The sequence below is a fragment of the Scytonema hofmannii PCC 7110 genome (assembly GCF_000346485.2).
Taxonomy (GTDB): domain Bacteria; phylum Cyanobacteriota; class Cyanobacteriia; order Cyanobacteriales; family Nostocaceae; genus Scytonema; species Scytonema hofmannii.
On sequence record NZ_KQ976354.1, the window covers coordinates 173,015 to 230,685 of the forward strand.

Consider the following 57,671-nt stretch of genomic DNA (forward strand, 5'->3'; position numbering starts at 1 on the left):
GTTGTACTGTCTCTGGACTTAATATCCGATCGTCATTGGTATCTGGAACTAATTTTTGCAGTAATCGAGCGATCGCTGGCAGAAACATGATGACTACAGCTACGCCGATTAAGTTAAAAATGATCTGAGCATTAGCAACTTGGCGACCTACACCTGCTCCACTCGAAATTGCTAAAACAAGTTGCACGAGTAGCGGAGCAAAGATAATTCCTAGGATGGCACTCACTAGATTGAATAGAAAATGAAATAATCCTGTCCTTAATGCTGAACGACCGCGCCCTACAGTAGCCAATAGGGTGTCAGCACAGGTACCAACTTCAGCACCCAACATAATAGCGACACCTGCAGGGAGTGAAATCAAACCAGAACTTGCTAAGGTGATAACTATCGCGACTGTTGCAGAAGAAGATTGAATAATCAGTGTAAAAATTGCCCCAACGATTGCACCTAGTAATGGATTTTTCCCTAAAGTTTGCATCAAGTCAATGAAAGGCTGATAGTTTCTAAACGGCTTCATTGCTTCATCGATCGCTTCAAGACCATAAAACATTAAACCAAAGCCTAGCAGAATGATCCCAAGATTTTTCTGTGTGTTTGTCTTGCCAATAAACAGCACCAACATTCCTACAAACATCAGTAACGGCACGTACTGCTCTATATTAAGTGAGATGATTTGTGCGCCTACTGTTGTGCCAATATTGGAACCCAAAACTACACCAAGAGACTGTACAAATGTCAGTACTCCCGCACTTACCATGGCAATTACCATGATGATGGTAACAGAAGAGGATTCGAGTAGGGTTGTGGCAACAGCTCCGGTTAGAATTGCGGCGAAGCGATTAGTCGTACACTTACTTAAGAACCCTTTCATCCGATCTGTACCAATCTCTTCGAGTCCTTCAGAGAGTCGGGTTACACCGTAGATAAATAATACCAAACCCGCTAAGGCACCCATAGCCATAGCAAAGAAGTTTATTACGGTTGATTTCCCTCCCCCTTTGGATGCTCCACTAGATGCATAAGCAGCTTGAGCAATATCAAATTTAATGGCTGGTTGTACATCCAGAGGCTTCGCTGTCTGTATACTAGTGCTAACTTCTACCGAAGTTGGACTAAAAGATGACTGTTCGGGACTCAACAAAGCCGGATAGATAATAACAGTCAGTACGAAAAAACCAATACTCAACCATTCAAGCACTTTTCTATTGCATTTCGCGATAGAGAACATGGTCACTCCTTCTCAAAGTGAGTTCTAATGTTATACCGAGGCGTATTATGATGTGATCAGCTATATATGTTGTATAGATTTAAATAAATCTATGCAGATTCTATCACCAGAATTTGCAATTTTTTTTTACAAAAAAATTCATAAATACAATAACTAAAATATAAACTTTTGATAATCAATACTTAACTTTTACATAAGTTAGTTTACAAAGCTCAAAATCATGTATTAATAATCTTAAAGAGCTATAGGACTCCTATTTGATTTTTGAACTATACGTAGGGTGGGCAATGCCCACCGCAAGCTTTAGTTGGTGGGCAATGCCCACCCTACAGTACTTAAAGTTTTTCAGAAATCATTTAGGATTCCTATATACTGGTGTTTTTTTGTAGATAAAAAAATATATAGCAGTTCTAAATTATTCGTGAAAAATTAGATCCCCGACTTCTTTGAGAAGTCGGGGATCTGGACAAAGAGAATTTTCTTCGCGCTCTTTGTGTTTTTGCGGTTAATAATTTTTACTACACAAATAGGACTGCTAGATTAACATGATGCATTGAAAAATGCTTATAACAAAAATGATTTTCAGAAAAAGTTTATATTTGGCTCGCTGAGAACATTTTCAAAGAATGCGATCGCTTTTTACGTTACAGCACATCCTTTGAAAAATGTTTATGTTTGAATTGCAATCAATGATTGGATATTATGCACAGTGCTGATGAAAAAGTTGAGTCGCTCGCTGAAATGATTGCGCGTTTAGTATGCGAATATGAAGATCGACAAGCAGCAACCAAAGCCAAAAAAAGTATACACATCGATTCCATCCATCGCCTTACCTCTACCACTTTCTCTTCATCCACAAGCACGTAAGTAAGTAGGTAATTCATGATTCAAAACGGTATTTACTAACAAGCGCTTTTTTGTAGAGCATGAAAAATGAAAGATCTAGCCTCACCTTGAAAATCTAAATCAGCCTGTAGTTGCTTGACGATGCCTTCAAACACTGCTAAAGAAAGAATAGCCATTGTAAAGTTTGTAGATCCTCGAATTCCAAACTGTCGTTGAATATTGAACAGTTGGACTGCGAAGCTGGTGACCTCGAACTCACGTGCCGTCTTAGATGAATGCTCGTTGATAAGTTGGACGATTCCAGCTTCAAATTTCTGTCGGTCACAATCCTTGGCACGGTAAGTTGCTGTATCGTAAACAACACGAGCACAATTCTTACCGTTATTGATGACCATGCCAAGAAAGAAGTCAACGAAGTCTTTTAAATCAGACCCATTGAGGCTTGCTACCATTCCCAAATCGAGAATGACACACTCACCTCCTTCTCGGAAATAAATGTTTCCTGGATGCAGATCTGCATGGATAAACCCATCAATGAAGATCATTTTGTATAAAGCTCGAACACTTGCGATCGCACTAGTTTTACGTTGCATGGGAGTAAAGTCCACTTCGGAAACTTTCATGAGACCATTTAGAAACTCCATAACGAGTACGGAGTCAGTACACAGTTCATTAATCAGTTTGGGAAATATAATATTTTTGACTTCAGCAAAGTTTTTGTGGAATAACTGATTGTTGTTTGCCTCAATAGTGAAGTCAAGTTGCAGTTCGATTGATTTGCTGAATTCAGCAACAAGTCCGGTAAGCGGAATCAGTCGCATTATGGGAAAAAGATCGAGCGTCTTTGCAAAACTTTTGATAATAAGCAGATCGTTCTTTACCTTTCTCAGCAGACCTGGTCTCCGAATCTTGACAGCCACTTCTGTACCATCCTTTAGTCTAGCCCAGTGAACATGAGCCACACTAGCACTAGAAATGGGCTTATAATCAAAAGACTCAAAAATCTCATTTATGGAACGACCAAAAGCTTCTTGAATCAGACCTGGAATTCTCCGCGTATTAAATGGCGCTACCCGATCTTGTAAGCGTGTTAGCGAGGCGATTATTTCAGATGGCAGTAGATCTGGGCGTGAACTTAGTATCTGACCTATTTTGATAAATGTCGCGCCTAACGACTCTAACAACTCAGCAATGAAATCCCCTAGTAGGCGGTTTAATTTAGGTTTACGGTCTAAAAGTGTTCGTATTCCCAAACGTACAACTAAGCGTATTAAATGAATAATGAACGAGAAACTGATTTCAGCAAGACGCCATAGTAGAAAAAGAATGTCCATGTAAATTTCAATTTAGTCGTGCAATCTTATCAAGAATTGGTATCAGTAGCCCAACGTTCAGCAAAAAGGAATGATAGGGCCGTTAAAATCGGTGGATCGGTCAGCAATTTTGGTCTTAGCAAGATGTCTGGACGTTTGTTTACTTGACCATTACACACCACCAGTGGACCAACACACCCATGTAAAGCTATCTCTTGCAGCAGGTAGCTTGATGCTGCTTTGCAGTTTGCGATCGCTGCGGCAAATACGTAGTAGCAACCGTCAGGTACGGGAGCAATACGATAGAGACCTGGTGCAGTTAAGAGCGTACAACAAATAGGTCGGTTTTGGGGGATTGGGGTTGAAAATAGCCCTATGAAGATGAGACCTGTAAAAGCGTCAGATGTCACAATCCGACCAGTGAGACTTGGATTCAGTGGGATGACACGGGGCTGAAAGGTTAGGTGTTTGTCAGACTGTTCTAAGCAAGACAAGGTAAAGTGCTTGGCAAACCGGCGCAGATGACTAGGTGACAGACCAACCAGTTGTTTGAAACGGGTGACGAAGGTGCCCAAGCTGTTGTAACCAACTTCATAACAGACTTCAGTTACACTCAGTTGAGTTGTCAAAAGAAGCCGCTTTGCTGTTTCTAAACGCAATGCATACAGAAATTGGGAAGGGGGAATTCCGGTAACTTGGTGGAAAATGCGGTTGAAGTGATAGGGGCTAAGTGTGGCGATCTCAGCCATGTCTTCTAACGATAGCGTTTGATCCAGATAGTTATGCATAGCTAAGATAACTCGTTCCACTGCCTGATAGCGTAACGAGGTAGTACTGTCGCGATTGGCACTCCTTAATAAATGCTCTGCCTGCATAGAAATCTCCTTTAAAACTTTACAGACGCTAAGATTGCTAGTACTGGAAGCTAAGGATGACTGCGAACCATAGTCAGTAGCTGTAACAATCGCACCGCCAAAATTGCACAAAAGCAGAGTAATGTAACTAAAATATTAGTCACAATTAAGCCCTTTGAGCCGGTGGAAAACGGTGGTAGTATAATGCAATCAGCATCGGGATAAGCACGACTGTGTTGTAGAAAAGATGAACTTCCAAACGAGGAATCCACAACTGCAAGACGCTAGTGGGTACTGAAGAATCAAATAAGTTTTTATGGATTAGTACTTGACCTAGCAACAAAGCGTGCTCAAAATGATGCCAAAACTGAAGAACAAATGCGATGTTCCACCAGTTGCGAGCTTCTCCCACAATAGCAGGGCGTAGAACAGCTAGCCCTACCAGCATAAAAAGTGCATGCCCATAGTGCAACCACTCCGAGCGCACAAGCCACGGATATATGAACCCTAGAGCACCGAGTGCATCAGGGCGAGACCAACCCATAACGTAAACCTGGTATGCCTGGAAAAAGTGTTCTAGTAAATGAGCCAGGATAACAAGCATAAAAACTTGCATGGCTCGTCTATGCCATCGCCCGTTCAAGGTATAGATAAGGGATTTTATGGCTGATGATAAATTTTGAATTGGTTGACGATCGCTTTTGGCAATAGCCTTCTTAGTTACACTCATTTTCTCATGCCTCCTTATGTTTCTGTATACAATTGCAAAGCTTCTCGCAGTACTTCTGGGACTGGTGTTGGGATTAACTTTTCTCCTGTGCGCCGCATACAAGCCACTTGTTGTTCCCCACGAGCAACTAGTTCCTCAGTGTCTTCCGCAAGCCGCCAATACTCAAAGAGCATTGTGATGCGATTTTGTGTCATAGCCCCCAAGCGCATCCTGATTGCAACTTCATCAAAGGCAAACAGTTCCGCAAAGTACTCGCATGACACCCGAACCGTAGCGAGTGCAAGACCCCGTGACAGATCTTCTAACACTTCAGGTGCATACTCTCGTAAGAACATCTCTCTACATTTACCTTGCCAACTCACATGATTTGCGTAGTAAACATTGCCTACGAGGTTCGTTTCTTCAAATCCCACTATGTGATGTTGCTCATAAGCTCGCATGATTGCTCCTTAATAACACTGCTAATACCAATTGATTGTTAACTTTCTGTACTGATGCCACTAACGTAGTGATGGTCAAATGTCCTGATGCCAGCACAGCCCAACCATCAGCAGTAGACAAAACCAGCACCAAGGGAGCATCGACCATAGCCCCAGCCTTTCTCAAACACTCACTTGCTGCCCAAATTCTCGTAGCAGCTGTATTTCGGTCTTCACCTACTTGTTGTGCAATGACTTCTGCTAATGCAAATCGCTCCACACCAAGCAAGCCTTTCCACAGATCCACAGACCGGGATACCACTGACTCGATATCACAGCCAACTGGTTCAGAACCAGCAACTGCCAGTGTAATATCGCCTGCATGGGCTGCTGATACAGCTTGAGAACCAATCGCTTCTGGTTTACCATCAGGTCGCCGCCAAACAGGTACATCTAATGAACCAAGCGCTTGCCGAATTGCTCGATCGCTCCGCACGCGATGTTCAACGGTTGGATCTTTGTCCACAACCACTGTTATATCTGCTGTAGTAACGAACTCTCGTATCCGGCGTTCCATATATGGACCTAAAAGCGTCTCTGCCAAAGAATTTTGAGACACTGTTTGGTTAACAACCTGTAACCGTAAACCGTCCCATTGTTCTAGAACAACTCCATCTGCTCCAAGCACCTGCAAATCATAAATAAAAATGTTGTCCAATTGTGCTCGCTCTCGTGCATGAACAAAGCGAGCAGGAGATGTATGCATTACACTGGAAATGAGCCGATCCACTCCTACAGGCAAAATCGTTGCATGAGGAATGCAGGCTTGGAGTGCATGGATCGCAGCGTCTCTGGCTGCTGGGTCGCCGAGAACCAGTTTTTCAGGTAAATACCGACTAAACCAGGGAGTTCCGCTATCTGGTGCAATTTCAGCAAAACACTCAGTTGCTGTTAAATGGCGGTAACCTTGCAGTCGTCGGAATCGCCCGCTATGAAAGAGAATGGAACCGTAAAGTTCGCGTTCTGGGTTGAGAGAAACGTCAGCCCGGTCACTTGATATTTGTCTTTTGTACGTTTTCAATGGCAACTGATTAATAACGCAGGTTGCTTGGAAGTGATTCACCATGAAGGACGTCTGCTCGCTTCTCAAGACGACTTCAATTTCCTCAGACTCACGTATAAGCGCTGCTAAACGAATCTTCATAGGTAAGCCATCAGGAACCACCACTGGCTGACTAAACTTCACATCTTTAAAAATGGGTGGCTGAATCGAGTGAGTTAGTGCCATAACTACCTGTGCAATGGCTTCCATCGCCATAACTGCTGGGAAAAGCCGTTCACCTTGGAAGATATGCTCGTTTAGATACGGATCGGAGTCTGCTGATAACTCCGCATCAACAATTAACTCCACTCCGGGATAATATACTCTTTTGTATTCTAGGAAACGCAAGAATGGAAGTTCTGGCTGCTCCACCTTCAAAGTTAGTAGCTTTCCAAAACGACCAGTGACAATTATGGAAGTTGCTGGCAATGACTGTGCAAGCAAGCGACGCAAGACAGAAATTCCTACATCTGGTGAGATCGGTGTAATCCCTTGCTGCATCAGGATATCTATCCGACCCAAGCGTTCACCCATACCAACACCTGACCAGATAGACCACTCTATATTCAGACAACGGCACTTTGGATGCTGTGCTTGGAATTTTTCTAGCAGACAAGCAAGCCATTCATTCGCTAGTGCATAGTGTGCTTCGCCTCGCAGACCGGTACGGGCGATGATTGAACCGAAAGTGATGAAAAGTCGCAGATGTTCTGGGTTAATTGCAGAGAGTAAATTCCGAACTCCTTGAACTTTGGGTGCTAAAGTACTAAAAAACGCCGCTTCGTCAAGAGATGTTAGGAGTTGCGGCACATTCACGCCTGCACCGTGCAAAATTGCAGTTATGGGACCAAACTCTATTTCTGCTTTACTCACTGCAACTCGAACAGCTTCTGGGTTGCTAACATCAGCAGCAATATACCGCAGTTGGATGCCCGAAGCAGTCATTCTATCCAAGTTGGTTGCAAGTTCAATATCATTTTCTGGCTGCGATCGCCCCAGCAGGACTAATCGCACTCCTATTTCTCGAGCTAGAGAGAGCGCACATTCAGCAGCAATTCCCTTTCCACCTCCAGTCACCAGTAACACATCATTTGAAGTCAAGGTCAATTCGGCTGGTTCTTTATGCATCGGCAAAAATCGCATAATTGGCTCCCGCCGATAGCCAAAGGCATCATAATGCGCCTCAGAATACCCAACTGCTGCCCTGACTTCTGCAAGTATCCATTCTATTGTCTCAGGGCGATCGACAGGTATATTAATCACACAAGTCGTTAAATTTGGGACTTCTTGGTAAAGTGTACGGGCAAATGCTGTACCGACCATATTATGTTGAATCAGCACAAAGTGCGTGGCTTCTTTTGCTGCTAACACAGCACGAGCACCCTGAAGCAAGAGGTTTATATAGCATTCATCAGATTCTTCTGGTGGAAGACAAAGGATAATTCCACCACCGTCGTAATGCTCGAAGGCTTTTTGTAAAAGTTTTGCCAATAAATACTCAGTAGGAGCAATTATTTGCCAACATCCTTTTTCTTTTATACTGGCGGAAAATTGATAACGTGGTAAAGGACGCTCTACGAGTTCAACGGTGAATGCTCGTATCCATGAATCCACACCTGAAAGCGATCGCTTTTCTGTCTCAACTATCCTAGAAGCACCCGCGTGTAAAAGTTCTTCTAGTGCTTGAGCGATAGCACCAACAGATGCATTTGCATAGTCAGTTGGTGCAGATGGTGGAGGTAGATTAAGACACCGAGATGCTTCCACAACTAACTGTGCTACAGTAATTGAATTCAAATGCAACTCACTCAACAGGCGACTGTCATCTTTTACTGCTGTTGTAGGAAGTTCTGCTCTTTCAGCTACTAGCTGGCGGACAAGCTCTAAGGGTGATTGCTGCTTGGGCATTAGAGATGGGGGATATGAGCCTTTGTTGCCCTTTTGACGTTCTGCTGTAGAACTTTTCTGTTCTGGTATTGGTTTAGAAACGGGAGCCAATTCACATGGGTTAGCGAAAAATTGAGGACGCCACTCTAGATGAAACGCTCGCGTAAATCGTCCAGCAAACAGTTCTTTATGGTTAACAGGTGCTCCGAGAGCGAATGCTGCGCCAACTGCTTTCAACAAGCCTGAAAGGGAAAAACCACCAGCATCAATTGCTACAACTGGAACGTTCAAAAACTCACTGACCAAACCGCTCAACACTTGACCGGGTCCGACCTCAATGAACAAGTCCACACCCTCAGCCGCTTTAGTGACTGCTTCCATAAACCGTACTGGTGACGTTATTTGACGAATCAGTAGGGATGGCAAATCTTCATTGGATGAGATGGGAGAACCAGTTACGGTGGATACAACAGTTTTCTGTAAAGGTTGAAAATGTTCTTTCTTGAGATGTTCTGCTAGCTGCTCTCCAGAAGAAGCTACCAACGGAGAGTGGAAAGCGTGTGAGACTGGTAATTTAAATGTCTTGAAACCTAGAGCAGTAGCGCGATCGACAATGGTATCTACGACCTTTGTTTCTCCGGAGATAACTGTTTGCTGGGGTGAATTCAAACCAGCTATGACGACTGAGCGATCGCTTAATAATCCTGTCAATTCTTGCTGTGAAGCCCGAACACTCACCATCGCACCACTTGGACTGCTCAGTTCCGCCATCGCCTTCCCTCGGACAGTCGCAATCCGCAATACAGTTTTTGTATCAAACACACCACCCCAATGGAGAGCAGTGAGTTCCCCTAAACTATGACCAACAGCAATATTTCCTGTAATGCCAAGCTTCTCTAAGGTGTATAAAGCTGCTATGGAAGCTGTGACAATTGTTGGTTGCGCTATTGCGGTTGTGTTGTTGTCATTGATTTGGGATAAGTTTGCTAGAGTGTAAAGTTCTTGTACAAATTCAAAACGGCGACACCAAGCTCCACCATTAAGATATAGTGGCGAACCTTGTCCTGGGAATAAAAACCCGATTCGGGGCAAATTGATACCTGTACTTAAAAATATACCTAAACGGCTGTCCAAGCGAGTCATCGCAGCTTCTGATAGCCATGACTTTAATATTTCTAGACGGTTTGTGAAATTCAAAGGAGTATCTGCTACTATTGATGCTCTAATCGGCGCATTGTCACGAATGTCAAGTCTTCTTTGCAACTCAGTAGCTAAATCAGCAACTTCGGCTCTAGATAGTCTTGGAGACAGTGTCAGTAGGTGTTCTACCTGCTTGTGTAAATCATTTGTATCTCGAGCAGACATGAGAATGAGTTCAGCGTCCTGGGCGGAAGCCAAAAAGACTTGCTCCTGGTGAGTCAGATTTTGACGGCGTTCAGTAGCAGTTCGCTCTAACACAATATGAGTGTTAATTCCTCCAAAGCCCATAGCGCTGACACCAGCGCGGAGTGGTAGGTCTGGAGACCAACTTTGACCTTTGTTCAGCACTTGCAAAGCTGGCTTTTCATCAGTGAGAATTGGATGAGGTTGGTCACATCCAGTTGTTGGGGGTAATATTTGGTTGTGGAGAGCCATTGTTGCCTTGATCAACCCAGCAACTCCGGCTGCTGCTTTAGTATGACCGATATTCGCTTTGATTGAGCCAATAATTGCAGGAGGAGCTTGTGGTGCTGCTTCCCGACGCGCACGAGACAGCGATCGCAGCTCTGTAGCATCACCAATACTAGTTCCAGTGCCATGCCCTTCAAATAAAGAGACTGTTTCAATACCAAAACTAGCCCGACGATAGGCATGATGTAAGGCTAGAAGCTGACCTTCAACCTCAGGACGAGTAATTCCACCGTGACCATCGGAAGAAATTCCCCAACCGCGAATAGTTGCATAAATGCGGCAATCCCGTGCTACAGCATCTTCGTACCGCATCAACACGACAAAACCGCAGCCCTCTCCAGGTAAAAAGCCAGAAGAACGAGTGTCATAAATATGCATTTCTTCATCTGCTAATGCACCTGCTTTGGCAAATCCTACCAGTTCAAATGGGTCTAGACTTAAATCTACGCCACCAGCTATTGCTACATCTAAATCACCTGTCACTAAAGCAGAGCAGACAGTTGCAACGGCTAGTAATGAAGAGCTACACGCTCCATCAACTGTATAGCCGCCTCCCTTGAAGTCGAAATGATTGCAAATACGTCCTGCAATCGTGTTAGATAAGTTACCAGCAAGGGTTTCTTCGTTAATTGCTGGAAATGGTTCTTTGTAGAGTGCTTCTAGATTTTTAAGAAATTGCCAACGTTGTTCTGGCAACCAGTTTTGTTGCATAAGCGTAGCTTCCACAATTCGACGTACATAAGGCCAGCGCAGCCGCATTGTGTTAGCTCTGGAAAATTCTCCTGTAAGTGTGTTACCCAGGACTATGCCAGTTGTATCTCGTGGTAAGCGATCGCCATCAGGGAAGCCAGCATCTGCCAGTGCTTGGGTAGCAACATCTAACGCCAGCCAATGAGTTAAGTCTGCAGAACGGAATGTACTACCAGCTACCCGAAAAGCAACTCGGTCGAATTCATAACCCTCAATGAGGGCTGCTTCAGTAGAATAGGTGCAATCGGGAGCACTTCGGTCAGCAGATAAATAGTCTGTTAGGTTGAGGCGTTCTGGTGGCAGTTTCCTAAAAGCACGACGCTGGGCTAGTACATTTTCCCATAGTTCTATGGGCGAGCGGGCATCAGGATATTGGCAAGCCATACCGACAATAGCAATAGTAGGTGTCATGGCTCACGCCTCCCCTACCTTTGTAGGTGCTGGAACTAAAACTTTTTCACTAGCAATATATGCTACTAATGATTGCGTGTATGCACTTAACCCTCGCAATATACAAATGATTGTGAGAGCAAAGAACAACCCAAAGACAATGTGATTGACCATGAGAAACCCATAGGCAGTTGCAACTGACGCCCCAAAGACGACTTGGTTAAATGGTTTGCCGGGTGTTGTGCCTGGGTCTGTGACCATATAAAATGTAAACAGAACAAATGCTACCCCTGTCATTGGTACAAATGCAGCAGTGAGTGGCGTTCCAAATGCCAAGCTTCTCAATAATGCCTGCACGATAAAGCCTCCTAACCAGGCTGCAATTAGGGGAAGCCGACGGGTGAAGCGTGCATTTAAGAATGTACCGGAAATAACTATCAGCCCTGGTAAAAGCCAATCCCCAATACCACTGAGGTTTTCGGTGAATTGATAAGGAGGAGCAATACTCACCCAGGGAAAAACTAAAAGGGTAATAGTGATACCAAAGTTTGAAGGGTTGAAGAAATGCTGGGTGCTCTTCTCGACAGTTGCACGAAAAATGGCTTTTGAGCCGATGGCAACAGTAGTGGAAAAAATGATGGGTAACAAACGCTCATTGCTGTAAAGTAGCATGGCGATCGCCAAACCTGTAATGTGAGCGGATAGGAGAAAATCGACGAGACGTTTAAACCCGCCAATGAAGCGAGGTATGCGTTGGTTAACCCCAGCATCAACGACTTCGAGTATAATTTCCAAGCTATAAGCAGTGACTAGCGCCACCAGAGGCTGTGCCCAGGATTGCTCAAAGCCCAAAAAAGTGTGCCCCAAAATATTCAAGATTGTAATCGCCACAGCAAAGCGCCGCAACCCTGCTAAGCGATTTGCTTTATGCCAGCTTTCAAAAGTGGTCATCGTGTCACCCTTACCCTTGTGTTGAAGATGTTTTTCGCTCTGCCGTTAAGTCAGAGCCTGTAGCATTTCCGCCAAGCAACACCGTGTGCCAACCAGGCGATAAGTGTAATGTTTCTTGATGTACTTGACCGGTTAAATCTCTCCAGTGCAAATCAATTGGTAGCTGAGTATTGAGGGGGAGAGCTTGACCTAAACCAAAGTGAAGGTCAGGGCTGCGTGCGCCGGAATGACCATTGCCACCATCTACCTGTGCTACCAATCGCTTCCCATTAGGAAGGTGGACAGTTGCAGTCGCTCCAATGGCAGGTCTTCCGGCGGTTGTGTTAAGATGACCGGGTCGAGCGCTTGTTTTAGAATTAACTTCTAGTTTAGAGGGCAGTCGTAGATGGATACCCAAAAATGCTCCAGGTCGAGGACTTTCATTGCGATAAAAATCAGAAGATTCCCACTGATTAGCGATCGCTAAGTCCAAATCGCCGTCTCCGTCTACATCAGCTGTCGCAATTCCCCGGCTCACTTTGACTGAGTCTAGACCCAAATCTTGAGAAAGGTCATAATATCGACCATTATGAGCACGTACAAAAAATGGATTGTGTTGGTGACCGCTTAAGTCATCGCCCGGTTGCAACCGTGGCCAACTACGAGGATTGCTTAGAAGTTCGTCATTGCCTATTGCTAGTTCGTGTAATTCTGGCCAGCGATTAATATCACCTTTGACAAATCCTGTTGCTTGTAGTGCTTCTAGTATTCCGTCGTTATTAAAGTCTCCCAAGCGGGCTTCCCAACTCCAGCCACTACGAGATAAACCTAATGGTTCGCTACGGTCGATGTATGGCGCAATGCCTTGCTGCATACTATCGAGTTTGCCAGTGCTTTGAAAGAGAAAGTGGCTTTCTTCTAGTGCATATTCAGATGCTATGTTGCTGACATAAATGTCAAGTAATCCATCGTCATTCAAATCACCGAAGTCCACCCCCATGCCCTTAAACGAATCGCGACCAAGGACTTTAGAATTGGGTGTAGTCAGTGTTTTCTGACCTTCTAAAAGCGTAAAGCGAAGTTTTCCAGCCTGAGAGTGATTATGCAGTAGTCGGTCTGGTCCAAAATCATTGGCAAAATAGATTTCGGGTAACAAATCTCCATCTAGATCGGCTGTCCCTACTGCTAAAGTCCATCCGCGAGCAATGGATTCGTCTAAAACTCCCTGAGTCTCTCGGAACTCTACTGTCGGGTTTTCTCCTACTGTTGCTTTTGTCCATAGGAGTAGTCGATTCCGCCCCCCATTGCTAGCACGGGTCATGGAATGCTGCATTTGTTCGCTACCAGTCCCATTCGGGTTCAGAATTTCAGAATCATCTGGAAAATAGTTGCCGAAGATGAGGTCAGTGTGTCCATCACCATCTAGATCGGCTATGGTGGCTGCGTTAGTATACCATCTTTGTTTATCTGAAGCTATCTCGCGTTGTATGTAGTTGTTGGCACTCAGTTCCAGTTGATTTGAATCTATTTTCTGCGAGCGTAAAAAAGCGATGGGAGTATGTCCCCAATAGTAGACAAGTATGTCCATCAAACCATCTTCGTTCAAATCTCCTGGTAGACAACCCATCGGTGCAATAGTTTTTGAAGTGTAGGTCACAAAAGTGGGTTGTAAAACGAAGGGCTGATACCGTTCGCCCGTCTTTGGTACTGGTGCGACAATAACTTGATTAGTACGCGTATCTACGTAGCAAATGTCATTGGACAAATCATCACCATCCAGGTCATTTAAAGCTACAGAGGCACCAACCGCAGAAATCCAAGCAGAGTGACGCCGAACACTAGGATGGACTTGTCGCACAAAGTGGAGTGAGTGACCAGTTAATTCTGGTAATGGCAAGCGTGTAAAGCGGAATTGATCTGCAAGCGAAGTCCGCTCAGTAGCAGACAACGCTGGTAGTCTAGCCCAACACAATAACCCCAGAATTATTGCGATCGCGACCAGACGTTTTGCATGATATTGAATGATACTTGCCGCGATACTCATTTTCTTGACTTCCTTTACTGTATAAAGATGCATCTCAACACGAGAAGGGAGTTACAAATCTGTTTTTGCTAACCCTATTGGTTAATGCTGGCTTCAACACTTTAGAAAAGAAGACTAATATTCATTTTTTTGTATCTAATTATACCTCTTTTCTCTCCTCTACGTCCTCTGCGGTTTTCTAATCATTCAGACGCGACCGGACTTGATATGACTACCAAAAAATTGAGCATCGATAGACTGGGTAAATGCCATGACTCATGATTATGACTCCTTTTTGTGGGCATCCTCATTTTTGAGATCAAACTTTTTTATAAGGCAGTTAATAGTGCCGATGTGAAATGAGTTTGAACTCGCTGTCGCCAAATCTCGTATGCTGGTTCCGCTCCATTAGTCGGTAGCTTCTCCAAAGCCATGTCTGTCACTCGAGCTGCTGCATCAGCCGACATATTACAGAAAACCTGACATGCTAATTCCGTATGAGCTGCTGGGTTACTAGCTCGCTGACGTGCCTTTGCTGCAAATGCTGCTCCTTGTGCCAAGTAAGGTTGATAAGGCTTTGCTGCTATTTGCAAAGCTTCTATCGCATCACGTTCTACGCCACCTGCATAGGTACAGGCTAAACCGATCCCACTCCAAAGGTCGCTATGTCGTGCTAATGGGAAAGCAGCAATTGTTGCTGGAATTAGAGTGACATCAGCACCGTTTACAAACCAAAGGCTTCGTCCTAAACCTTGATCGAAGACTCGACGGGCGTAGCTGGAAAGTTGCTTAAGGCTTTTCTGCTGCTGAATGTAATCTCGCCAGTGAAAGTACCCCTCATGGAACCCGTAGCCATCAACTACTAGCCAGCACAATAAAGGATCTAGTTTCGCGAGAAATGGTTCGACGCGCTGGTGAAGTCGTGCTAGCAACCAACCAACCCCCACATGCACCATGTAGGCGTGATCTGACCCAGCACTTTCTAAAAAAATCTGTAGCCGACTTCTCGGTAAAGGAATAACTTTATCCAGTAAAGTAAGTCCCATTGCAGCTCCTTCAAAGGCAAAACCCCTTAGTTCAGCTTCAATAGTATTTAGTCGGAATACAAGAGATTCAGGCTTGTCGTCTTCAAGCGCCGTATGATACCCATGTAAGAATGTGTGACCAATCTGCTCGAATCTCTGCTGCACTTTGATTTCGCTCCCTTGAAATCCTCGTGTAGCACAAGTTGCTTCTACTAATGGGATACCGAACATCAGTCGGCGAAAGCTTCTCCAAGAAAAAAGCATTTTTTTACCTCATACACATAATTTTATGTGTAAGTCTCTCTTCATAGTAATGCTATAAAACCATTATAGTACAGGTACTAAAATAATTTTATATTTTCTTAAGAATCCTTCTAAGACAAATATGTAGTTTTTTATACATTGATGAGATTTGATGGTTTTGATAGTATATACAGCAGATTGCAACTAAATGAGGTACGGATTGTTGTAGGGGCGCAAGGCCGCCGCGCCCCTAACGATGTACTTCATTTACCTGAAATGCTGTAATTGAAAGTGTTTTTAATTTTATCTTGTATACATCAAATTGTCATTACAAATGAAATTTCGCCAAATATTACCTAAGAATAGCTACTCTATCAGACCCTTCCTTCTAGAGTCTACGCTTTTACGCTTCGTTATGTTTTCCTTAAAAATACAGTTGTAAGCTTTAAAAATCACAAGATCTGAAATGACAAAAAGTCTGATTATTTATAAACTTGATTAATAGAAAGAATGACTGTAAATAAATTATAAATAATGAGCCCGCAAAAAAGACGCAAAAAAGCTACACCTGAGGACAGTACTCGACGCTTGACTCTATACATGACAGAATCACTCTATACTCTTCTGGAGTCCCAGTCTCAAGTAGACGGAATTTCCATGTCAGGGTTGACAGTCAATCTGTTATCATTATTCCTGGCTTCTCCTCAAGGTCAAAAGCTTAAGGAAGAGGCTAAACAACAGCACCGCACTCTTATTCAACAGTTAGAAAATGACTTGCTCCGATTTGAAAAAGAACTTTCACCAGAAACCTTAAGTGAGATACAAAGGTTAGCAGAATTGAGTGAAAGAAGTTTAGACCAGATGATATTATACTTGGTCAAGTTGGGATTACGTATTTATAAAATGCGAATTGAGTCTGATTTGAATGAGCAATTGTGATGCAGAAAATTGTAGTAATGTCCTTCATGGGGTACTTAACTAAAAGTAGGACGCTTGAAAAACATGACTAAGCTTGTTGCTTCTTCTGGTATCAATCCCACAAAGTTTGCTATGAAGCATTCTACTGGTAGCTCAACAGTAATGTCACGAACAATCCTGTGCTTCTCTGGAGAACCATCTGTATAAATATAAAGTCTACCATGGCTACCATCCACATATTCAACAGTTAACCTGTCAAGAGATTTTGCTAAGGCGATTTTTTCAGCTATCCTTTCTCGAAGCTGAATCTGCTTAACATTAGCCAAAGTTTGCCAGCCGCAAGATGGAGCTAATGTATCGCTCAACCATACAGTATCAATCAATTGAACCGCATCTGGAGACAGGCTTGATGTCTTCAAAGATGAATGAGGCTGGATATTGTTAGTGATTTTGCCATTAGACCACCAAGACCAAAACTCAGTACAATGTAGTAATTTTATTGTTTGCTTATATTCTCTTCTAATGAAATCAAAATTCTTAAATTTAGCAATTCTGCCAAGATTTTGCTGTTTTTTTTGGCTCTGAAATTTTTGTTTGTAGAATACTTTAAAAAACATATTCTTCCCATCCAATTTTTTTTTCAAAGCGAACTATAAATATACTTGACGTTCTTGTGTATGTTATGATAGGTATGATTTATATCAACAACAAGTATTAAAAGTTCATTGAAATCTGTCGAAACAATAATCAACTTAATGCCTATAGGAATCCTAAATGAGTTACAAACAATTTTAGGGAATGTAGGGTGGGCATTGCCCACCATCAAGTCTTTTGTGCGGCATAGCTTTACCTACATATAATTTACAAATCAAATAGGATTGCTGCTATATACAAAAAGGCATAAAGATGTATTTCTGCGCCTATAGAAACCAAAATGCGAGCAAGGAGTACCTTTATTTCTTTTTAGGGATTTCAAGGAATGAGTTACCCAAATTACCCATCTTATGAAATGGACGTCTCCAGTCATCCTATATTAGTGGTGGGCGATGAGCACCACACTACAAGAAATTTTGAGATATTTTTTATTAGGAATTCCCTGAGAGACTAACTTGTAGAACAGACAAAGCTTGCAAGAAATTAACTGGTTTCAACGCTAATATGGAGATGGTTGACCGTAGGATTGAGGTAAAAGTTCATAAAAAAATGTAGCTTTACGTACACTTTGTCTTGTGCTTGAGAACACAAGAGAGTGATTCATTAAAACTACATTTAATTAAGTATATTATCTCATTGCTTGACTGAGGATACTCTAAGAGTATACAAAACTTAAGAAAATAAAAAGAAAAATTTTAGTTATAAATACTTATAAATCGAGCAATAACACCCGTATAACACAGGTAGCACAGCAGTTCGCAGAATTCTGCTCTGATTTCAGAATGAGCAATTTCAGAGAAGTCACAGTTTCATATCCTAGTTGTACGATTAAGAGGAAATCAAACCAATACCACCTCAAGTCTGGCAACTCTTTCCATCCTCAAGTAGAAATTAAAGAATCATGAGGTGAAAGTTACGATAAGCATCTCAAGTCATAAGGAGAAAAGCAAATAATGGCTATTGACCTTTGCAATAAACTAGAACTAAAACGCCATGCTGACGCTTTAGTCCCAGGGGAGAATCAGCCTAAGGTTGTATCAAGAGACGATCGCGATGGAATTGATAACTTAAATCCCGAACAGAGGAAAATACTTGAACTTGCCTATCAATCAACCCTTAGCTATGCCGATCCGCGACACATTGTAGGCGATCCTGCTGCTTGGGCAAGTGACTTTGGCTATGCGTTAGACCGGGTTTCCATGCGTCTAGATGCAAGACCTAGCGATCGCTTACGCCAAGAAGCTTTGAGTCATCCCGATCCGGTTATGCGCGAACAAGCGCTCTACGAGTATGTCGATCGCAACGAAAAAGACGCGATCGAACTGCTTTGTCAGGTGGTCGAGCACGATCGCGATCGACAAGTGCGATGGGATGCGCTTTGGGCAATAGAAAAATTAGGCGGTTTACGGGCAATTCAAGTACTACAAAACTTCCAGAATGATGCCGACCCAGAGATTGCTGAATGGGCAAGTGTTTTTATGGGAGAGTTACAAACAGGAGATCCAGTCTTTGACAATCGTGAATGTCGCTACACTCCAGGACGAACATTTGATGAAACTATATTCTTACTGATTCACTGCGATCTCTATATCCGTCTTGATGATGCTAACCAGGTTTGGGGAAAACTTTCACTAGCACCACAAGGATTGGCTCGCGTCTACGGTCAAGCTCATGCATGTCCAAATGTAGAAACCCGAGAGCGACAATTGGTTATTGCCAAAGCAATTTCTGGTCTCCATGCTGATGGCAGCTTACACATTGATAACTATCTATTTCGAGGTTTTACGGAACGAACCTGTCCAGATAGAGGAAACTTCTACTTTGAATCACAAGTAAAACGTCCATTTTACCTTTCTGGAAAAGCAGACGATCCCTCCCAAGGAGTACGAGATGCTCTCATTGGCTTTGCTCGTCAAGGTTGTTGGTATTTGGACAATCGTTTTAAAATCCGGGGTGCTGACGCAATTCGTTATGTACGCGGACGTTTTCAAGGCTGGGGCTATACCAACCTTCAACGGTTAGCAGGTAAGTCGTTAGAAGAAATTATTCAACCAGGAAACGGTATTCTCTCAACACTGCACGATCCAGTGACAGGTCTATTAACCAATGTGTTTATATCAGGTACATTTAAGGGCAAACTCAACGATTGGGATGGCGATGGTTACATCGACCTGAATTCACGTGATGTTTACGCCACAACAGAAGGAGAAGTAGATTCCAACATGGACGGTATTCCAGATGTTCCTGGTCTATCCTGCTGTCCAGGTAAACCTATTCTTTAGGTCTGCTTTTATACCATTATTTCTACACTCACTCGTCTCTATAAAAGCTTGTCTTAGTTGAGACGGAGTGTAAAGAAAGTTAAATAACTCAACTCATGAGAAATTTATTATGACTGCAGCAGATACTTTAAAAAATCATCACAGCAAGAAATTAGCTTGGGGACCTCAAATTGATCTGAATGGATTGGATTATTTGTATCCACCTCAAGCTGTTGAACCATATACACCTCCCGTACCAGGTGTTGATAATTTGGGAATTACTTCCACGGACACTTTTTTGGTACCTAGTATTGGTGAGTTCACGGTCAACTTTCAGGGATATGTACGGGTAGCTCGTTCTCAACCAACCACCAATCACTGGAATACTGCAGAGGTTTTCACGAATTTAATTGATATGTGTATGCGTGGAGAAGCACCAGGAATTGGATCGATTATTGTGACTCTCAATCCTGATATTCTCTCAACGGGACAACTACGCACTCCTTATGCTGACATAAATTGTGAAAAACCTGCTAAAGCTTGTCGCATGGCTGTTGGGGCATTATTTAACCTACCACAACTGAATATGACCCTCTTTAATAAAGAACCGATAGAGCTAACAATTGATGACGTCCGAGCCATTCCGCCAGCTGGTAATCCTGGAAACGGACAAATTTATCACATTTTGCCATTGTTCGATCTGTCTAATCCAGATGGTGCTCCTGCAGCATACCTCACAGGTCTCAAATTCACAATGGGGCATTACGTCACGGAAGCCAAAATTCAGAGTGTTTTGCAAGGTTCTTAGTCAATGAATAGCAATGTCTGAGATATCATGACTTTAACTAACGGATCTGACCAAAGCACAGGAACAGTTGCCTCTAATGAGTTGAACGTACTTAACTTTCCTAGTCTAGAAAACGTAGACGAGAAGATACCGCGTCTGTTTGCTCCAGAAGCCCAAACAATTGTACGCGATCGCTGGGAACGGTTAGTAACTAGTATTGACATTCCAGCAACTGCTGAGGATGTATGGCGAGCATTGACTGACCCAGATAAACTCAAACTCTGGCTAGCAGTTTGCCACGGCTCCTTAGAACAACTCCATTCCGATTGTGTCTTAGATTTTGAAGATGGCGAGTTTTTCTTGTGTCGCTCCATAGCTGTTAAACCACTCTCTCAACTTCAGTATGTTTGGCGCTGGTTGGGAATTGGTCAAGCCACAACTGTAACTTGGCAATTGGAATCCACTGAACAAGGAACGCGGGTAACAGTCATTGAGGAAGCCCTCAACCCGCCGTGGGATTGGCAAACCTGGAATGGAGGAGGTTGGCCTGGTATTCTCGACCAGTTAGCTGCCTATTTGCGAACAAAAATGGAGTGGCGTTGGCCTTGGCGACGCATGGGTCCCTACGTACAAATAGAATTGCCAGCACCTGTCTATCCTGCCTGGGATAGACTTTTTAACCCAGCAAGTTTGAAGTACTGGCTACTTGTTATGCAAGGACACATTATACCAGAGCAGTCATTAACTATTTTAATGGGAGATGCCAGTGGCACAGTCCAAATGACGGTGCATGAAGTGATTCAGCCCGGACAAACTCCCCCTTCATTTCTGCCCTCAATCAACTTCTCGCTGAGCAGACCTGCTTGGAACAGTTCTGTGGGAGGAAGATGTTGGCTGGAACCCGCAGGGTGGGGACGCAGTTTGTTTCAAGTATTTCATTATGGCTGGGAAAACTTGCCAGCCGGATTGCAATTCTCAGAAAGGAAGATTCTAACTCGTTTTTGGGCAGATGCAATACAGCGTGCTGGCTTAATGTTTAGACCTCAGGAAATACCAGGCGGTCCCCATAATTGGTCGTAGGATAAAAACCATCTCTACAACTACAAACTCGTGTTATACCAAATCCCTTTGTATCGGAATTATTCCTCCATCCTCTCCCTCTGCGTCCTCTGCGTTCTCTGCGGTTTTTAATCATTCAGACGCTACCGGATTTGATATTACCTCCTGCTTCCCCAGCACTAGCCCATTTTGTTCAAACCTAAAAATGATAGTGAAGGGGATTTTCTAGGGTTTGAGGTGGGGGGTTTGCATTCTGTACAAATACCCCCTTCTCGCTATAAGATTTTCCTCTTTCTTTGTCTTTCTTTGCGCTCTTTGCGTCTTTGTGGTTCATTTAAATAAATAATCTTCGAGCGGAAAGGGAGTAGTCCATAAATCTTGAAAAAAGGAAGAAGCCAATGTTAACTCCAGAACAACTAGAGGAAAAAAAGATTGTCGTTCGTCGCTGGGTAGAACAAGTTTTCAATGGGAAAAATTTAGCGGCTGTAGATGAACTCAAGATAGCAAACTACGTTGACTGGACTCCTTTTCCCGGTCAAGGACCAGCATTAAGAGGATTTAAACCTGTTTTAGAACTCTTTTTAACGGCCTTTCCTGACTTTCATTACAGAATTGAGGATGAACTAGCTGAAGGAGATTTGGTCGTATTTCGGGGTACTTGGAGAGGAACTCATCAACGTGAGTTCATGGGACTTCCACCCACTGGACGTGAGGTGACAGGACAGCGAATCGATACTTTTCGAGTTATTGGTGACAAGATGGTGGAACACTGGGGTTGTGGTAACGAATTAGATGTCATGCAACTTATTGGTGCTATTCCTTCAGAACAGTAGCTTCTCTATCAACTTAAGTAGGACATTATATGCCAACTATCAACGGAAATGCCTCCGAGTCCATAGAAGAAAATAAGGCAATTGTTCGTCGTTTTTTGGAAGAGGTTTTCAACCGCAGAAATCTCACCGCAATAGATGAACTTGTTGCTGTTAATGCCATCGATCATTACAAACAAGGCTTGACTTTGTGGTTGCTGCTTTCTGCTTTTCCTGACTTTCGCATCACCATTAGAACCATGATCGCAGAAAATGACAAAGTTGCAGTTGTCTCAACTTTGTATGGGACACATCAAGGTTCGCTCATGGGCATTCCGTCCTCTAACAAACCCGTGTCTATAATAAAGGCAGATATCTTCCGTATAGAACATGGCAAGATTGCAGAAATTTGGCAAAACGGAGACTACATCGGTTTGATGCAACAAATTGGGGCTGTTGATGTCCGACGTCTAACTTATCACTTACAAGTTGCAACAGAAATTGGCACTAAAGCACCACCTGCGGTTGTCACAACCAAGGTACAATCACTTTGACTTCCTGACGCCATACTGTACTAGTCGGTGAAGTCACCCTATGACTCGGTAGATTGGAGTGTTGATGCAGCACAAAAAGGACGGAGGATATTTTTATGTTAGTTGAATCAGGAAAGACGATCGCTACATCCTCTGCACGGGAAAAGACGAACACCCAACAAGAACCTGTACTGGAAATTGGTGAGATTCAGGGTCATATTCTGCCTGGATTCAACAAAGATTATCATACATTTCTTTTTCTTGAGATTATAGAAGTACAACAGGTCAAGCATTGGCTGCATCAAATTCACTCCAGTATTATCACTCTTGAAGCGATATTAAACTCTCATCAACGCGATCAGAAAACGGAAAATTCTTGCCATGAACTCAACATTTGGCTCAATATTGCTTTTTCTTTTAATGGACTGAGCAAGCTGATTAATGATACCGATCTATTTACTGATGCAGCATTCAAAGATGGTTTACATAACCGCTCCGAGCTATTAGGCGATCCGAGCGATCGCAATGCTGAAGGCAACTGCCACAATTGGGTTATTGGTGGTTTTAACAATGTTCCCGATATCATATTAATTATCGCTGGTGACGAGCTTCATTGTGTAGCGAACAAAGTCAATCAGATAGAAACAAACTTAAACAGTGGCTTGAAAATAATGTTTCAGCAAGCCGCAGCAGTTTTGCCTCCTCCCTTAAAGGGTCACGAACATTTTGGCTTCCGTGATTGCATCTCTCAGCCTTGTGTTCGAGGGCGAATTTCAGACGAGCCTGACAGCTTTCTCACACCGCGCCACGCTCCCGCTCATTTGCACCAGGAGCAGCCAATCCAGGATTTAATTTGGCCTGGTGAATTCATCTTTGGCTACCCTCGACAGAATCCAGTTGATAAACTTTTGCCAGGAGCAATTGCCGAAGCTAGTCCTGCTTGGGCTAGAAACGGCTCTTTTTTAGTTTTTCGGAGGTTACGTCAGGACGTTGAAGTTTTTCAAGAGTTTATTAAAACTGCTGTCAAAAAACTGAGTGCGGACAATCCTGCACTTGCTGATATTTACCCTGAAAAATTAGCAGCAAAATTAATGGGGCGTTGGTTCAGGGGTACGCCAATTCTCCACGCACCAGATAGTGACAATAATGTGGAAATTGCCCAAAACAGTTTGCTGAGTGATTACTTTACTTATGAAGGTTCCAACGACTTCGTTTTCAACGATATTTCTGGAAAAGACAATTCTCGTGAGTGTTTACATATGTCAGGGGATGTGATGGGATTAATTTGTCCTCACGCTGCTCATATTCGTAAGGCGTTTCCACGCGATACAAAGACTCTTGGTGGTAGTGAAGCAGATACTCAAACCCATCGCCTGCTTCGTCGGGGAATTCCATTTGGGGAACCATTTCCTGCTCCAGGAGAAAGAGGTTTATTATTTTTTGCCTATCAAACTTCAATTGAACGGCAATTTGAGTTCATTACCACGAATTGGATTAATAATTTTAACTTTCCTGATAGTGGTGCTGGATACGATCCTATTGTTGGTCAAAATAATAATCTTGGAGAAAACCGCATTCGGACTTGGACTTTGCCGATAAAAAACACTGATGGTCATCTTACAAAGATTTCTATAGAGCTTCCCACGGATTGGGTCATTCCAACAGGTGGAGGCTATTTCTTTGCTCCCTCCATCAGTGGCTTAAAGCATTTAGCGGGAGCATCATTAAACTAATCGCGACAAAAATGAAATTTACTTCTGTTAGCTTAATTCGTGCAAATTCTTACGAGCAACAGTCGCTATATGCTGCGTTAAAAATCTTGTTGGAGCCATTGGGAGGAATGGCTGCGTTTATAAAACCAGGCGATCGCGTTCTCTTAAAACCCAATCTATTAACAGGTTCGCGACCTGGAAAAGAGTGCATCACTCGTCCAGAATTAGTCTACTGCGTTGCTCAAATGGTCAAAGCAATGGGCGGTCAACCTTTCTTAGGAGATAGCCCAACCTTCAACAGTGCCAAGGGAGTCGCAAAGGCATCAGGTTATTTACCTGTTGCTGAAGAACTAAATCTCCCCATTGTGGAATTACACAGCAAACGATACCAAACAGAGAGTCAAGAGTTTCAGCATTTGTTGCTTAGCAAAGAAGCAATGGAAGCAGATGTTGTGATTAACTTACCTAAGGTGAAATCCCACTCACAACTCATATTAACGCTAGGCGTGAAAAACTTATTTGGTTGCGTACCAGGTAACACAAAAGCTTGGTGGCATATGGAGATTGGCTCAGATAGTTTTCGCTTTGGCAAAATGCTGGTTGAAACAGCACGAGCTATCAATCCAGACCTGACCATTATTGATGGCATTATTGGACATGAAGGCAACGGTCCGAGTGATGGAGAACCACGCTATCTGGGCTTATTAGGAGCTTCTGAGAATGTATTTGCCCTAGACAGAGCGATCGTGGAGGTCTTGAAAGTAGATCCAGCAGTTGTTCCAACAGTGACTGCTGCAAGGGAAATAGAACTTTGTCCGGATCTAACGGCGATTCATTTCCCTCATTTAAAACCGCAAGATATCCAAATTTTAGATTGGCAACTCCCTATTAAATACATCCCAATAGACTTTGGTTTACCTGGTGTGGTTAGATTTACGCTCAAATCTTTGTTTAGCAGACTTATGAAAGAACGGGTGAATTTTCCCCATGCCAAAGAAATGACTTAAGGAGATAGCACAATGCAATTTGGTTTAACAAAGTTGTTTAAATTGACAATTTCTATGATTAAACTAGCTGTAAAGCTAACAATTCTATTATGTGTTACTTTAGCAATTTTTGTCCCCTTGCCTTGTTCTGCACAAGGAGTCAAAATTGCACAAGCACAACCACCTGGTATTTCTTCTCCATTTCTAAGTCCCCGCTTTCCTCGAAGTGGAACAAATTTTATTCCTAGCAGATTCGACCTAGATATAGAAATTTTGAGCGGTCCAAATGCAGGCGAGAAATTGACGTTAAGTAATTTTACTGACATAATGGTAATATCTCGCAGCAATGCATTCTTAGATCGCGGTCCTTTAGCGAATGACACTAGCAACTTAAAATTCGACTTCAAAGACCAGAATGGAGAAGGCGAAAAATTTCCGAAGCTTGCTAAACTACGGCAAAAAGGAATTTCACTAAGTCCACAAGTCAAGGATTCAGATTTTTTAGTCATTCCTGAAGGTTTTAATGGAACTGGAGCGAGAACTGTTTTTGTAGAAATCGTATCTATAGATGCAAAATCTGCTGATGGCTCTGCTGAGATTTTAGTCGGACAAGCCCTTAAAGATCGGTTCCCCAATATCTATCAACCAGCGTTAGGGATGATTGTTGCAGAAAGAAATAATAATAAATTTCCAGCGAAAAGCTTTTTCATCCCTTATGGAGTCATTAGAACAAAATTTGGAGACTTTCTTGCAAACGCGAAGGGATTTGAAAATCCAATTTATGCCTTTGCAACCCCTCCTTCCCAGGAGTTCCCAAATATATCTTTTGACCTGGAAGACAAGGGAGAAAGTTATAGAGTAGCCCAACCAACACTGTTGGTCTCTGTTGACAATCCTTCTGGTCCTGCAGTAGCAAGATTAAATCAAGTTAGGTTCACAAATGCTACAACAGTTCGCACAACTGCAGGAGCAATTAATCTCGTATCTCCTGAGAATCAACCACAGCCTAGATTAGATAAAGGAGAAACCTTTACGAATTCAACAAACCAGGAAGTTCTATTTCCTAGTGAGTAATTTCGTGCTGTTCTTCAAGAGTTCTGCTGTTTTCAGCTCATAATTCTAATTCTTTAACTTGCACGCTTAAGAATCAACCTAACTCTTGTGGGATGGGCGTCCTCGCCCGTCCTAGCGTGCAAATTAAAAGCAGAACAGCTTAATACTACCTGTGTTAAAGTGCTGACATTAACTTGAAGGAACATCAAATGAACAAGGGTTTAAAAACTTCGCAATTGCCAGTTATTGCCGATCGCGAGCAACACTTTTCGGACGTGCAATTGACAGACACTGAATTGCATCAGTTGCTAGTAGATTGGAACAATACTCAGGTAAAATACCCTCTAGATAGATGCATCCATCAGCTGTTTGTAGAGCAAGTCGCTAAGTCTCCGAACGCAGTTGCTGCAATTTGTAAGGATAAACAACTTACATATTGGGAGCTAAACTGTCGAGCCAATCAACTAGCGCACTATCTCAAACGATTTAATGTCAGATCCGAGGTACTGGTCGGTATTTGCTTGGAGCGATCGCTCTTAACATTAGTGAGCCTGTTGGGTATCTTGAAAGCTGGAGGTGCTTACGTACCACTAGACCCAGCTTACCCAACAGAGCGTTTAGCTTTTATAGTTCAAGACAGCAAAGTGCCCGTGCTTCTGACCAAGCAGTATTTAGTAAACCGTTTTTCCAACATTGAAACACATATAGTGTGCTTAGACAGCGATTGGAAAGAAATTACTCAAGAGAGCAAAGAAAACCCTACAATCGAGACCACAGCTGATTGTCTTGCGTATGTCATTTACACTTCAGGAACTACCGGAACACCCAAGGGAGTTCTTGGTCTTCATCAAGGCGCAGTGAATCGTTTTCATTGGATGTGGGAAGTTTATCCTTTCGAGGTAGGGGAAAGGTGTTGTCAGAAAACTTCCCTCAGTTTTGTAGACTCTGTTTGGGAGATTTTTGGTCCGTTGCTTCAGGGAATACCAATAGCGATCGTTCCAGATGAAGTTGTGAAAGATACCAAACAGCTAGTTCAAACTCTTGCTACCAATCAGATTACACGTATTGTACTAGTACCATCATTGTTAAGGGCGATTTTAGACTGTGCAACCGATCTCCCCGATCAACTTTACCATCTCAAGTATTGCTTTACCAGTGGTGAAGCAATCTCCTTAGCGCTCAGCCAACGCTTTCAAACAATTATGCCTCAGAGTATTTTAATCAATCTCTACGGTTCATCTGAGGTATCGGCTGATGTAACGAGTTATGACACCAGAGCAAATTCATCAGTGACTTCTGTTCCTATTGGTCGTCCCATTGCTAACACACAAATTTACATCTTGGATTCTCATCTGCAACCTGTTCCTGTTGGAGTCACAGGTGAGTTGTGTGTGAGCAGTGTTGGTTTAGCACGAGGTTACCTCAACCGACCCGATCTGACGGCTGAGAAATTCATTACAAATCCCTTTAGCCAGAACCAAGATGTGCGTATGTATAAAACTGGGGATTTGGCACGTTATTTAACCAATGGCGATATTGAGTTTCTCGGACGTCTCGACCACCAAGTCAAGATTCGCGGTTTCCGAGTTGAGCTAGGAGAAATTGAAGCCATTTTGAACCAGCACCCAGCCGTGGAGGAATCAGTCGTCATTACCCACGAGGATAAACCCGACAACAAATATCTGACAGCTTATATAGTTGCTAATCCACAATACCAAAAAGTCGAGCAACAAGTAACCGGAACACAATGGGATGACATACATACTTCGCAATGGCAGAAGGTATGGGATGAGATTTACAGTCAATCCCAAGCACATCAAGACCCAACTTTCAATACCATTGGCTGGAACAGTAGCTACACCCGTTTGCCCATTGCTGCAGAGGAGATGCACGAGTGGGTAGACGATGCTGTTGAGCAAATTCTCTCGTTGCAACCAAGCTTTGTACTAGAGATTGGTTGCGGTACTGGGTTGCTGCTCTTTCAAATTGCACCCCATTGCACAAGCTATTGGGGTACCGATTTCTCACCTGTAGCGCTAAACTATGTACGGCAACAACTTAACCAACTGGATCGACCCTTATCCAACATTACCCTGCTCCAAAAAACAGCAGAGGATTTCGAGGCAATAGAACCAGGTTCTTTTGATGCAGTTATTTTAAACTCTATTGTTCAACATTTTCCTAGCATTGATTATTTCTTACAGGTTTTAGAAGGGGCTGTTAATGTAGTAGCACCAGGAGGATTTATCTTTGTGGGAGATGTACGTAGTCTTCCATTACTAGAAGCTTTTCATACTTCTGTTCTCTTAGATGAGTCACCTGCTACCCTACCTACAGCACAGTTACGACAGCGCGTTCAAAAGCGCATGATGCAGGAAGAAGAATTGATTATCGATCCAGCCTTGTTCACTGCCTTGAAAGAGCATTTCCCACAGATTAGCCATGTGGAAATTCGACCCAAGCGTGGTCGTTACCACAATGAACTGACTCGGTTTCGCTATCAAGCAGTCATTCACATAGGAGTAAAACAATCTCTTTCTGTAAACCCTACATGGTTGGATTGGCATCATCAGAGTTTGAACCTATCAACTGTCCGTCAGATGCTGCTAAAAACCCAGCCAGAAGTTTTAGGTATTACACGCGTACCTAATGCTCGTCTCTTGCAAGAAATAAAAACAGTTGAATTGCTTGCCAGTTCCAATGCACCTGCAACTGTAAGAGATTTGCGTCAAGCCCTACAAAAAATTTCTCCAGAGAGTGGGATAGATCCTGAAGATTTATGGCCATTTAGTCAGGATTTACCTTATATCGTTAACATTGATTGGTCAAGTTCGAGTACGGATGGCTGTTACAATGTCATCCTCAGACGATACAAACTCACAAGAACAGAGCAACTCAAGGAAGAAATCTCTACTCCCCAACAGCCAACAAGCTCCTGTAAACCGTGGAAAACGTATGTTAACAATCCTTTACAGGGAAAATTTACTCGGGAGTTGGTGCCACAACTGCGTAGCTTTTTGCATCAAAAATTACCCGAATACATGGTACCTGTTACTTTCGTATTGCTAGATTCTTTACCGCTTACACCCAACGGAAAGGTCGATCGTAGTTTACTTCCGGTACCTAGCAAGACTAGACCTGAGTTAGAAGCAGTCTTTGTAGCGCCTAGCAATTCTACTGAAGAGGTATTAGCAAATATCTGGGCTGAAGTTCTCGGGCTTGAGCAAGTTGGCATTCACGATAATTTCTTTGATTTAGGAGGGCACTCTTTACTTGCCGCTCAAATTATCTCTCGAATCAGCGAAGCTTTCAAAGTTGAGATTTCTTTGCGTCAGCTTTTTGCTGCACCCACAATTGCTAGTTTAGCAAAAAGCCTCAAGAGTGCTCATCGAGAACAAGTGAATTTGCCACCTATTGTGCCCATTTCCCGCAACAGCGATCTACCTTTGTCCTTTGGTCAGCAGCAGTTATGGTTCTTTAATCAATTTGCACCGAATAACCCAAGTTTTAATGTCCCAATAGCTGTTCGTTTCACTGGCTGGCTTAACCTGGAGGTTCTAGAACAGTGCTTAAAGGAAATTATCCGACGCCATGAAATCTTACGAACTACTTTGACAGAGGTAAATGGGCAACCAATTCAGGTAATTCTCCCAGATGTGGATTTTAGTCTAACACGGATTGAGCTACAACAGTTACCAGCAGCCGAACGCGAAGCCGAAGCCCAACGGTTGAACGCGGAGGAACTGCAACAGCCTTTCAATATCATTCAAAGTTTACTCTTCCGGGGTACTTTGCTGTGCCTCAGCGAGCAAGAGCATATTCTGCTGTGGACAATGCATACGTTAATCTGTGACGGCTGGTCAATTCGGGTGTTCATCCAGGAGTTGACAACGCTGTACGCTGCTTTTTGCAAGGGACAGCCTTCGCCACTACCCGAACTAGCAATTCAGTATGCAGACTTTGCTGCTTGGCAAAGACAGTGGTTGCAAGGAGAAATTCTTGATCGCCACTTAGCTTACTGGCAACAGCAATTAGGTGGCAGTTTAACTGTATTGCAGTTACCCACTGATAGTTCACGCCAACCAATGCAGCGCTACCGCAGTGCAATGCAAACTCTAGATTTATCTCCAAACTTAAGCGTGGCTCTACAATTACTAAACCGTCGTGAAGGAGTTACAATGTTTATGTTCTTGCTGGCGGTATTTCAAACATTATTATACCGCTACACGGGTCAAGAGGATATTCTTGTGGGTGCTCCAAGTGCAAATCGCAATCGGCTTGAATTGGAAGCTCCAATTGGATTTTTAGGCAATGGGATAGTTTTGCGGACAAATCTATCGGGTAACCCAACGTTTCGAGAATTGTTAGACAGGGTGAGGGAGACAGTGCTGGATGCACACGCTCATCAAAACTTGCCATTTGGAAAGCTAATGGAGATCCAACACCAACAGCAAATTCCACCCATGCCACCTTTCCAAGTGATGTTTAATTTGCTCAATTTGGGAGATAGACAAATTCAACTCCCTGGAGTAAGAGCAGAAGTAGCTTCGCCTCCTGCTGGATTGATGTGTGAAGTGGATTTAATTCTATGGGTTGTGGAACACAACGATAGCATTCAACCAGCTCTAATTTATAATGCCGAGCTGTTTGAAACTGCCACCGTTAAGCGGATGTTAACACATTTACACACATTGTTAAAAAATGTTGTGCTTAATCCTCAGCAGCATATTTCAGATCTACCGTTGGATTGAACATGAATATGGACGTTATTTGTCTTGAGCGATCGCAAATCGATGAAGCGAGTACAATTCTTTGCCATGCATTTGATGACGATCCAATGCTTCGCTACATTACTGTGGAAACAGGTGAGGCGAGAGCAGACATTATTAAATGTTTTTGTAAATCTATTTTGCGCTATAGCCAATCGTACAATCACACTTATGTAACTTCAAAAGACTTGAAAGGCGTTGTAGCTTGGATTCCGCCAGGGTATTTCCCTATCAACTTCTTTCATCTCTTGCAAGCAGGTTTGTACGCGTTACCATTCAAGCTTGGTTGGAGTGGTTTTAAGCGATGGGTATCGCTATTTGCATTAAACTCACATCATAAACACGATCTGCCCCAACCGCACTGGTATTTGCTGATACTAGGGGTTGCGCCTGCCTATCGAGGACAGGGAATTGGAAGTTCGCTGTTGCAACCAATTCTAAAACAGGCGGATCGCGACGGATTTCCTTGCTACTTAGAAGCTTTCACAGAAGCAGCCGTACATTTTTACCAAAAGCATGGGTTTGAAATTTTGAGAATAGATGAATTGCCTGGGAATAATTTATCCTTTTGGACGATGAAGCGATCTCCTTGTCAGAGATAACAGTTGACTATTTACGTTTATTAGAATTAAGGAGAGACAAGTGGATTGGTTAGCTTTGCTTAGAGGAACAGTATTTGGTGGTATTTTACTGTTTCTGTGGAGTGGAATCACTCAAAATTTAACCCCTTGGGGAATTAAAAGTGTGGGAGAGTTAGACGAGCAAGCAGGTATTGGTGAAAGTTTAGAACGTATCTCAACCAAAGGCTTGTATTACGTGAAAGACAAGGTAGCAGCTTTTATAGCGATTAAGCCAGAAACCTACTACTCAATGCGGCGTTACTTTATCATTGAATTTGTGACACAGGTACTGGTTGCTGCTGTGTTATCAGCAATTTTATTATTGACGAATACCCTATCTATCAGTACGAGGCTACTGCTTATCGGACTAGTCACTCTAGCAGGCATTTTTAGTATTGACCTTCAATACTGGAATTGGTGGGGCTTTTCCAATATTTACACAGTAGGCGTTGCCGTTAATCGCCTGACTGGTTACTTACTCATTAGTTTCTTTCTGATAAGATTTATATTATGAGCCACTAACATTTACAGTGTTGTCGGCAATGTACCCACTGTATCTAACAGGGAAACCATGCCATAGAGCGCTAATACCAATACTTGTGTTGCTTATTTGCCAACTCGCTCAGCAGGTCTAAAACGCAATGCTGACCAAACATCATTAATTGCTATCTGAGATACTCCCCTCAAACCTGCATTCTCAATAACATCCCAACCCACATCGCGATAAATATCAGTTTTGACTTTTGAAGTCCTCTTTGGGTAGGCAATCCATAACATACCATCGTACTTTAAAGCACTGATGACTTTTGGCGCAAAGTTTTCCAATTCTGAAATAGTTTGGACAAACAAATGAATGAAGTCAAATGTCCCTTCTAATTCTGTTGCTAACTCAACACCTTCTGGTAGAGCGCCAAGTAAATCCATATACCCTACTGGTGGATTAATAATAATCATTCTTTGTCCTGATTTTATACACAATTTTTTTATTAGTGGACTATCTACCATATTTTCCTTTTTGGACGTAAGTACTGGGATGCTTTTATTAATAATGTGAGCCACCTTATAACCAAGGATTCAAATAATTCTATTTTAACGTTTTAAATTAGTATCCAGTTCTTCTTTTGTGATTTTGTAACCGCAGTTCAAGAAATGAGATTGTTAATCAGGTAAGTTGCTTCCAACATTTGTGCCTATTGACAGACTCAAATCAGGCAATTTTGATTATCTACTAGGACAACCCCTGGAGAGTAGGTTTGTAATTCCTCAGGAGCAAATTGGGCATAGGTCATAATGATTAGGCGATCGCCTGATATTCCTAAACGGGCTGCAGCAGCATTCAACTCAATTGCTCCTGAGTTTGCAGGAGCAACAATTGCGTAAGTTATAAATTGGTTACCAAATTTTCTGCCTGTAGAGACGTGCCATGGCACGTCTTTGCATAGGTTGAAGAATTAAAAACAAATTTTGGCATTTGGCTCGCTGAGAACATTTTCATAGAATACGATCGCTCTTTACGCTACAGCACATCCTTTGACAAATGTTTATTTTTGAATGGCAATCAATGATTGGATATTATGCACAGTGCTGATGAAGGAGTTGAGTCGATCGCTGAAATGATTGTGCGTTTAGTATGCGAATATGAAGCTCGACAAGCAGCAACCAAAGCAAAAAAAGTACACAGATCTGCTAAATCCGCCGCCTTACCTCTACCACATTCTCTTCATCCACAACCACGTAAGTGATGTACTCTATTTTACTTATTTCCTAAATGGTTCAGATAAAATTCCCAGAATTTCTTCAAGTTGTGCAATGAAGTATTCAGTCCTGTCAATTTTTAAGGTTTGTGCTTCAAGTGTTAAAAACTTCCACAATGTACCAGTTGATACTACCCCATATATTGTCCGCGATTGTCCTTTGCGATCGTTAAATATTTGAGCTGCTACCATTTCAGCCACGCATTGTCCTAAACCCAGTCTGCTGAGTTACAAATGTATCAGCGTCCATCCGCTACAGGCTGCGGTTAGTTCTTTCTACAAATGAGGTTATTGTAAAATGGATAATTCACTAACCTATGCTAAAATATTGACACAAGTGTTGCGGAAGGCATCAACTGCACAGCCTAGGTTACAAAATATCCAACTTCGCTCAGTGTGTGATGCCGAGTCAGGTCAATTTCTCATTATTGCAACGGGTTGGGATAAGAATACTTGGTTGAACACAATCTTGTTTCATGCTCGACTGGTAAACAGCAAGGTTGTTATTGAGGATGATAATTTTGAGGAGGGACTGACTGAAGCGTTAATTGCAGCAGGAATTGCAGCAGAGGATATCGTGACAGGGCTTTTCCAAGAACAGCAGCATCTAAGTTTATCTGCTTAAAAAATCGAAACTACTTTTTTTCAATCTGCTTCACCAATAAGCAAAAAAGCAGACCAATCACTGGGATGAGGATATTTCTTCATTGTCGTTAACATCGCTTGTCTGAGTGCGATGGCGTTATCCTTGTGTAGTTTTAACTGCCGATAAAATTCTGGCATGAAAAAAGCAGTGGATTCATCCGATACCCGCCACAAAGAAACCACAATACTTGGTGTCCCCGCAGAAATAAATGCACGAGGTAAGCCAATGACTCCATCGCCAGTAATCCTTCCTCTGCCAGTATCGCACGCACTTAAGACCACTAACTCTGCAGAAAGCTTCATCTTTAAGACTTCATCCGCACTCAGCAAACCATCATCTTGACCATCAGGCGCTAAGGCTACAGCACCAGGAATTCCCGGCTCACCCAAATTTTCCAGTAAGCCATGGGTGGCTAAATGGATGTAGTTAGCTTGAGCCATTTGTTTGGTGACCACAGCTTTCGTTGCGCGATCGCCAGTGATAGGTTGAGTCTGAAACATTTGGGCAATGGGATGGTACTATTACCTTGATGACAGACTTCACTTTCCCTTTCAAGCCAAGTGGATAAGCCGTAAGCGCCCAGAAGGAAGGGATGTTGAGGTCATAGAAATGTCGCCAGAAGATGATTGTTTGCACGATATGTTTGTAGAAGTGCGATATCAAGAGGGAACCGTTGACGATATTTTCTCCGCACGTCTATCTGAAATTAACCCAATAGATGTTAATGAGGAAACGGCAGAAGCTGTGGCTGACTGGCATTATTGGGTAGCACAGGGATACGAGTTTTAGTTATTGAGAAAAGCAGATACTTAAGTTGACATGATAGGGACAAAATTTGAATGGGTTTTCGCCCCGTCGGAAGCGATCGCACTGTAATATAGCTATAATCAGAGCTAAAAGCAAACGAGATTAGGTTTCCTATGGCTGTACCTACAGAAATTCGTCAGAGAGCGATTGCTTTACTCGAACAATTACCAGGAGAATCTTTAGTAAAGGCTGTTGAATTTTTGGAAACCCTTTCTCATGAGGCACTACAGGTATCGGAAGCACTAAAGCCCTCACCTGATGAAACCGCTTTGCTTCAAATTATTCAACGCCGTCTGTCTTCTGAAGAACAAGATAGATTGGCTTATCTGCGTCAGCAAAACGAGATGGGAGTCATGACAGACACAGAGCACCAAGAGCTACTCATGTACATTGAGCGCGTCGAACAACAAGATGCTGAACGTGCAGAAGCATTGATAAAACTGGCTCAACTTCGCGACTGTTGATTTGAAAGTGCTAATTAACGAGTTCTTGCCTATACATGGCAACGTAGCCTAATGTCAGAACGAACCCCAGAATCAATCAGGCGTATTGTTGCTGACGAGTGCTCGTGGTTACTGCGAGTATTGTCGTTGTTCCGAACAATTTGCCACCGAAAGTTTTACGGTTGAGCATATTAAACCCCGACAAGCAGGTGTGAAAACGGTAGTTGGAAGCGAATTCTCACTCAACAGCCTAAGAAGTAAATTGACGTTTAAATGGTGAGTAAAAACTAATAACAAAATCGGAGGAAGGTACACCTAACTCAAATAACCTCATAATGAAGTCAGCATCTTAAAAGCCTGGATATCGGGAGACTTTTGCATGACGGGGACGAATAGAGACAAACAACTGTCGAGAATTATTTTAAAAGGCTTCAAATCTATCGCCAGATGTGACCTTGAACTCTCTAGAGTCAACGTTTTGATTGGAGCTAACGGGGCGGGGAAATCTAATTTTATCGGATTCTTCCGGATGATTCAGCAGTTGCTTGAGCAGAACCTGCAAGTTTTTGTCAGCCGCCAGGGTAGTCCCGATGCATTATTGCATTTTGGGCGTAAAACAACCCAACAACTGGAATTTCAGCTATACTTCGGCAATAATGGGTACTTCGCCACGTTAGAACCAACCCAGGATAATCGTCTGATGTTTGCGAAGGAGTCCTTCTGGTGGGATATGAGTGGTGAGCGTGAAATTGGTAGGGGACATTTTGAGACATTGGCTTTTGTTGACACAAGGATAGGAATTGACGAGTACGTTTTGTCTGCTATGCAGCAGTGGCGGGTTTATCATTTTCATGACACCAGTGACAGTGCTTATGTAAAGCAGCTGCATGGTATCAATGACAACATTTACCTGCGGAGTGATGCACGTAACCTTGCATCCTTCCTGTATCTGTTGCGCGATCGCAACCCAGCCTCGTATCAGAAAATCATCAAAACCATTCGGCTTGTTGCTCCGTTTTTTGGAGACTTTTACCTGCGTCCCTCGCCGCAAAACAAGGAGTTTATCGAGTTGGAATGGTTTGAGCGAGGGCAGGATGTTCCGTTCAAGGCACATCTGCTTTCGGATGGTACACTGCGTTTCGTGTGTCTGGCAACCGTTTTCCTGCAACCTGAAGAGCTTCAGCCTGAGACAATTCTAGTTGATGAGCCAGAACTGGGTCTCCATCCCTATGCGATCGCTATTCTGGCATCATTGATACGTACTACCAAAAAACAAGTGATTGTTTCAACCCAGTCAGTGGAACTGCTTAATGAATTTGATGCAAATGATGTCATTGTAGTAGATCGTCATGAGGAGAAATCATCATTTCGCAGACTGGTAAAGCACGATCTGGAGGAATGGCTTGAGGACTATAGCCTGGGTGAGCTTTGGAAGAAGAACGTTGTCGGAGGGAGACCTTCACGATGATCCGGGTAAATATTTTCGTTGAAGGGCAAACGGAGGAAACATTTGTCAGGGAAGTGCTCTACGAGTATTTTCAAGAGAAAAACATCTATCTCAACCCGATTCTTGTAAAAACCAGTTCAATTGGCAAAGGCGGTGTAGTGAGCTACGCTAAAATTAAGCCGCAATTAAATCGCAAGTGCCTTGAAGACAGCAAGGCGTTTGTTACCACAATGTTTGATATGTACGGCTTACCCAATGATTTTCCGGGTAGTAATTCCCTGCCAAAAACCAGTGACCCATTCCAGAAGGCTGAGTATCTTGAACAGGAAATGGGCAAGGATATCGGTCACAAAAATTTTATCCCCAATTTGCTTGTTCATGAGTTTGAAGGGCTTCTGTATAGCAGTCCTCAAGTGTTTTCTGCATGGTTTGATGAAGGTGTCGTCAGTATTTTACAAGCCGAGCGAGACGCCTTTCCTTCACCCGAACATATTAACGACAATCCAATCACAGCACCATCAAAACGAATTCTTAATTGTTGTCATGGATATGACAAACCACTGCATGGTTCGCTGCTTGCGATCGATATTGGGTTGGATTCGATACGTCAGCAATGCCAGCATTTTAACCAATGGTTACTACGTCTTGAGAGCATACTTCTAAAAACTCCAGAAAGTTAGGTAAAGTCAGGAAAAGTAAGTAATTTATCAATAATTTCCGAAATTGTCTAGTAATGATTGTTGAGTAAATTATAGATGTAAACTTAACAATTCAAATCCCAGATTCTATGACAATTATACAAAGAAGCCTGAATAACCTAATTCTTACAGGTTTACTTATTATCGTTCCTGCTTATACAAATACTTCTGCTCGCGCCCAATTACCCCAAACACCCACTCAAAACTCAAGTGAAAAAATTCTTACTAAAGATGAGTTGTACTTTGGTTTATCCAAGCCAGACGGAAAGATGGTATCTGAAGTTGAGTGGCAGCTATTTTTGAGACGTGTGATTACACCCCGTGTCCCCGAAGGATTAACTGTAATGGATGCCTATGGGCAATACCTTAACAGTTCAGGCAAACTAACCAAGGAAAAGACTAAACTAATCATTTTGATTTACGAAAACAGCCCAACTAAAAATTTCCAGATTGAAGAAATGATATCGAGTTATAAACAAACATTTCAACAGGAATCAGTGCTAAGAATCACTAGCACTGTCAGAGTATCTTTCTGAAGTTTCGTTTTCGTATTAAGCATTATCCCCGCAATTGGCTTCACTGAACTTGCGCTAACAACTTGGCTCGAATTTACCCAAAATCAGGTTGTTATGCGACATTAGGTGCGCGATCGCCAGTGATGGGCTGAGTGTTAAACATCACAGCAATAGTGCTAGCTTCCGTTTGTGCTCCAGGTAGAGATTCCAGTTGCTCAGGAGCCGCACCAATAGTATCCGGGAATTATCATCGTCTGCAAGCGTGGCATAAAATGGCATAAAATGGCATGATAAAGTAAAAGAGTTTGAAATACCGATGAAAAGTATTAATATTTCTTTACCGGACGGTATGCGTGCTTACATAGAGGAACAGGTTGCGGATGGTGGTTATAGCACCATTAGCGAGTATTTCCGTGAGTTGGTGCGTCAAGATCAAAAGCGTAAAGCTCAGGAACGTTTAGAGACTTTATTACTAGAAGGGTTAAATTCTGGAAGTGCAACACCTTTAACTGAGCAAGATTGGGATGATATTCGTACTTCAGTGCGGGCAAAAGTTCAAGAGCAGAAAGGTTTAAACGAAAATGGGTAATGTTTATCAACATCCCTAGGCTATCCGTGACCTAATTGATTTGGCGACTTATATCGCTTTTTTATCAGTATTAGGCATTTTCACGCATCAGATAAAAGTTCCTCTTCGGTTAAATCAATCATTGGAACTCCATAATGATGTAAATTGAGTAAAAAAGAAACTCTATCCATACCTGCTAATTGTGCTGCTACGCCAGAAGAAATGCGTTTCATTTCAAATAGCTTAACTGCCATTGCCATTTTTGCTTCTTGCTCAAACTGTTCTCGCGTCTGTTGTAAGGCATCTGGTAAAGTTTCTGGATAGTCGATTTTGAGTTGTAAGGACATATTTTTTTCATCTAATTCGTTCTAAAAATTCACCCAACGACAAAGCCTACCCCACAAGAGTTATTCTAACAGTTCGTTAGGTAGTCTCAATGACAGTTCGGGCAAACTGGTAAACCAAGCCAAAGCAGGAGGATGACCGTGCTGGATGTCAATTAAAATATCAGTATCCATTAGACATCTCCAGAAATGATGTAAGGGCGCAAGACCGCCGCGCCCCTACCAAGACTTTTGGGTAACGCATACTTAATTTTTGGAGATGTCTATTGACATCGCATTATGGAGTTGGGTTTCGTTCCTCAACCCAACCTACCTAAATCCGCAACTTAACCTCTACCACTTTCCCTTCATCCACAACCGCACACATGATGCACTCGCGCAACAGACGTTTTTTATCCATAGGGTTCTCTATACCTTTCCAAAAATCCCTGTTGCTGAATGCAGCTATAATCCTTTCTCGGCTGATGAGCAAAGCTCGATCGCTTCTTTCTCCACTATCAAGCAACTCAGCAATTTGCAGGTGGATCCCCTGTTTGGCTGTCTCAATAGCAGGGTTGTTACCAGGGATTGATTCTAGGGCTTGGAGTTGCGATCGCAATTCTTGTAATTCTTTGCTTTCTACCACAGGTGTATTCTTTTGTTCCCCCAGTACAGAAAGGCGTTGTGCTTCCTTAACCAGAAACTCAATAATTTGGTCTTCAAGATCAAAGTTAGTAATTGCAGTTTTATGCTGGCACATACCATTTTTCAGGTAATATGTGCATTGGTAATATGATTTATATCTGCTATCTTTTCTGCTTTGGTAGGTTGCAACCTTGACGAATTTAGCATTGCATTTTGCACAGACTATCAAACCTTGGAAGATATTCAGTTTTTGTGGATCGCGATCGCCATGTGACGCCCATGCATTCTTGCGATTACCACGAATAATTCCTTTAATTTCTTGATGCTGTTGAAATGTAATTAATGCTTGGTCGTCGTGCGTGTTCCAAAAAACGTTAATCTCATCAAAAGACTTTTTGTTCCCATTTTCCTTAACCGTACCATAAGGAGTTCCACCAGCCAGCACTGGATTAGTTAACCAATCTCGAATGCCAGTAGTCGTCCATCTCAGCCCTGAGTATGGGTAACGCAGCCCTGCATTAGACTTTTCATCTATTTTTTTCTTTAATGTTTTTTGAGTCAGCGTATCATCTTCATCAATTGAATAATTCCCTGATTTCATAACATATTTTTCCGAACATTTTGAACCAACACCAAAAAATTCATTTAATTTCTTAGCTGTTTGCGTGCAGCTACCAACCTGATAAAAAGTTTTCAATATAAATTGTGCAACTTCAACCACCGATAACTCTTGCTTGCTATCAATTAAACAAATACAGGGGTCATTATTAAAAACATATTTGTCTTTTTCAATTTTGTAACCAAACGGTGCAAAAAAATGGCTTTTCTTCTCTTTGCGCCGCAGTTCGCGCTCCTTCCGAATTCGCAAGCCCAACATTTTCACCTCATGCTTGGCTACATCTAACCGAATATCAACCGTCAGTTCTCCCCCTACTGAATCCAAATCGAACGGATCGTCAAGAGCAACTGGTTTAATTTTTTTCTTTTGAAGTTCACTTATAAGTTTGTAAAAGATGACTTGCGATGCTGCAACTCTATCTAATCGAGTAAATTTTAAGAATTTGATATCGTGATTAGTTGGGAGTTCTTGAACTGCTTTAATTAAGTTAAGTAGACCTTTGCGATCGTGCTTGGTGCGTTTGTCAATATCAAAAAAGATTTTTCTCACACCCGCATCTCTCAGCCTCTGCATTTGCTTGAGAAGCGCGTCTTTGTCTTGCGCTTGCTCGTCGGTTGAGACTCGCGCATAGCCCCAAGAATCAAAATCAGTAGAATCCATAGAATATAAGTCATGTAGCGATTACAAAACTTACTTTATATCATTTCCAGTTGAATAATTATGGTTAAATCTTACACAAAGGCGGCTAAGAGGATGTTTTAAAATTGTTAGCCTCATATAATGAGCTACTACACAAAAAAAGTCCGCCTGCGCGGACTAACAAGAAATCAAGGTTTTGAAACCCATGAAGGTGGATTTTACTTATATAGTTGCGATTTCTAATCGTCAAGGCAAGTATAAATTGGGACTTGACAAATATTCTCTATGGCGCAAAAAAAGACACTATAGTTTAGCGATCGCTAAACTATAGTGTCTTCCGCTTGAGGAATGCGAACCCTCCCCCGACAGCCAGGAAACCTAAAATTGTTGAAGGTTCGGGAACAGCTACTGTTCGAGCCGAAAAAATCTCGCTGGATTTAAATGAAAGATTATTAAAATTAGGGCTGAATGACACGTAAACATTTGGTGTCAGCGAATCATCTACAACGGTTTGTCCTTGAGCAATACTTGGAGCCGATGTTATATCAACTCTTAGAGGTAGTAGCACTTCCGAGACAAAGTTCGGTTCACTTAAGTTGATAGCAGCGACCAAATCCCAAACTTGCGTAGGGTTTTGCTCTCCTCCTGAAATGAATGCAAAGGAATAATCCATGAGTTGTGCGGCTAGTAAACTTTCAGGGGTTCCTCCATTTCTCCAAGCATCTCGATCTGCTACAGTGAACAACGTATTATTTGTTGCATCTAATGGTGTCAAGAAGATTGGCAAGCCAGATGCAAAAACCTCTTGAGCTGCTAACGGATCGGCCCAGATGTTAAACTCAGAAACGGCATTCTGCGCCAATATAGGATCTGTATGAAAGCTGAGATTACCCTCCGTAAAAACAGCACCACCCATAACTTCGACCGCAGCAACGTTGTTCACAATCGATGGATCTCGCCGCAATGCTTCTGCTATATTAGTCAGCGAACCTGTTGCTAAAATTGCAACTGGATCTGGTGACTGTTTGATGGTGTCAATAATGAGTTGAGCTGCGTCTCGTTGGTCAACACTCTCTTGGGCTGTCTCTGTCAAAGGTGGTACAAAGGGTGAGTAAAAAGCATCAGAATCTACTCGAAACAATTCTGGATACCTATTATCTCCAGCCAGTGGATCTTCACTCCCGACTCCAACTGGGATTCCTGTGACACCTAATCGAGTGAGAGATCGCATCAAGTTGTTACTGAATAACTGTGGACGAGCAATTCCTTGAGAAATCGTAATCGCTTTGACATCAAACTTAGGGTTTTGCAGCATATACGCCAGTGCAATTAAACCATCCTGGCTACCATCATCGTCCAGAATCAAAGGAACGGGTCTTTCAGTATCAAACGCTAGATTAGCACCAAGGGCTGGTTTGCTATAGCTGACATCGAGAAAAATTGCTACACTGAACGCTACTACCGTGGCAATGTGTGAAAGAAGATTTCTCATCGTTAGTAAACGCATGGTGGTTGATAATTGGGCATAGTAAAGCTCTTAACTGTTTTCTTGCCAAAATTAAAGTGTTTATACTGAGACTTTATTAAATCTTTAAATTCACTATTTGAATAGCGCGATCGCAATCTGCAAACCACCATCGCCATATTGGGTGTCGGCTTAAGTGCTGCGGGAATTGGTTCTAGCACCGCACCCTACATAATTCCCCAACAACAGCCACCAACACCAATGCAGCTGCCTTTTACTACGTCTTATCCGCATCCCTTTGCTCTGTCGGTACTGTTAAGTCTGCTTTTTGGTGTTGTAGGAGCATTTGTTGGTTGGGGGTTGAGTTATTTGTTGCAAGCGATTGCTGCACACAGATATAAAGCTATTCAAGTCAGTAGTCATCAGCTAGTAATCTCAACCAGAAGTCAGCAAAGTTTGCCGCAAGAGGGAAAACAAAACAAATAATTGCTAAAAATCTACTGTTTTGCACAATCACCATCACTTTGGTTGCCATATGATGTGCGATTGCTTCGCTAACAAACCTGCCAATCGTTCAGCTTCGGCTAGATTATCTTCTCTATTGGGTAAACCAACAATATTGGCATGGTTTATGGAATCCTGTTCCACATCCAAACCAATTTCCCGAACACGTCCAACCTCAAGACTGGCAACTCCATAACATTTGCGAAAAAAACCAGCACATTGTTCTGGAGAACACACACTTGCAAGATGGACCGAAAGCCCAGGTTCACTATCTCGTAGAAAATATGCATCTGCCTTCACACAAGCTGTTTCCTCCGAAATCCACTGTTTACGCAGCAGCGCTCGATAAACAACTGCATCTTCTGGTTGGCTTAAATTGGGTCATGCTTGATTCAGCCACTCTAGCCACTGCACCAATATGGATGCTGTTACATCCCGTTCGATGGCGTAATTGTCTCCTATCTCATGGTATAAATAAGCTTGTTGTTCGGCTGTACCTGGACAAACCAACCGGACTTCACCTTCGGGTGACTGTTTACTCCATGTTAGTCGAATCCCCCCTTGCTCATCCGTCGAAGCTGATGCTCTGGGAAAGCGATTGCCCATTGCTTCGTAGGCATCCATGACTAATTGCATTGCCAACTTAAAAGAGGATTGACTTGGTTGTAAAATTCCATACTCATCAGTCTCATCTTCTTCTAAAAGAGCAACGAGCCGCTTTAATGTCACTGCAATATCGCTGCTAGAGGGTTTTGCTGACTGAGCAACCGCCATAAAACTCAAGTAAATTAAGGTATTAAGACTAGTCTAACATATGCACGCTTAAACATACTTGATACTGTAAACCTAGCTCACGATCCGTTTTCTAAGCGAATTGTGAAAAGTGGCGATCGCGTAGACTTGGGACAGGGACACGAAATAGAGTTTGTGAGTGCTCCCAACCTGCACTGGCCTGATACAATATTCAGTTTCGACCACAAAAACCAAGTCCTGTTCACCTGCGACGCCTTTGGGATGCACTACTGCAGTGATGACACCTTTGACGTCAACCTAGAGGCAATTGAACCCGACTTCAGATTTTACTACGACTGCCTCATGGGTCCCAACTCCCGTTCCTTGCTCAACGCAATGAAAAAAATGGGAGAACTTGGCAAAATTAGAATCATTGCCAACGGACACGGACCGTTGCTGTATCACAATCTTGAAATTTTGAGAGAGTGCTACCAAAGCTGGAGTCAAAGACAAGTTAAAGTAGAAACCATCGCCGCTTTATTCTACGTCTCGGATTACGGACATAGCGAACGTCTTGCCCAGTCCATTGCTCACGGAGTCCAAAAAACTGGGGCTGGTGTTGAAATGATGGATCTGACTTCAGCCGAGATCCAAGAAATTCAAGAATTGGCAGGAAGGGCAGCTGGCATCATTATTGGTATGCCTCCAAGCGGTAACCTGGCGGCTCAAGCTGCTATCAGTTCTCTACTAGCTGTAGCAAAAGAAAAGCAAGTCATTGGACTGTTTGAATGCTACGGTCCAGATGAGGAACCCGTAGATCCACTGCTGAGAAGATTTATCAATCTTGGCGTAAAAGAAGGATTTCCAGCAATTCGCGTCAAAGAAATTCCTACTGAAACCACATACAAACAATGTGAAGAAGCAGGGACAACTTTAGGACAACGGCTTGTCCGCGAACGCAACATCAAGCAAGTCAAATCCATTGACGCCAACTTAGAAAAAGCTCTAGGTCGGATTAGCAACGGGCTGTACATCATCACTAGCCAAAAAGGTGATGTCCAAGAAGCAATGCTCGCATCCTGGGTAGTACAAGCTAGCTTGCAACCCTTAGGATTTACAATTTCTGTTGCCAAAGACAATGCCATTGAATCCTTAATGGAAGTAGGCAATAAGTTCGTCCTTAACGTTTTAGAAGAGGGAAATTATCAAGAATTGAAGAAGCACTTCCTCAAGCGCTTGGTTCCCGGTGTCGATCGCTTTGCTGGAGTCAAAACCCAAACAGCCAAGAACGGTTCTCCTATCCTGACAGACGCTCTCGCTTACATGGAATGCGAAGTGACAAGCAGCATAGAATGCAGCGACCACTGGATTGTTTACTGCACTGTTTTAGATGGTCGAGTCTCCAAACCCGAAGGAATGACTGCAATCCGCCATCGTAAAGTCGGTAACTATTACTAGGAATCAGTGACCAGTGACCAGTGACCAGTGACCAAGGGGACAAGGGGAATAACCTGTTCCCCAATCCCCAATCCCCAACCCAAAATCCAAAATCCAAAATCCAAAATCCAAAATTCCCTCATCCCCCTCATCTCTCCTTCACTCAACTATGACCAATCCCAATACTCGTGACATACAAGTTTTACCGATCGCTACAAACACAACAGTATTAAGAGCACGCAGTTGGACCCGGTTGCGGTTTGAAATTGAATACGCACTGTCAAAAGGGACTACTTCCAATTGCTATTTAATCCAAGGTGAGAAAACTGCAATTATTGACCCGCCTCCGGAAACTTTCACTCAGATTTTTTTAGAAGCATTACAACAATCTTTAGATTTAAGTCGGTTGGATTATGTCATCCTCGGTCACTTTAATCCCAACCGAGTGCCAACCCTAAAAGCTCTTTTAGACGCTGCACCGCAGTTAACTTTTGTTTGTTCTCTTCCTGGTGCTGCAAATTTGCGAGCAACTTTCCCCAATCACGATCTCAAAATCATGGTGATGCGGGGGAAAGAAACACTAGATTTAGGTAAAGACCATATCTTACGCTGTCTCCCCATCCCCAGCCCGCGATGGCCTGCAGGGCTTTGTACTTACGACCAGCAAACCCAAATCCTGTTTTCAAACAAGCTTTTTGGCGCTCATGTTTGTGGGGATGAAGTTTTTGATGAAGATTGGGATATTGTCAAGCCAGACCAGCGCTACTACTTTGAATGTTTGATGGCACCTCATGCAAGTCACGTACAAGCAGCTTTAGAGAAAATATCCGAACTGCAAGTGAGAATGGTCGGTACTCTTCACGGTCCTTTGGTGCGCTACGGTTTGTTGGAACTGACTCAAGAGTACGAAACATGGAGCCGTTCTCACACCGATCGCGAAATCACTGTTGCTTTGCTTTATGCCTCAGCTTATGGAAATACGGCAACTTTAGCACAAGCGATCGCTCTTGGTTTGACCAAGGGAGGAGTTGCTGTAGAATCTATCAACTGTGAATTTGCTCAACCTGAAGAGATTAAAGCAGCCGTAGAAAAATGTGAAGGCTTTATCATGGGTTCTCCCACCATTGGTGGTAACGTCCCAACTCCTATGCAAACTGCTTTAGGGATTGTGCTGACAATTGGTGATAATTCAAAACTGGCTGGGGTCTTTGGTTCCTTTGGTTGGAGTGGTGAAGCCTTTGATGTTATTGAAGGTAAACTCCGAGACGCAGGATACAAATTTGGGTTTGAAACTTTAAAAGTCAAGTTTAAACCTGCAGATAACATTCTCAAACAGTGCGAAGAAACAGGTACAGACTTTGCTCAAGTCCTGAGAAAAGCTAAAAAATTACGCATGCCACAACCAGCCGCTACCCCTGTTGAACAAGCTGTAGGTCGGATAGTTGGTTCAGTTTGTGTTGTCACGGCAAAACTTGGAGAGGTTTCAACAGGAATGTTAGGTTCTTGGGTTTCCCAAGCGACTTTTAACCCACCTGGTTTGACTGTTGCGATCGCAAAAGAGAGAGCAGTTGAATCTCTGATGTATCCGGGAGGTAAGTTTGTCCTGAATATTATGCCAGAAGGCAATCATCAGGAATATATGAAACACTTCCGCAAAACCTTCGCACCCGGAGAAGATAGATTTGCTAGTTTTCCTACAGAAGTTGCAGAGAACGGTTGTACCGTACTAACAGACGCCTCAGCATATCTTGAATGTTCCGTGAGCAAACGCATGGAATGTGGAGATCACTGGGTTATCTATGCAACTGTTGATAATGGAAAGCTACTCAAACCGGATGCTCTAACTGCCATTCATCACCGTAAGACAGGGAGTCATTATTAGGGGTTAGGGGTTAGTGGTTATTGGTTATTGGTTATTGGTTATTGGTTATTGGTTATTAGTAGTTAACAACTAACAACTAACAACTAACGACTAACAACTAACAACTAACAACTAACTTGTAAAAAAGCATCCATGTTGTGGGGTGTGACGCTACGAGCAGGAATATATTGAAAACCCTGCTGCTCTATAGTTTTTACCAAGCCCGGATAGTCAATTACATCCGGGTGAAATTCTGCAATCATTGCCTTGACTCGTTGAAGCCATCGAAGATCTCCACAGATGAGATCCTGTTCTCCACCTTCAATGTCCATCTTGACTAAATTGACAACTTCATCTTGAGGTAAATTAGCGAGCAGCGTAGCCATAGACATCATTTTAACTTCTTCGCCACTCTTGTTTTGCGCTTCACCTGTCACCACTCTTCCCAAGTTTGATTCATTAGATGCTTCAAAAATGACCGTTCCATCAGTGGAACCAACCGCAGCCTCTATGACGTTGCCATTGACTCCGTTATCAGTAAAGTTTTTCTGGACAAGAGCAGCATTACTTTGATTTGGCTCTACAGCTATAATCCTGTCACAATGATAATGCTTCCACAACCAAAGACTTGTCAGACCAATATTTGCACCTAGATCTATCACCAATTTTGGTTCGAGAGGAAAAGGTAAGCGATATGCTTCATCCAGCCATACCTCACGAATACCTTGAATATCTCCGCGATTGAGACGGTAAGTGAGTTTCATACCACTTGAGCATTGTATAGTACGCTCCTTGTTATAAGACTTGAGGTTAAGGACTTTCAAAAACCTAAAGAGAATTAGGTCGGACGAGAGACGCACGCGAGAGTTAAAGTCATCTGCAAATGACCAAGCTTGTCTTATTTCTCGCAGTGTATATCTAGTTGTTTGCCAAAAAGAATAGAACACAGCTATCTCCTTCAAGCGAGCAGCACCTTGAGCATTTCAAAGAATCGGAACCGTGTCAATCATAATTTCGAGAGATTTTTATCTATCACTCACAACTGTACGGGTGCAATGCCTTGCTCACCACTCACAACTGTACGGGCGCAATGCCTTGCGCTCCTACTTACCACCTCCATTCACAAATGCCCAACGACTGATGACTCGTCCTCCGTTTGCCAAACCTCCTGATAACCACTGAGGAACAAAGCCATAGCCCCCTTCTTCCCATTGACCTGACTCTATAGTCCAGAATTTTTTCCCTTGATTTCCTCCGTTAACACGCCATGCGAGGTTAGGAAAATAAGAATCTCCCGGTTTTAATCGGCTCAATTCTGACTTTAATTCAGGGATTGCATTTAAAGAAATTGCTCCTTCATAAATTGTCTTATTACCCGAACGTGTAAATTTTATCTTTCCTTCCGATCCACCTGACGGGCTTGCTTTCATTTTCATCAGAGGTGGACTAAGCGTTGCATTGGTTGGATAATATCCTTGATGATTTGTACCGGGAGCGCGATATCTCCATAACTCGCTGTTATTTCCCGTACTATAACTGGCAAAAAACTCGTAATCTACATCTGCTGCTAAAGCTTTTTCATAAAGTACGTGACCTTTCAGTAGATCATCAGGATTATTTTTTGTGCAGTCAATATTAATAAATAATCCATCTGTATTATCATCACCTTTAGCACCATCAACTCTATTTTCTCGAAACCACGTAAAACTGGGATCGAAGGGAGGAAATGGAGCGTGCTTATCGTCAGCGATCTCAGCTGCAAAGTATAAGTTATTTGAGTCCCATGCTACTTTAAATTTATATGCTCCATTACCCATACTTGTGGCTATAACATCAGACCAGTCTTGCAAATTACCGTCTACGTTTATTGTCTTTTTAGGAGCATAGGCTGATTGTATCTTCCAATTACCTGTTTGAGGGGAAGATTTGCCTTTCACTGATAATGAGTAGCTAATTTCATAATTGTTGTCATTGTTGACAGCAAAAGACTCTATGGGGAAACTAATAATTTTTTGCTCCCCCGGTTGTAAATTTTCAAAACTTATGCTCTTTTGAGAAAGAGTCCATCCTTTGGGAGGAGCGATCGCTAAAGTTCCACTACGAGGTTTATTAACGACATTCTCTACTTTAATATCAATAGTTCGACCTTTAACAACAGGTCCCGATAAGGATAAAGCCGTGACTTTGATTTCATTTTTTAACTGAAAATCAGCATTTTGTAGTATCTGCTTTAACTGTGAAGCTGGCAGATCAGCTATTATGTATACGACTTCTACTGGATTGAGAGGAATTTTGCTCAAATTATTTATCCTGTTTCCTCTGTAATCGTAAACTTGTATATTTTTTGAATTACCGAGGGAAACAGTACCGGAATACTCATCAGAAGGAATATTTCCTTTAGCTTGGCTACCTCCCTTGGGGTCCCAAGGATTTCCTATATCACCATAAAACGGACTGTTGACAAACAACGCTGCTCTAGCACGATTATCGGTTGAATAATCATTTTTAAAAACTATTCCCCACATTGATTTTGAAGTAGGAAATACATCATCAACTATTTTCGTTCCTTCCAGAACGCGAGTCATAGTTCTATATGCATCCTTTGCAGCATCGTTGTTAGCTATGTCATGTGTTCCATGTCCGCTCCAGTTAAACCAAAACGCTCTGACAGGTCTTTGGGCATAATAACCTGCTAACATATGTATTAAGTAACTAGAGGGTATGGTACGGGCGACCCAAATATCTTGGTTTGAGGAGTACATATCCCGAAACGTGCCAAACTCTGTTTGCCATGCTCCCGCACGACCTTGTGTTTTAGAAAATTTCTTATCTACTGTCAATTGCATCAATACACTATGGAAAGTGTTCAAGCTGGGAAAAGCATATGCATGGTTAACAGAGCCATCAGCATATCCTGTGTCATTTCCCTTAGCGTACATAATATCTCGGTTATAGGCTAAAGAACCTCCACCAATTAAATTAACATTGGGATAATCAGCTTTGACTTTATTCCAAATTCGTTTAATAATATCCCTATATTCCTCAGCAGTACCGCCGTTCCACGCCCACTCATCAACCCAAGGTTCGTTCCAATGCTCGTAATAGGGCATGAGGTCATGAGTAGCTGCTACCCAATTATAAAATTTTTGTACGTAAGCCTCTACATTTCTTGGAGGACCTAATTTGTCTTTTTCTTTCCAATCTACGGGATAGAAAGGTGTTTGTAATGAAGATACACCATAACTTTTTAAGGTATTTATTCTATCTCGGAGAATTTTGGGATCGCCATTCCAGGGATCGAATTCGACTTGGATACCACGAATCCATTTTACTCCCAGGTCTTGCGCGATCGCACCTATAGTCTTAGGATCGCTATAACCAAAGTCTAACCCGAATGGTGAATTGGGAGCTAATCCAGTATATCTTGGAGGTAATTGGGCAGCATCGTTATTGGGTAATTGAGTAGTCTCCTTATTAGGTAATTGGGCAGTCTCGTTATTGGCTGTTGATTTTACAGAACAGGTTGCACTTAATAAAGAGCATAGCAACACTGTAACTAAGCTTGGTTTTAAGTACTTGAGGGGAAACCTTGAGTTTTCTGGTTGTTGTTTCATTGAAAGTTTACTTCTTCAAGAATGGTCGTTTAGCAGTCAGAATATAGCAATTACTACTTTCGTGAGGTACTCTAAGAAAGAATTAACCGCAGATGAACGCAGATGAACGCAGATAAGTTTGTACTTCAGCAGACTATAAAACGCTATATACAAATGCTGGTAAATGCAACTAATTGAAATATAGCTATAAAGCAAGCGTCTCGACTGCTGGTTTTTCGTCCTGCATTACATTTTATATTTAATCCAATTCACTTTCTTGCTTGACTTTACCTAAAATTTACAATTTGATAAAGAAACAACAAAATTTTACTTAATTTGATAGTGAAATTACTAAATAACTTTATCATCTAATGCAATAATAGTCTGTCTAAGATTATTTACTCACTCTAAGTACAGATCTATAAGAATTAGATAGTTAATACGTTTTCTGAAGAACAGTGATTTCACCAATACCAAAGCTTTTGAAATAGAGTATAAAAATAGACAGGTCATGCATAATTAATTTCTGGAGATGTCTATTAGAAGTTCATAAAGCAAGTATTTATGAGCAAACAATGACTAAGATGTGTCTTTGCCAGTCACTTACCCCCAATCACCAGTCCCCATGATACCTATGTAATTAGATAGAGTAACCCTTTCTACCGTTAGCAGTATGAATCCATAGGGTTTTTTATGTTACACAGCAGGAGTAATAAAAATAAGAATATTTATGCAACTAGCAGGTAGAGTCGCTCTGATCACAGGAGCAGGTTCAGGTATAGCTAAGGCAGCAGCAAAGTTGTTTGCTTCGTCTGGTGCTAAAGTTGGCGCATTGGGACGCACAAAGGAAGAACTCGAAGAAACTGTTGCTGAAATTCAAAAGAACAACGGTGAAGCAATACCTTTAGTTGCCGATATTTCAAATCCAGAACAAATGCAACAAGTCACGCAGGAACTGGTTGATAAGTGGGGACGATTGGATATTGTGTTTGCCAACGCTGGCATTAATGGCGTATGGGCATCTATTGAGGAATTGTCTCCTGAAGAATGGGATAAAACAATCAACGTCAACCTGAAAGGAACGTTCTTGACAGTTAAGTACGCCGTGCCTTACTTGAAAAAGCAAGGTGGTTCTGTCATTATCACCTCATCTGTCAACGGTACGCGCATCTTTAGCAACACGGGTGCAACTGCATATTCTTGCTCAAAAGCTGCACAAGTGGCTTTTACAAAAATGGTTGCGTTGGAACTCGCTAAGCACCGCATTCGCGTCAATGTCATTTGCCCTGGAGCAATTGAAACGAATATTGAAGAGAATACTCAAAGAAGGGATTTAGAACACATTCAAGAACCTGTTGAGTTTCCTGAAGGGAAGATTCCTTTAACTGATGGTAAGCCAGGAACCTCCGAACAGGTAGCACAGTTAGCTTTCTTCTTAGCGTCAGATGCTTCGAGTCATATTACCGGTACCGAAGTTTGGATTGATGGGGGAGAATCATTGCTGAAAGCTTAGCAAATAATTCTCAATGCCCAAGGTTTTCTCCCGAAGACAATTTCTCAACTCTAGCAGAGAGGCTTTCATTAGTCTTTCTGCTTTTAGTCTGGTTAGCTTCTACCGCAACCGTTCTGTTTTCTCCGCAGATAAAATTATTGCTAATTTAGAAGCCCAAGTTCCCGCCCTCATGCAAGCTGAGTTAATTCCTGGTTTGGGGCTGGCAATTATTCAGAATGGAGAGTTGTTTTGGACTCGTGGTTTTGGAGTCAGAAATAGAGCCACCAAAAAACCCGTCACTAACGATACTGTATTTGCTGCTGCTTCCTTAAATAAGCCTTTATTTGCTTATGCCGTGTTGAAATTGGTGGAACAGGGAAAGCTCGATTTAGATGCTCCTCTCTCAAAATATACTGCTAAACCATATATTCCCGATCCCAGAATCAAACTCATTAATATTCGTAAGGTATTATCTCATACAACTGGTTTTCCTATTTGGAGTGGTAATAAGCCTCTGACAATTAAATTTCCTCCCGGTACAAAATTTAGTTATTCCGGGGAGGGGTATCTTTACTTACAAAAAGTCGTACAAGACATCACCCAACAGCCGATAGAGGAGTATTTGCGCCAACAAATTTTAGACCCTTTGGAGATGAACAGTAGTAGCCTTGTGTGGCGAACTGCTTACCAAAGCACTGCAAGTGACGGACACGATCGCAAAGGCAAACCAATACCCATGAGTCAACCAAAACGGGGGAGTGCAGCCGGGAGTTTGCGTACCACTGCGACTGATTATGCGAAATTCCTCATGGCTATGATGGGTTCTGGTAAAGTTGATAGCCCCATACTGACAGAAGATAGCCTAGAAGAGATGTTGCGATCGCAGATTAAAGTCAATCGGTTTTTAGATTGGGGTTTGGGTTGGGGGTTAGAGAGGGTGGAAGGTAACCAATTTTTTTGGCATTGGGGCGATCTTGGTACATTTAAAAGTTTCACTATCGCTTCTCGAGAATTAAAAACAGCAATTGTCATTTTAACCAATAGTCAAAATGGTTTAAGAATCTGCCAAAAAATTGTTTCTCAAGCAATAGGTGGGAAACACCCAGCCTTCAATTTCTGGATGATAGATTATTGATTTGGTTAGGGGGTAGGGGGTAGAGGGTAGGGGTTAGTAGGGGTGCAAGGTATTGCGCCTACTAAGGGATTTCCAAGAAAAAAATTACCCATCTTGTGGGACGCCCGCACCACAAGAAATCTTTGATATTTTTTTTATTTGAAAGTCTCTAATTCATAACCTCAGCCAACATCAAATTTGAATTATTCGCTCCATACTTATAGCCAATACCAAAGTCCAGAGGCTCGATACTCTTATTAGTACGATAGATTCTTCTTAAACTGGGTTGATAGCGATTTGCAAACAAACCAATGGGACTGCTATATGAACCGTAAAACTTTAAGTTCCATTTAGAAGGATTAAAAGCGGTGAGGGGCATACCAGAATCATCTTGCAATATATGACTGCTTTGAGCTAAAATTTGCTTTCTAATATCAGAGAACCCATCATTATACATTAAATAAGAAGCCGCTTTTAAATAAGTGACTTTTTCACCTAAATTGGTAATGAAACGACTAAATTCTGGTTTGCTTTCTACACCGGAGTTGGATAAGTCATGGGCAAAATAATATAAAGTACGCGATCGCTCTTCGCCTTTTGCAACAAAATTAATTTTGACTCCAGGAATCATTCCCTTTTTATACTGTTTGATATCAGCATTTTTATCTAATCCAATATATTGCAGATTTGTAATGCGATTTTGAGTTCGTGCTAAAAACACATACAAAATTGGTAACACTCCTTGCTTTCTTAAATCTACCTTCATATCATTAGTCATAAAAAAGCTAAATTGGAGTATTGCATAGAGAGAACTTCTAATTTCCTGCAATTTTAAATTTAGCTGACTTTCCGAAAGATTTGACAAATTAGGCACAATACCCACTGGTTCCAAACCAACCAGTACGTATTTATTGCCTTGTGGAAATAAGGAATACGCATATAAAAAATCAGGACCACTAAAGGGGTAAAAGATAGATGGAGCGGTGGAATTAATTTGATTGAGTTCTTGTTGGGACCAATTTCTTACTTTTTGCAATTGCCGTATTTCCAAATTTGACCAGGCATTGTTAAAAAATTGTTGATGCGATTGCCAGTTATTACCCTGTTGAAACTGTGCAAGTGGGTTATTCTCGACTTGTATGCCAGCCAGAAATTTTGCTGTATTTGTTAAATTATCAGCTTTGGCTTTATCCAACTTTGGATTAACTTCTATAGAAGCTTTTGTTTCCGAAGTTGACTTAACTAACTGCTGATTGTTAGTCAATTGAATTGTGTAATTTGCACTATCATAGCTTTTGCCAAAATGACAACTACGCAGTAAAAGAAGACCTCCAACAGCAATGCAGAAAATAGATAATAAAGCTTTAACGTTTGGAGTGTTATTCATAATCGGAGATTATTTTTTTGAACTACGGGAAATCATGCGTTTATAAACAAGACGAGAGATTTTTGGGAAAATTTGGACATCATCAGCATATGCTGAAGTCTCAGAGAAAACAACCAAAATGTAAGTTGTGCCTTTTTCACCTGTATAAACCATTGCTGTTTCCGCCCGCGCAATAGATGTCCAGCCAGCTTTAGAATAAAGCTGAGCATCAGTGTTAGATAATCCTTCACCAAAAAAGCTCCACACAGGATTAAAACCTGAATCTAAATCGTTTTTACCAACTTTGGGGTTTAAATCTCTTTTGAGCCATTCACACATTTTATAGCTAGCTGCTGCAGAAACAGCTTGCTTGGCGTAACAAATTTCGTAAATCAATCTAGCTGCATGTCTTGTGGTTATCTTATTCCAATGCTGAATTGGTTCACCCAGTAATTGAGATTCACTCCCTTTTGGTTCTGGAAAATTTATATGATAGATGGGAAAGGTTTTTTGAAGAATGTTAATCTTTTTGTAACCAGCTTCTTGGAAAAATCGATTGACTTGCTGTCGTTTGTATTTCCATGCTTGAAATTTTCCTTCGTTCAACGTTGGGCTAGAACGGGTACTTGTTATTAAGTCAACAATGACGCTAGCAGCTTCGTTATCAGACTCCTTAATCATTTTGCTGAGGTAGGGAGTAAAGTCATCTTCACTTTCCCAAATATTATTTTCTAGTTGCGCGTACAAAACAACCATCCAAAACATTTTGATAACACTAGCGGGATACCTCAGAGAATCTTGTTTGTATCCAGCCGTTTCGCCAGTTTTTGCATCTATCAAAGTCATTGATATGTGCTGTCTGGGCAAATCTTGCTCGGTAGCAAGATTCACAGCTTCGTTAACAATTTTTTGTAACTTTGGGCTATATTTAAAATGGGGAGGAGTTTTGAGATTGTAATCAACTTCTGAATCTTCTTGCCCTAGTTGACGGGAGGGAAAAGGCAGTGATTTAGCAATAGCCCAATCCGGTAACTCTTCTGGAGTGAGACGCGGTTTAACAGGTTTGCGATCGGATGTCTTGGTAGATGCATGAACGGGGATGACTTGAGGTTCAACAGATGGTTTTAAGATTTGTGAATGGAATGGTTGCGGAACAGAAGAATGTGCCGAGCGTTTTGTCAGAGATTCAGTCAATCGGATGCTTACTGATACGCCTAAAATTATCAGTAAGACTATTGCAGAATTTAATTTTTTCATATCTTTGGCAACGCACAACTTTGAGATTTCTTGTTAAGAAACCTTAGCTAAGCACGATTACTTTATTATTCAATTGTTGGTCACTTGTTTAATAGAATACGGCGTAATGTACCAGAGATACATCCTCAAGTCAATAGGTTGTGGTTAGGAGGTAGGGAACTAAGTAGCAATTCCTCATCTTTCTCCTCTGCGCCCTCAGCGCCTCTGCGGTTCAAAAGTCAATTATTTAACCGCCGAGACGCAGAGTACGCAGAGGGAAGAAATGAGAGGGCTATTAATTTTCCAAAGTTTTTATCCACCTTGACAGGTCTAGGGATAGGGGCGATCGCTACAGCATGGTCATTCAATGGTCGCAGGAGGATCAACTTTTCTTAGTACATTTGCCTGAGTTTCCCTGGCAGCAGTTTCATACCCATGGTAGAACTTATGAGGAAGCTGCTAAAAATGGTCAGGAAGTCATAGAGGCTTTTGTTGAGATGCTGACTGAAGAGAATCAACCACTACCGGAACCTAGAATGCTTCCAGCAACGCCGTTACAAGTTGCCTAGTTGAGAGTAAAGATAACAAGCCCTTGCTGATTCTTTGCCTCATGGTATGTTGCATCTGTCAATATATGGCGATCGCTTCACCTACATAATTTTTCCGTCATAATTCCTTGTAGATCGGACCATAACACGCTACAGCTAGGATGGTGAGAGCGATAAGCGCTCTTTCAGCTTGCGCCGAAGCGATCGCTCATCCAAGAAACAGCGAATCTAGAGCGCCAAGAAATCTGATATCTCATGGGAAACTGTACTTATCTTGTGATCCTGAGAGATGGAAGTTATCGGAATTTTTAGTACTTCTCTCTCCTTTTCTCGCTCCCGATGGGTATGCCTCGTCAATAGCTTTGCAGGCTTGCTGCTACTATATATGCACGGGTAATCCAAACACGTCGAGAACGCATGGGTAGAACCACTAACCCTTACACAGCTACCATGCCAAATGCCTTTCTGGCTGCTTGGGTAGCAAGTAAACCCTGTTTTTCAACTTTCAACCTGGGCTTTTGGTAATATCTCGCAAAAAAACGTAGACCTATATTTCGGGCGGCGTTCAGATCGGCATTGCCTCTATGTTCAACGGTGTCGGAACAAATATAATTTGGCGCTCCCGTACTGTAATCAACTTTCTCCAATGATTTATTCATGATTATTTGAAAAAGTCTGGCGACATCAGTACTAAATTGAGCTTCTATTCTGGAAACTAACGAATCTTCTTCTTCGTTGCCATTACATAATGCACAATGCCTGCTTGTATCTTTTGGTGAGACTTGAGCCGTGATAATTCCATAAGACTGAAAAGCTTTGTATTTGGTTCGTTTCCGAATTTTCGACGAGAGCCAATAAGCTCTTTTTTGATTAGAACGACGGCTAAATTTCGCTCTATCGGGTCGAAGATTAGTTAAACACTCAAATACAATTACTGTCGCTCCATACTGATGAGCAAAGTCAGCTATACGTTTAGAGATTCGATGAGATTCGTAATTATCTCTATTCTTAATTTTCTCAAAGCGTTGAGAATTATCACCAATCTTTTTAACTCCAAAACCTTTATTTGTCTTGGAACTAGCTACTGCAATTAAACCTAACTCACGCTTCCTACGATGTTGGATAGTATCATTACCCTTAACAAAGAGAGTGGCAATCTCGGTAACGCTACCCGTAACGTCGGAGTGTAGAATTGTTGCTACAGCTATATCACCATCAAGATTTAGATCTACGTTGCAAGTTGTTAATCCATCAGGGTTCAATGCTTGTTGAGCCAGTTTCCCGTTGGATTTGACTTGTTTAATCACAGGAACATGAAGATGTAACCTATCTTTTAAAACCAGCGTGGGACTTCCCCATTCATAACCATAAGGAAGTTCTCTACCTTCTAGGTTGATAGGCTGCTTCATAAAAACCCATCTGTTGCCTGTCCACAGTTTTAATATGATTGATGAACCGTCAAACTCCTTGTACATCCCACGATAGAAAGTAGGATGAATGTTTGTATAATTACGAGGTGGTAGCGGTGGTTTATCTGTGAACTTTTTCGGAGTGTATTTCTGGCCCTTAGCTTCAGAAATGGCTAATTTCTTGGCTTGTTTTTCTTCATGCTTATCTCTACGTAACTCCCATTTTTTATAGTTCGAG

Annotated in this window: 50 protein-coding genes and 2 pseudogenes (2 of these 52 running past the window's edge); 27 read left to right on the forward strand and 25 right to left on the reverse strand. The window is 42.2% G+C overall.

What is annotated here, in order from left to right:
* A protein-coding gene (locus tag WA1_RS00810) for a Na/Pi cotransporter family protein (RefSeq protein WP_017742129.1) crosses the window boundary here: on the reverse strand, positions 1-1,228 show its 5' portion. It extends 11 nt beyond the left edge of the window; 1,228 of the gene's 1,239 nt are visible here — the first part of the coding sequence; its start codon is at positions 1,226-1,228; its stop codon lies beyond the left edge, outside the window.
* A gap of 702 nt (positions 1,229-1,930) precedes the next feature.
* On the opposite strand from WA1_RS00810, the gene WA1_RS56510 reads away from it, so the two are divergent.
* A complete protein-coding gene (locus WA1_RS56510) occupies positions 1,931-2,095 on the forward strand; it encodes a hypothetical protein (RefSeq protein ID WP_158516576.1) in 165 nt (54 codons plus the stop codon).
* Positions 2,096-2,130: 35 nt separating this feature from the next.
* Here the strand turns inward: WA1_RS56510 and WA1_RS00815 are convergent, their stop codons facing one another.
* The 8 genes from WA1_RS00815 to WA1_RS00850 all read right to left on the reverse strand — a co-directional run bounded on the left by WA1_RS00815 (position 2,131) and on the right by WA1_RS00850 (position 15,432).
* Positions 2,131-3,408: an ABC1 kinase family protein gene (locus WA1_RS00815; protein WP_017742128.1), complete on the reverse strand. Its 1,278-nt coding sequence runs from the start codon at positions 3,406-3,408 to the stop codon at positions 2,131-2,133.
* A gap of 29 nt (positions 3,409-3,437) precedes the next feature.
* A complete protein-coding gene (locus tag WA1_RS00820; RefSeq protein ID WP_017742127.1) occupies positions 3,438-4,262 on the reverse strand; it encodes a helix-turn-helix domain-containing protein in 825 nt (274 codons plus the stop codon).
* 145 nt (positions 4,263-4,407) lie between these two features.
* Complete coding sequence (locus WA1_RS00825; RefSeq protein ID WP_017742126.1) at positions 4,408-4,971, reverse strand: hypothetical protein; 564 nt, start codon at positions 4,969-4,971, stop codon at positions 4,408-4,410.
* Between the two features lie 14 nt (positions 4,972-4,985).
* Positions 4,986-5,411 carry an acyl-CoA thioesterase gene (locus WA1_RS00830; protein WP_017742125.1) on the reverse strand — a complete coding sequence of 142 codons (426 nt, stop codon included), beginning with the start codon at positions 5,409-5,411 and terminating at the stop codon, positions 4,986-4,988.
* Entirely contained in the window at positions 5,398-11,211 is a 5,814-nt protein-coding gene (locus WA1_RS00835) for a type I polyketide synthase (protein ID WP_017742124.1), read from the reverse strand. Before WA1_RS00835 ends, WA1_RS00830 begins: the two co-directional genes overlap by 14 nt.
* Before the next feature lie 3 nt (positions 11,212-11,214).
* A complete protein-coding gene (locus WA1_RS00840) occupies positions 11,215-12,141 on the reverse strand; it encodes a hypothetical protein (protein ID WP_017742123.1) in 927 nt (308 codons plus the stop codon).
* A gap of 10 nt (positions 12,142-12,151) precedes the next feature.
* A complete protein-coding gene (locus WA1_RS00845) occupies positions 12,152-14,164 on the reverse strand; it encodes a CRTAC1 family protein (RefSeq protein ID WP_017742122.1) in 2,013 nt (670 codons plus the stop codon).
* Between the two features lie 308 nt (positions 14,165-14,472).
* Positions 14,473-15,432, reverse strand: coding sequence for a DUF1702 family protein (locus WA1_RS00850; RefSeq protein ID WP_026134510.1), 960 nt, complete (start codon positions 15,430-15,432; stop codon positions 14,473-14,475).
* Between the two features lie 513 nt (positions 15,433-15,945).
* Here WA1_RS00850 and WA1_RS00855 point away from each other — a divergent pair.
* On the forward strand, positions 15,946-16,350 hold the full coding sequence (locus tag WA1_RS00855) for a hypothetical protein (RefSeq protein WP_017742120.1): 405 nt from the start codon (positions 15,946-15,948) through the stop codon (positions 16,348-16,350).
* Between the two features lie 35 nt (positions 16,351-16,385).
* On the opposite strand, the gene WA1_RS00860 is transcribed toward WA1_RS00855, so the two are convergent.
* The gene (locus WA1_RS00860) at positions 16,386-16,946 is read right to left on the reverse strand and encodes a hypothetical protein (RefSeq protein WP_017742119.1); all 561 of its coding nucleotides are present in this window, start codon (positions 16,944-16,946) and stop codon (positions 16,386-16,388) included.
* A gap of 990 nt (positions 16,947-17,936) precedes the next feature.
* Between WA1_RS00860 and WA1_RS00865 the strand changes: the two genes are divergently transcribed.
* The 11 genes from WA1_RS00865 (at position 17,937) to WA1_RS00915 (ending at position 32,086) form a co-directional block, all read left to right on the forward strand.
* Positions 17,937-19,265 (forward strand): HEAT repeat domain-containing protein, encoded by a 1,329-nt coding sequence (locus WA1_RS00865; protein WP_017742118.1) that lies wholly within the window; start codon positions 17,937-17,939, stop codon positions 19,263-19,265.
* Between the two features lie 109 nt (positions 19,266-19,374).
* Complete coding sequence (locus tag WA1_RS00870; RefSeq protein ID WP_017742117.1) at positions 19,375-20,052, forward strand: DUF6073 family protein; 678 nt, start codon at positions 19,375-19,377, stop codon at positions 20,050-20,052.
* 27 nt (positions 20,053-20,079) lie between these two features.
* Positions 20,080-21,111 carry an SRPBCC family protein gene (locus WA1_RS00875; protein ID WP_017742116.1) on the forward strand — a complete coding sequence of 344 codons (1,032 nt, stop codon included), beginning with the start codon at positions 20,080-20,082 and terminating at the stop codon, positions 21,109-21,111.
* Positions 21,112-21,488: 377 nt separating this feature from the next.
* Positions 21,489-21,923 (forward strand): ester cyclase, encoded by a 435-nt coding sequence (locus WA1_RS00880; RefSeq protein ID WP_017742115.1) that lies wholly within the window; start codon positions 21,489-21,491, stop codon positions 21,921-21,923.
* A gap of 29 nt (positions 21,924-21,952) precedes the next feature.
* Positions 21,953-22,453, forward strand: coding sequence for an ester cyclase (locus WA1_RS00885; RefSeq protein WP_017742114.1), 501 nt, complete (start codon positions 21,953-21,955; stop codon positions 22,451-22,453).
* 95 nt (positions 22,454-22,548) lie between these two features.
* Complete coding sequence (locus WA1_RS00890; protein WP_017742113.1) at positions 22,549-24,165, forward strand: Dyp-type peroxidase; 1,617 nt, start codon at positions 22,549-22,551, stop codon at positions 24,163-24,165.
* A gap of 11 nt (positions 24,166-24,176) precedes the next feature.
* On the forward strand, positions 24,177-25,151 hold the full coding sequence (locus WA1_RS00895; protein WP_017742112.1) for an Npun_F2552 family protein: 975 nt from the start codon (positions 24,177-24,179) through the stop codon (positions 25,149-25,151).
* Between the two features lie 12 nt (positions 25,152-25,163).
* The gene (locus WA1_RS00900) at positions 25,164-26,204 is read left to right on the forward strand and encodes a hypothetical protein (protein WP_017742111.1); all 1,041 of its coding nucleotides are present in this window, start codon (positions 25,164-25,166) and stop codon (positions 26,202-26,204) included.
* A 188-nt stretch (positions 26,205-26,392) separates the two neighbouring features.
* Positions 26,393-30,934, forward strand: a complete 4,542-nt coding sequence (locus tag WA1_RS00905) for a non-ribosomal peptide synthetase (protein WP_017742110.1) — start codon at positions 26,393-26,395, stop codon at positions 30,932-30,934.
* A 2-nt stretch (positions 30,935-30,936) separates the two neighbouring features.
* Entirely contained in the window at positions 30,937-31,554 is a 618-nt protein-coding gene (locus tag WA1_RS00910; RefSeq protein ID WP_017742109.1) for a GNAT family N-acetyltransferase, read from the forward strand.
* 40 nt (positions 31,555-31,594) lie between these two features.
* Positions 31,595-32,086: a hypothetical protein gene (locus tag WA1_RS00915; protein ID WP_017742108.1), complete on the forward strand. Its 492-nt coding sequence runs from the start codon at positions 31,595-31,597 to the stop codon at positions 32,084-32,086.
* Between the two features lie 92 nt (positions 32,087-32,178).
* On the opposite strand, the gene WA1_RS00920 is transcribed toward WA1_RS00915, so the two are convergent.
* A complete protein-coding gene (locus tag WA1_RS00920) occupies positions 32,179-32,526 on the reverse strand; it encodes a hypothetical protein (RefSeq protein WP_201789057.1) in 348 nt (115 codons plus the stop codon).
* A 248-nt stretch (positions 32,527-32,774) separates the two neighbouring features.
* Positions 32,775-32,969: pseudogene (locus WA1_RS00925) on the reverse strand (aspartate 1-decarboxylase); the annotation flags it as partial.
* 177 nt (positions 32,970-33,146) lie between these two features.
* Between WA1_RS00925 and WA1_RS56515 the strand changes: the two are divergent.
* Positions 33,147-33,314, forward strand: coding sequence for a hypothetical protein (locus WA1_RS56515; protein WP_017742105.1), 168 nt, complete (start codon positions 33,147-33,149; stop codon positions 33,312-33,314).
* Positions 33,315-33,329: 15 nt separating this feature from the next.
* Here the strand turns inward: WA1_RS56515 and WA1_RS00930 are convergent, their stop codons facing one another.
* Positions 33,330-33,518, reverse strand: a complete 189-nt coding sequence (locus tag WA1_RS00930; protein ID WP_017742104.1) for a hypothetical protein — start codon at positions 33,516-33,518, stop codon at positions 33,330-33,332.
* A gap of 106 nt (positions 33,519-33,624) precedes the next feature.
* Here WA1_RS00930 and WA1_RS00935 point away from each other — a divergent pair, with 106 nt between their 5' ends.
* On the forward strand, positions 33,625-33,951 hold the full coding sequence (locus WA1_RS00935; RefSeq protein ID WP_017742103.1) for an element excision factor XisI family protein: 327 nt from the start codon (positions 33,625-33,627) through the stop codon (positions 33,949-33,951).
* 20 nt (positions 33,952-33,971) lie between these two features.
* Here the strand turns inward: WA1_RS00935 and WA1_RS00940 are convergent, their stop codons facing one another.
* On the reverse strand, positions 33,972-34,472 hold the full coding sequence (locus WA1_RS00940; RefSeq protein ID WP_017742102.1) for a CHAT domain-containing protein: 501 nt from the start codon (positions 34,470-34,472) through the stop codon (positions 33,972-33,974).
* Between the two features lie 7 nt (positions 34,473-34,479).
* Here WA1_RS00940 and WA1_RS00945 point away from each other — a divergent pair, with 7 nt between their 5' ends.
* From WA1_RS00945 to WA1_RS00970, 6 genes are all read left to right on the forward strand, one after another.
* The gene (locus WA1_RS00945; RefSeq protein ID WP_017742101.1) at positions 34,480-34,761 is read left to right on the forward strand and encodes a calcium-binding protein; all 282 of its coding nucleotides are present in this window, start codon (positions 34,480-34,482) and stop codon (positions 34,759-34,761) included.
* A gap of 131 nt (positions 34,762-34,892) precedes the next feature.
* On the forward strand, positions 34,893-35,243 hold the full coding sequence (locus WA1_RS00950; protein ID WP_017742100.1) for a hypothetical protein: 351 nt from the start codon (positions 34,893-34,895) through the stop codon (positions 35,241-35,243).
* Positions 35,244-35,601: 358 nt separating this feature from the next.
* Complete coding sequence (locus WA1_RS00955) at positions 35,602-36,690, forward strand: AAA family ATPase (protein ID WP_017742099.1); 1,089 nt, start codon at positions 35,602-35,604, stop codon at positions 36,688-36,690.
* Positions 36,687-37,349 carry a DUF4276 family protein gene (locus tag WA1_RS00960; RefSeq protein ID WP_017742098.1) on the forward strand — a complete coding sequence of 221 codons (663 nt, stop codon included), beginning with the start codon at positions 36,687-36,689 and terminating at the stop codon, positions 37,347-37,349. Before WA1_RS00955 ends, WA1_RS00960 begins: the two co-directional genes overlap by 4 nt.
* A 107-nt stretch (positions 37,350-37,456) precedes the next feature.
* On the forward strand, positions 37,457-37,903 hold the full coding sequence (locus WA1_RS00965) for a DUF3574 domain-containing protein (RefSeq protein ID WP_017742097.1): 447 nt from the start codon (positions 37,457-37,459) through the stop codon (positions 37,901-37,903).
* 295 nt (positions 37,904-38,198) lie between these two features.
* A complete protein-coding gene (locus tag WA1_RS00970; RefSeq protein WP_017742096.1) occupies positions 38,199-38,471 on the forward strand; it encodes a type II toxin-antitoxin system ParD family antitoxin in 273 nt (90 codons plus the stop codon).
* An 80-nt stretch (positions 38,472-38,551) separates the two neighbouring features.
* Here the strand turns inward: WA1_RS00970 and WA1_RS00975 are convergent, their stop codons facing one another.
* From WA1_RS00975 to WA1_RS00985, 3 genes are all read right to left on the reverse strand, one after another.
* On the reverse strand, positions 38,552-38,797 hold the full coding sequence (locus WA1_RS00975) for a UPF0175 family protein (RefSeq protein ID WP_017742095.1): 246 nt from the start codon (positions 38,795-38,797) through the stop codon (positions 38,552-38,554).
* Positions 38,798-39,107: 310 nt separating this feature from the next.
* A complete protein-coding gene (gene xisF / locus WA1_RS00980; protein ID WP_017742093.1) occupies positions 39,108-40,697 on the reverse strand; it encodes a fdxN element excision recombinase XisF in 1,590 nt (529 codons plus the stop codon).
* Between the two features lie 304 nt (positions 40,698-41,001).
* Positions 41,002-42,183 (reverse strand): nucleoside hydrolase, encoded by a 1,182-nt coding sequence (locus WA1_RS00985; RefSeq protein ID WP_017742091.1) that lies wholly within the window; start codon positions 42,181-42,183, stop codon positions 41,002-41,004.
* A gap of 138 nt (positions 42,184-42,321) precedes the next feature.
* On the opposite strand from WA1_RS00985, the gene WA1_RS00990 reads away from it, so the two are divergent.
* Positions 42,322-42,627 (forward strand): hypothetical protein, encoded by a 306-nt coding sequence (locus WA1_RS00990; RefSeq protein WP_017742090.1) that lies wholly within the window; start codon positions 42,322-42,324, stop codon positions 42,625-42,627.
* Positions 42,628-42,660: 33 nt separating this feature from the next.
* On the opposite strand, the gene WA1_RS00995 is transcribed toward WA1_RS00990, so the two are convergent.
* Both WA1_RS00995 and WA1_RS01000 read right to left on the reverse strand, forming a co-directional pair.
* Positions 42,661-42,945, reverse strand: coding sequence for a hypothetical protein (locus WA1_RS00995; protein ID WP_017742089.1), 285 nt, complete (start codon positions 42,943-42,945; stop codon positions 42,661-42,663).
* Between the two features lie 81 nt (positions 42,946-43,026).
* Entirely contained in the window at positions 43,027-43,419 is a 393-nt protein-coding gene (locus WA1_RS01000) for a hypothetical protein (RefSeq protein ID WP_017742088.1), read from the reverse strand.
* 69 nt (positions 43,420-43,488) lie between these two features.
* Here WA1_RS01000 and WA1_RS01005 point away from each other — a divergent pair.
* A pseudogene (locus WA1_RS01005) lies at positions 43,489-44,835 on the forward strand (flavin reductase); the annotation flags it as partial.
* Here WA1_RS01005 and WA1_RS59215 read toward each other — a convergent pair.
* Positions 44,832-44,957, reverse strand: coding sequence for a hypothetical protein (locus WA1_RS59215; RefSeq protein WP_017742086.1), 126 nt, complete (start codon positions 44,955-44,957; stop codon positions 44,832-44,834). The pseudogene WA1_RS01005 and the gene WA1_RS59215 sit on opposite strands and share 4 nt — an antisense overlap.
* A 26-nt stretch (positions 44,958-44,983) precedes the next feature.
* Here WA1_RS59215 and WA1_RS01010 point away from each other — a divergent pair, with 26 nt between their 5' ends.
* The gene (locus tag WA1_RS01010; RefSeq protein ID WP_017742085.1) at positions 44,984-46,696 is read left to right on the forward strand and encodes a diflavin flavoprotein; all 1,713 of its coding nucleotides are present in this window, start codon (positions 44,984-44,986) and stop codon (positions 46,694-46,696) included.
* Between the two features lie 104 nt (positions 46,697-46,800).
* Here the strand turns inward: WA1_RS01010 and WA1_RS01015 are convergent, their stop codons facing one another.
* Positions 46,801-47,622: an FkbM family methyltransferase gene (locus WA1_RS01015; RefSeq protein WP_148662586.1), complete on the reverse strand. Its 822-nt coding sequence runs from the start codon at positions 47,620-47,622 to the stop codon at positions 46,801-46,803.
* Between the two features lie 156 nt (positions 47,623-47,778).
* Positions 47,779-50,289 carry a DOMON domain-containing protein gene (locus WA1_RS01020; RefSeq protein WP_017742083.1) on the reverse strand — a complete coding sequence of 837 codons (2,511 nt, stop codon included), beginning with the start codon at positions 50,287-50,289 and terminating at the stop codon, positions 47,779-47,781.
* 709 nt (positions 50,290-50,998) lie between these two features.
* Here WA1_RS01020 and WA1_RS01025 point away from each other — a divergent pair.
* Positions 50,999-51,781 carry an SDR family oxidoreductase gene (locus tag WA1_RS01025; RefSeq protein ID WP_017742082.1) on the forward strand — a complete coding sequence of 261 codons (783 nt, stop codon included), beginning with the start codon at positions 50,999-51,001 and terminating at the stop codon, positions 51,779-51,781.
* Between the two features lie 13 nt (positions 51,782-51,794).
* Positions 51,795-52,895, forward strand: a complete 1,101-nt coding sequence (locus WA1_RS01030) for a serine hydrolase domain-containing protein (RefSeq protein ID WP_017742081.1) — start codon at positions 51,795-51,797, stop codon at positions 52,893-52,895.
* 148 nt (positions 52,896-53,043) lie between these two features.
* On the opposite strand, the gene WA1_RS01035 is transcribed toward WA1_RS01030, so the two are convergent.
* Together WA1_RS01035 and WA1_RS01040 are read right to left on the reverse strand one after the other, a co-directional pair.
* Complete coding sequence (locus tag WA1_RS01035) at positions 53,044-54,261, reverse strand: hypothetical protein (RefSeq protein ID WP_017742080.1); 1,218 nt, start codon at positions 54,259-54,261, stop codon at positions 53,044-53,046.
* Between the two features lie 9 nt (positions 54,262-54,270).
* Positions 54,271-55,497: a serine hydrolase gene (locus WA1_RS01040; protein WP_017742079.1), complete on the reverse strand. Its 1,227-nt coding sequence runs from the start codon at positions 55,495-55,497 to the stop codon at positions 54,271-54,273.
* Between the two features lie 335 nt (positions 55,498-55,832).
* Here WA1_RS01040 and WA1_RS01045 point away from each other — a divergent pair, with 335 nt between their 5' ends.
* Positions 55,833-56,045, forward strand: coding sequence for a type II toxin-antitoxin system HicB family antitoxin (locus tag WA1_RS01045; RefSeq protein WP_017742078.1), 213 nt, complete (start codon positions 55,833-55,835; stop codon positions 56,043-56,045).
* Positions 56,046-56,461: 416 nt separating this feature from the next.
* On the opposite strand, the gene WA1_RS01050 is transcribed toward WA1_RS01045, so the two are convergent.
* Positions 56,462-57,671, reverse strand: the 3' portion of a protein-coding gene (locus tag WA1_RS01050) for an IS200/IS605 family accessory protein TnpB-related protein (protein WP_017750186.1). Its footprint extends 326 nt past the window's final position; 1,210 of the gene's 1,536 nt are visible here — the last part of the coding sequence; the start codon falls outside the window, past its right edge; it ends in the stop codon at positions 56,462-56,464.

Bases quoted from the DNA above. Each gene is read 5' to 3' on its own strand.
- WA1_RS56510 (WP_158516576.1), top strand. From the start codon at position 1,931: ATGCACAGTGCTGATGAAAAAGTTGAGTCGCTCGCTGAAATGATTGCG.
- WA1_RS00815 (WP_017742128.1), bottom strand. From the start codon at position 3,408: ATGGACATTCTTTTTCTACTATGGCGTCTTGCTGAAATCAGTTTCTCG.
- WA1_RS00820 (WP_017742127.1), bottom strand. From the start codon at position 4,262: ATGCAGGCAGAGCATTTATTAAGGAGTGCCAATCGCGACAGTACTACC.
- WA1_RS00825 (WP_017742126.1), bottom strand. From the start codon at position 4,971: ATGAGTGTAACTAAGAAGGCTATTGCCAAAAGCGATCGTCAACCAATT.
- WA1_RS00830 (WP_017742125.1), bottom strand. From the start codon at position 5,411: ATGCGAGCTTATGAGCAACATCACATAGTGGGATTTGAAGAAACGAAC.
- WA1_RS00835 (WP_017742124.1), bottom strand. From the start codon at position 11,211: ATGACACCTACTATTGCTATTGTCGGTATGGCTTGCCAATATCCTGAT.
- WA1_RS00840 (WP_017742123.1), bottom strand. From the start codon at position 12,141: ATGACCACTTTTGAAAGCTGGCATAAAGCAAATCGCTTAGCAGGGTTG.
- WA1_RS00845 (WP_017742122.1), bottom strand. From the start codon at position 14,164: ATGAGTATCGCGGCAAGTATCATTCAATATCATGCAAAACGTCTGGTC.
- WA1_RS00850 (WP_026134510.1), bottom strand. From the start codon at position 15,432: ATGCTTTTTTCTTGGAGAAGCTTTCGCCGACTGATGTTCGGTATCCCA.
- WA1_RS00855 (WP_017742120.1), top strand. From the start codon at position 15,946: ATGAGCCCGCAAAAAAGACGCAAAAAAGCTACACCTGAGGACAGTACT.
- WA1_RS00860 (WP_017742119.1), bottom strand. From the start codon at position 16,946: ATGTTTTTTAAAGTATTCTACAAACAAAAATTTCAGAGCCAAAAAAAA.
- WA1_RS00865 (WP_017742118.1), top strand. From the start codon at position 17,937: ATGGCTATTGACCTTTGCAATAAACTAGAACTAAAACGCCATGCTGAC.
- WA1_RS00870 (WP_017742117.1), top strand. From the start codon at position 19,375: ATGACTGCAGCAGATACTTTAAAAAATCATCACAGCAAGAAATTAGCT.
- WA1_RS00875 (WP_017742116.1), top strand. From the start codon at position 20,080: ATGACTTTAACTAACGGATCTGACCAAAGCACAGGAACAGTTGCCTCT.
- WA1_RS00880 (WP_017742115.1), top strand. From the start codon at position 21,489: ATGTTAACTCCAGAACAACTAGAGGAAAAAAAGATTGTCGTTCGTCGC.
- WA1_RS00885 (WP_017742114.1), top strand. From the start codon at position 21,953: ATGCCAACTATCAACGGAAATGCCTCCGAGTCCATAGAAGAAAATAAG.
- WA1_RS00890 (WP_017742113.1), top strand. From the start codon at position 22,549: ATGTTAGTTGAATCAGGAAAGACGATCGCTACATCCTCTGCACGGGAA.
- WA1_RS00895 (WP_017742112.1), top strand. From the start codon at position 24,177: ATGAAATTTACTTCTGTTAGCTTAATTCGTGCAAATTCTTACGAGCAA.
- WA1_RS00900 (WP_017742111.1), top strand. From the start codon at position 25,164: ATGCAATTTGGTTTAACAAAGTTGTTTAAATTGACAATTTCTATGATT.
- WA1_RS00905 (WP_017742110.1), top strand. From the start codon at position 26,393: ATGAACAAGGGTTTAAAAACTTCGCAATTGCCAGTTATTGCCGATCGC.
- WA1_RS00910 (WP_017742109.1), top strand. From the start codon at position 30,937: ATGAATATGGACGTTATTTGTCTTGAGCGATCGCAAATCGATGAAGCG.
- WA1_RS00920 (WP_201789057.1), bottom strand. From the start codon at position 32,526: ATGATTATTATTAATCCACCAGTAGGGTATATGGATTTACTTGGCGCT.
- WA1_RS56515 (WP_017742105.1), top strand. From the start codon at position 33,147: ATGCACAGTGCTGATGAAGGAGTTGAGTCGATCGCTGAAATGATTGTG.
- WA1_RS00930 (WP_017742104.1), bottom strand. From the start codon at position 33,518: ATGGTAGCAGCTCAAATATTTAACGATCGCAAAGGACAATCGCGGACA.
- WA1_RS00935 (WP_017742103.1), top strand. From the start codon at position 33,625: ATGGATAATTCACTAACCTATGCTAAAATATTGACACAAGTGTTGCGG.
- WA1_RS00940 (WP_017742102.1), bottom strand. From the start codon at position 34,472: ATGTTTCAGACTCAACCTATCACTGGCGATCGCGCAACGAAAGCTGTG.
- WA1_RS00945 (WP_017742101.1), top strand. From the start codon at position 34,480: ATGGGATGGTACTATTACCTTGATGACAGACTTCACTTTCCCTTTCAA.
- WA1_RS00950 (WP_017742100.1), top strand. From the start codon at position 34,893: ATGGCTGTACCTACAGAAATTCGTCAGAGAGCGATTGCTTTACTCGAA.
- WA1_RS00955 (WP_017742099.1), top strand. From the start codon at position 35,602: ATGACGGGGACGAATAGAGACAAACAACTGTCGAGAATTATTTTAAAA.
- WA1_RS00960 (WP_017742098.1), top strand. From the start codon at position 36,687: ATGATCCGGGTAAATATTTTCGTTGAAGGGCAAACGGAGGAAACATTT.
- WA1_RS00965 (WP_017742097.1), top strand. From the start codon at position 37,457: ATGACAATTATACAAAGAAGCCTGAATAACCTAATTCTTACAGGTTTA.
- WA1_RS00970 (WP_017742096.1), top strand. From the start codon at position 38,199: ATGAAAAGTATTAATATTTCTTTACCGGACGGTATGCGTGCTTACATA.
- WA1_RS00975 (WP_017742095.1), bottom strand. From the start codon at position 38,797: ATGTCCTTACAACTCAAAATCGACTATCCAGAAACTTTACCAGATGCC.
- xisF (WP_017742093.1), bottom strand. From the start codon at position 40,697: ATGGATTCTACTGATTTTGATTCTTGGGGCTATGCGCGAGTCTCAACC.
- WA1_RS00985 (WP_017742091.1), bottom strand. From the start codon at position 42,183: ATGCGTTTACTAACGATGAGAAATCTTCTTTCACACATTGCCACGGTA.
- WA1_RS01000 (WP_017742088.1), bottom strand. From the start codon at position 43,419: ATGGCGGTTGCTCAGTCAGCAAAACCCTCTAGCAGCGATATTGCAGTG.
- WA1_RS59215 (WP_017742086.1), bottom strand. From the start codon at position 44,957: ATGAGGGAATTTTGGATTTTGGATTTTGGATTTTGGATTTTGGGTTGG.
- WA1_RS01010 (WP_017742085.1), top strand. From the start codon at position 44,984: ATGACCAATCCCAATACTCGTGACATACAAGTTTTACCGATCGCTACA.
- WA1_RS01020 (WP_017742083.1), bottom strand. From the start codon at position 50,289: ATGAAACAACAACCAGAAAACTCAAGGTTTCCCCTCAAGTACTTAAAA.
- WA1_RS01025 (WP_017742082.1), top strand. From the start codon at position 50,999: ATGCAACTAGCAGGTAGAGTCGCTCTGATCACAGGAGCAGGTTCAGGT.
- WA1_RS01030 (WP_017742081.1), top strand. From the start codon at position 51,795: ATGCCCAAGGTTTTCTCCCGAAGACAATTTCTCAACTCTAGCAGAGAG.
- WA1_RS01035 (WP_017742080.1), bottom strand. From the start codon at position 54,261: ATGAATAACACTCCAAACGTTAAAGCTTTATTATCTATTTTCTGCATT.
- WA1_RS01040 (WP_017742079.1), bottom strand. From the start codon at position 55,497: ATGAAAAAATTAAATTCTGCAATAGTCTTACTGATAATTTTAGGCGTA.
- WA1_RS01045 (WP_017742078.1), top strand. From the start codon at position 55,833: ATGGTCATTCAATGGTCGCAGGAGGATCAACTTTTCTTAGTACATTTG.